This is a genomic window from Pseudomonas sp. PME37.24/025, assembly GCF_055556615.1.
The window spans coordinates 56,313-109,402 of sequence record NZ_JBVHNK010000018.1; the positions used below are offsets into that span (position 1 = coordinate 56,313).

At 60.1% G+C, this 53,090-nt stretch carries 48 protein-coding genes (1 of these 48 only partly in view); 21 read left to right on the forward strand and 27 right to left on the reverse strand.

The annotated features are described in order from the left end of the window. Positions 1 to 1,004, reverse strand: partial view of a multidrug efflux RND transporter permease subunit gene (locus ACZ3HH_RS26740; protein ID WP_465809184.1) — the 5' portion only. Its footprint begins 2,095 nt before the window's first position; only the first 1,004 of its 3,099 coding nucleotides appear in the window; the start codon lies at positions 1,002 to 1,004; its stop codon lies beyond the left edge, outside the window. Between the two features lie 15 nt (positions 1,005 to 1,019). Further along, the gene (locus ACZ3HH_RS26745) at positions 1,020 to 2,177 is read right to left on the reverse strand and encodes an efflux RND transporter periplasmic adaptor subunit (protein WP_465809186.1); all 1,158 of its coding nucleotides are present in this window, start codon (positions 2,175 to 2,177) and stop codon (positions 1,020 to 1,022) included. A gap of 293 nt (positions 2,178 to 2,470) precedes the next feature. On the opposite strand from ACZ3HH_RS26745, the gene ACZ3HH_RS26750 reads away from it, so the two are divergent. Together ACZ3HH_RS26750 and ACZ3HH_RS26755 are read left to right on the forward strand one after the other, a co-directional pair. Beyond that, positions 2,471 to 3,172 (forward strand): response regulator, encoded by a 702-nt coding sequence (locus ACZ3HH_RS26750; protein WP_465809188.1) that lies wholly within the window; start codon positions 2,471 to 2,473, stop codon positions 3,170 to 3,172. A gap of 4 nt (positions 3,173 to 3,176) precedes the next feature. Continuing rightward, complete coding sequence (locus ACZ3HH_RS26755; RefSeq protein WP_465809189.1) at positions 3,177 to 4,478, forward strand: ATP-binding protein; 1,302 nt, start codon at positions 3,177 to 3,179, stop codon at positions 4,476 to 4,478. A gap of 181 nt (positions 4,479 to 4,659) precedes the next feature. Here the strand turns inward: ACZ3HH_RS26755 and pncA are convergent, their stop codons facing one another. Continuing rightward, a complete protein-coding gene (pncA, locus tag ACZ3HH_RS26760) occupies positions 4,660 to 5,289 on the reverse strand; it encodes a bifunctional nicotinamidase/pyrazinamidase (RefSeq protein ID WP_465809190.1) in 630 nt (209 codons plus the stop codon). A 312-nt stretch (positions 5,290 to 5,601) separates the two neighbouring features. Here pncA and ACZ3HH_RS26765 point away from each other — a divergent pair, with 312 nt between their 5' ends. Beyond that, positions 5,602 to 6,414, forward strand: a complete 813-nt coding sequence (locus tag ACZ3HH_RS26765) for a crotonase/enoyl-CoA hydratase family protein (RefSeq protein ID WP_465809191.1) — start codon at positions 5,602 to 5,604, stop codon at positions 6,412 to 6,414. Between the two features lie 6 nt (positions 6,415 to 6,420). Further along, on the forward strand, positions 6,421 to 7,251 hold the full coding sequence (nudC, locus tag ACZ3HH_RS26770) for an NAD(+) diphosphatase (protein WP_460145897.1): 831 nt from the start codon (positions 6,421 to 6,423) through the stop codon (positions 7,249 to 7,251). Here nudC and ACZ3HH_RS26775 read toward each other — a convergent pair. Both ACZ3HH_RS26775 and ACZ3HH_RS26780 read right to left on the reverse strand, forming a co-directional pair. After that, positions 7,219 to 7,998 carry a TSUP family transporter gene (locus ACZ3HH_RS26775; RefSeq protein WP_007900140.1) on the reverse strand — a complete coding sequence of 260 codons (780 nt, stop codon included), beginning with the start codon at positions 7,996 to 7,998 and terminating at the stop codon, positions 7,219 to 7,221. The two genes, nudC and ACZ3HH_RS26775, sit on opposite strands and share 33 nt — an antisense overlap. Positions 7,999 to 8,196: 198 nt before the next feature. Further along, positions 8,197 to 9,435 (reverse strand): acyl-CoA dehydrogenase family protein, encoded by a 1,239-nt coding sequence (locus ACZ3HH_RS26780; RefSeq protein WP_465809193.1) that lies wholly within the window; start codon positions 9,433 to 9,435, stop codon positions 8,197 to 8,199. A gap of 327 nt (positions 9,436 to 9,762) precedes the next feature. Between ACZ3HH_RS26780 and sfnG the strand changes: the two genes are divergently transcribed. Beyond that, entirely contained in the window at positions 9,763 to 10,857 is a 1,095-nt protein-coding gene (gene sfnG, locus ACZ3HH_RS26785; protein ID WP_465809195.1) for a dimethylsulfone monooxygenase SfnG, read from the forward strand. A gap of 121 nt (positions 10,858 to 10,978) precedes the next feature. Here the strand turns inward: sfnG and ACZ3HH_RS26790 are convergent, their stop codons facing one another. After that, positions 10,979 to 11,455: a nuclear transport factor 2 family protein gene (locus tag ACZ3HH_RS26790; protein ID WP_465809197.1), complete on the reverse strand. Its 477-nt coding sequence runs from the start codon at positions 11,453 to 11,455 to the stop codon at positions 10,979 to 10,981. A 56-nt stretch (positions 11,456 to 11,511) separates the two neighbouring features. Next, positions 11,512 to 12,075 (reverse strand): TetR/AcrR family transcriptional regulator, encoded by a 564-nt coding sequence (locus ACZ3HH_RS26795; protein ID WP_465809199.1) that lies wholly within the window; start codon positions 12,073 to 12,075, stop codon positions 11,512 to 11,514. A 214-nt stretch (positions 12,076 to 12,289) separates the two neighbouring features. Between ACZ3HH_RS26795 and pssA the strand changes: the two genes are divergently transcribed. The 7 genes from pssA to ACZ3HH_RS26830 all read left to right on the forward strand — a co-directional run bounded on the left by pssA (position 12,290) and on the right by ACZ3HH_RS26830 (position 21,061). Then, positions 12,290 to 13,633: a CDP-diacylglycerol--serine O-phosphatidyltransferase gene (pssA, locus tag ACZ3HH_RS26800; protein ID WP_465809201.1), complete on the forward strand. Its 1,344-nt coding sequence runs from the start codon at positions 12,290 to 12,292 to the stop codon at positions 13,631 to 13,633. 169 nt (positions 13,634 to 13,802) lie between these two features. Further along, complete coding sequence (locus ACZ3HH_RS26805) at positions 13,803 to 14,819, forward strand: AraC family transcriptional regulator (protein WP_465809203.1); 1,017 nt, start codon at positions 13,803 to 13,805, stop codon at positions 14,817 to 14,819. A 363-nt stretch (positions 14,820 to 15,182) separates the two neighbouring features. Beyond that, positions 15,183 to 16,847, forward strand: a complete 1,665-nt coding sequence (locus ACZ3HH_RS26810) for an AMP-binding protein (RefSeq protein WP_465809205.1) — start codon at positions 15,183 to 15,185, stop codon at positions 16,845 to 16,847. A gap of 16 nt (positions 16,848 to 16,863) precedes the next feature. Then, positions 16,864 to 17,625, forward strand: coding sequence for an SDR family NAD(P)-dependent oxidoreductase (locus tag ACZ3HH_RS26815; RefSeq protein WP_465809263.1), 762 nt, complete (start codon positions 16,864 to 16,866; stop codon positions 17,623 to 17,625). Between the two features lie 12 nt (positions 17,626 to 17,637). After that, complete coding sequence (locus tag ACZ3HH_RS26820) at positions 17,638 to 18,831, forward strand: acetyl-CoA C-acyltransferase (protein ID WP_465809207.1); 1,194 nt, start codon at positions 17,638 to 17,640, stop codon at positions 18,829 to 18,831. A gap of 202 nt (positions 18,832 to 19,033) precedes the next feature. Beyond that, positions 19,034 to 20,161 carry an acyl-CoA dehydrogenase gene (locus ACZ3HH_RS26825; RefSeq protein WP_465809209.1) on the forward strand — a complete coding sequence of 376 codons (1,128 nt, stop codon included), beginning with the start codon at positions 19,034 to 19,036 and terminating at the stop codon, positions 20,159 to 20,161. Positions 20,162 to 20,287: 126 nt separating this feature from the next. Then, entirely contained in the window at positions 20,288 to 21,061 is a 774-nt protein-coding gene (locus ACZ3HH_RS26830) for an enoyl-CoA hydratase (protein WP_465809211.1), read from the forward strand. A 123-nt stretch (positions 21,062 to 21,184) separates the two neighbouring features. Here the strand turns inward: ACZ3HH_RS26830 and ACZ3HH_RS26835 are convergent, their stop codons facing one another. Together ACZ3HH_RS26835 and ACZ3HH_RS26840 are read right to left on the reverse strand one after the other, a co-directional pair. Further along, on the reverse strand, positions 21,185 to 22,336 hold the full coding sequence (locus tag ACZ3HH_RS26835) for an acyl-CoA dehydrogenase family protein (RefSeq protein ID WP_465809213.1): 1,152 nt from the start codon (positions 22,334 to 22,336) through the stop codon (positions 21,185 to 21,187). Positions 22,337 to 22,339: 3 nt separating this feature from the next. Continuing rightward, positions 22,340 to 23,446, reverse strand: coding sequence for an enoyl-CoA hydratase/isomerase family protein (locus ACZ3HH_RS26840; protein WP_465809215.1), 1,107 nt, complete (start codon positions 23,444 to 23,446; stop codon positions 22,340 to 22,342). A gap of 554 nt (positions 23,447 to 24,000) precedes the next feature. Between ACZ3HH_RS26840 and ACZ3HH_RS26845 the strand changes: the two genes are divergently transcribed. The 7 genes from ACZ3HH_RS26845 (at position 24,001) to astA (ending at position 29,769) form a co-directional block, all read left to right on the forward strand. Beyond that, positions 24,001 to 24,780, forward strand: a complete 780-nt coding sequence (locus ACZ3HH_RS26845) for a transporter substrate-binding domain-containing protein (protein WP_465809218.1) — start codon at positions 24,001 to 24,003, stop codon at positions 24,778 to 24,780. A gap of 76 nt (positions 24,781 to 24,856) precedes the next feature. Next, positions 24,857 to 25,582 (forward strand): ABC transporter permease, encoded by a 726-nt coding sequence (locus ACZ3HH_RS26850; protein WP_008008586.1) that lies wholly within the window; start codon positions 24,857 to 24,859, stop codon positions 25,580 to 25,582. Next, positions 25,579 to 26,289: an ABC transporter permease gene (locus ACZ3HH_RS26855; RefSeq protein ID WP_465809220.1), complete on the forward strand. Its 711-nt coding sequence runs from the start codon at positions 25,579 to 25,581 to the stop codon at positions 26,287 to 26,289. Before ACZ3HH_RS26850 ends, ACZ3HH_RS26855 begins: the two co-directional genes overlap by 4 nt. A 53-nt stretch (positions 26,290 to 26,342) precedes the next feature. Beyond that, a complete protein-coding gene (locus ACZ3HH_RS26860; protein WP_465809223.1) occupies positions 26,343 to 27,104 on the forward strand; it encodes an ABC transporter ATP-binding protein in 762 nt (253 codons plus the stop codon). A 12-nt stretch (positions 27,105 to 27,116) separates the two neighbouring features. Beyond that, positions 27,117 to 27,596 carry an Lrp/AsnC family transcriptional regulator gene (locus ACZ3HH_RS26865; RefSeq protein WP_007900194.1) on the forward strand — a complete coding sequence of 160 codons (480 nt, stop codon included), beginning with the start codon at positions 27,117 to 27,119 and terminating at the stop codon, positions 27,594 to 27,596. Positions 27,597 to 27,793: 197 nt separating this feature from the next. After that, positions 27,794 to 28,738, forward strand: a complete 945-nt coding sequence (gene ctlX, locus ACZ3HH_RS26870; protein WP_465809226.1) for a citrulline utilization hydrolase CtlX — start codon at positions 27,794 to 27,796, stop codon at positions 28,736 to 28,738. Next, positions 28,735 to 29,769 (forward strand): arginine N-succinyltransferase, encoded by a 1,035-nt coding sequence (gene astA, locus ACZ3HH_RS26875; RefSeq protein WP_465809228.1) that lies wholly within the window; start codon positions 28,735 to 28,737, stop codon positions 29,767 to 29,769. Before ctlX ends, astA begins: the two co-directional genes overlap by 4 nt. 149 nt (positions 29,770 to 29,918) lie before the next feature. Here the strand turns inward: astA and ACZ3HH_RS26880 are convergent, their stop codons facing one another. The 9 genes from ACZ3HH_RS26880 to argH all read right to left on the reverse strand — a co-directional run bounded on the left by ACZ3HH_RS26880 (position 29,919) and on the right by argH (position 39,801). Next, a complete protein-coding gene (locus ACZ3HH_RS26880; protein ID WP_465809230.1) occupies positions 29,919 to 30,614 on the reverse strand; it encodes an HPP family protein in 696 nt (231 codons plus the stop codon). A gap of 157 nt (positions 30,615 to 30,771) precedes the next feature. Continuing rightward, positions 30,772 to 31,950, reverse strand: coding sequence for an MFS transporter (locus ACZ3HH_RS26885; RefSeq protein ID WP_465809232.1), 1,179 nt, complete (start codon positions 31,948 to 31,950; stop codon positions 30,772 to 30,774). Between the two features lie 179 nt (positions 31,951 to 32,129). Beyond that, entirely contained in the window at positions 32,130 to 33,536 is a 1,407-nt protein-coding gene (locus tag ACZ3HH_RS26890; protein WP_465809234.1) for an MmgE/PrpD family protein, read from the reverse strand. Further along, positions 33,533 to 34,420: a polysaccharide deacetylase family protein gene (locus ACZ3HH_RS26895; RefSeq protein ID WP_465809236.1), complete on the reverse strand. Its 888-nt coding sequence runs from the start codon at positions 34,418 to 34,420 to the stop codon at positions 33,533 to 33,535. The genes ACZ3HH_RS26890 and ACZ3HH_RS26895 overlap by 4 nt, the downstream gene beginning before the upstream one ends. Continuing rightward, complete coding sequence (locus tag ACZ3HH_RS26900; protein ID WP_465809238.1) at positions 34,413 to 35,261, reverse strand: polysaccharide deacetylase family protein; 849 nt, start codon at positions 35,259 to 35,261, stop codon at positions 34,413 to 34,415. Before ACZ3HH_RS26900 ends, ACZ3HH_RS26895 begins: the two co-directional genes overlap by 8 nt. 415 nt (positions 35,262 to 35,676) lie before the next feature. Then, positions 35,677 to 36,501 (reverse strand): ABC transporter substrate-binding protein, encoded by an 825-nt coding sequence (locus ACZ3HH_RS26905; protein ID WP_465809240.1) that lies wholly within the window; start codon positions 36,499 to 36,501, stop codon positions 35,677 to 35,679. A gap of 53 nt (positions 36,502 to 36,554) precedes the next feature. Beyond that, positions 36,555 to 37,319, reverse strand: a complete 765-nt coding sequence (locus ACZ3HH_RS26910) for an amino acid ABC transporter ATP-binding protein (protein WP_007900205.1) — start codon at positions 37,317 to 37,319, stop codon at positions 36,555 to 36,557. 10 nt (positions 37,320 to 37,329) lie between these two features. Further along, positions 37,330 to 38,208 carry an amino acid ABC transporter permease gene (locus ACZ3HH_RS26915; RefSeq protein WP_253553874.1) on the reverse strand — a complete coding sequence of 293 codons (879 nt, stop codon included), beginning with the start codon at positions 38,206 to 38,208 and terminating at the stop codon, positions 37,330 to 37,332. Positions 38,209 to 38,373: 165 nt separating this feature from the next. After that, the gene (gene argH, locus ACZ3HH_RS26920; RefSeq protein ID WP_223484255.1) at positions 38,374 to 39,801 is read right to left on the reverse strand and encodes an argininosuccinate lyase; all 1,428 of its coding nucleotides are present in this window, start codon (positions 39,799 to 39,801) and stop codon (positions 38,374 to 38,376) included. Between the two features lie 305 nt (positions 39,802 to 40,106). Here argH and ACZ3HH_RS26925 point away from each other — a divergent pair, with 305 nt between their 5' ends. Continuing rightward, positions 40,107 to 41,072: a LysR family transcriptional regulator gene (locus ACZ3HH_RS26925; protein ID WP_465809243.1), complete on the forward strand. Its 966-nt coding sequence runs from the start codon at positions 40,107 to 40,109 to the stop codon at positions 41,070 to 41,072. Positions 41,073 to 41,215: 143 nt separating this feature from the next. Here the strand turns inward: ACZ3HH_RS26925 and ACZ3HH_RS26930 are convergent, their stop codons facing one another. Genes ACZ3HH_RS26930 through arnB form a run of 9 tightly spaced genes read right to left on the reverse strand, consistent with a single transcriptional unit; the run spans position 41,216 to position 51,635 of the window. Next, positions 41,216 to 42,838, reverse strand: a complete 1,623-nt coding sequence (locus ACZ3HH_RS26930) for an ArnT family glycosyltransferase (protein ID WP_465809245.1) — start codon at positions 42,836 to 42,838, stop codon at positions 41,216 to 41,218. Continuing rightward, complete coding sequence (locus ACZ3HH_RS26935; protein WP_465809247.1) at positions 42,811 to 44,190, reverse strand: UDP-glucose dehydrogenase family protein; 1,380 nt, start codon at positions 44,188 to 44,190, stop codon at positions 42,811 to 42,813. The genes ACZ3HH_RS26930 and ACZ3HH_RS26935 overlap by 28 nt, the downstream gene beginning before the upstream one ends. Beyond that, positions 44,187 to 44,600, reverse strand: coding sequence for a 4-amino-4-deoxy-L-arabinose-phosphoundecaprenol flippase subunit ArnF (gene arnF, locus ACZ3HH_RS26940; protein WP_465809249.1), 414 nt, complete (start codon positions 44,598 to 44,600; stop codon positions 44,187 to 44,189). The genes ACZ3HH_RS26935 and arnF overlap by 4 nt, the downstream gene beginning before the upstream one ends. After that, on the reverse strand, positions 44,597 to 44,941 hold the full coding sequence (gene arnE / locus ACZ3HH_RS26945; protein ID WP_465809251.1) for a 4-amino-4-deoxy-L-arabinose-phosphoundecaprenol flippase subunit ArnE: 345 nt from the start codon (positions 44,939 to 44,941) through the stop codon (positions 44,597 to 44,599). The genes arnF and arnE overlap by 4 nt, the downstream gene beginning before the upstream one ends. Then, a complete protein-coding gene (arnT, locus tag ACZ3HH_RS26950) occupies positions 44,938 to 46,587 on the reverse strand; it encodes a lipid IV(A) 4-amino-4-deoxy-L-arabinosyltransferase (protein ID WP_465809253.1) in 1,650 nt (549 codons plus the stop codon). The genes arnE and arnT overlap by 4 nt, the downstream gene beginning before the upstream one ends. Then, the gene (gene arnD / locus ACZ3HH_RS26955) at positions 46,584 to 47,468 is read right to left on the reverse strand and encodes a 4-deoxy-4-formamido-L-arabinose-phosphoundecaprenol deformylase (RefSeq protein WP_465809265.1); all 885 of its coding nucleotides are present in this window, start codon (positions 47,466 to 47,468) and stop codon (positions 46,584 to 46,586) included. The genes arnT and arnD overlap by 4 nt, the downstream gene beginning before the upstream one ends. Then, positions 47,468 to 49,474, reverse strand: coding sequence for a bifunctional UDP-4-amino-4-deoxy-L-arabinose formyltransferase/UDP-glucuronic acid oxidase ArnA (gene arnA / locus ACZ3HH_RS26960; protein WP_465809255.1), 2,007 nt, complete (start codon positions 49,472 to 49,474; stop codon positions 47,468 to 47,470). Before arnA ends, arnD begins: the two co-directional genes overlap by 1 nt. Further along, complete coding sequence (gene arnC, locus ACZ3HH_RS26965) at positions 49,471 to 50,490, reverse strand: undecaprenyl-phosphate 4-deoxy-4-formamido-L-arabinose transferase (RefSeq protein WP_465809257.1); 1,020 nt, start codon at positions 50,488 to 50,490, stop codon at positions 49,471 to 49,473. Before arnC ends, arnA begins: the two co-directional genes overlap by 4 nt. Beyond that, positions 50,487 to 51,635, reverse strand: coding sequence for a UDP-4-amino-4-deoxy-L-arabinose aminotransferase (arnB, locus tag ACZ3HH_RS26970; protein ID WP_465809259.1), 1,149 nt, complete (start codon positions 51,633 to 51,635; stop codon positions 50,487 to 50,489). Before arnB ends, arnC begins: the two co-directional genes overlap by 4 nt. Positions 51,636 to 52,023: 388 nt before the next feature. On the opposite strand from arnB, the gene ACZ3HH_RS26975 reads away from it, so the two are divergent. Continuing rightward, positions 52,024 to 52,962: a site-specific integrase gene (locus tag ACZ3HH_RS26975; protein ID WP_050683231.1), complete on the forward strand. Its 939-nt coding sequence runs from the start codon at positions 52,024 to 52,026 to the stop codon at positions 52,960 to 52,962. Positions 52,963 to 53,090 lie beyond the last annotated feature (128 nt).

Below are 53,090 nucleotides of genomic sequence, written 5' to 3' on the forward strand. Positions count from 1 at the left end.
GAGACTTTGACGAAGGGCGAGGTGTCGTACGGAATCTTGTATTCGACGCCGGCCGGGAAGTAGCGCGCCAGTTCATCCATTTTTGCCCGCACCAGGGTCGCGGTGCTCAGGGCATTGGCGCCCGGCGACAGTTGCACGCTGACGGCGGTCGACGGTTTGCCGTTCAACCGCGTGGAAAACTGATATTCCTGGCTGCCGATCTCGACCCGCGCGACATCACCGATGCGCACCGTGGAGCCGTCAGGGTTGGCCTTGAGCACGATGTCGGCGAATTCTTCAGGCGTCGACAACTGGCCTTTGACCAGAATGGTCGCGGTGATTTCCTGCGTGGTGCGGGTCGGCAAGTCGCCGATGCTGCCCGCGGAAACCTGAGCATTTTGCGCAACGATGGCGGCGTTGACATCGGCCGGGGTCAGGTTGAAGCCAATCAGTTTCTGCGGATCGATCCAGATCCGCATCGCCCGTTCGGCACCGTACAACTGGGCCTTGCCGACACCGTCCAGGCGCTTGATCTCGTTCATCACGTTGCGCGCCAGGTAATCGCTGAGCGCCACGTCGTCGAGCTTGCCATCGCTGGAGGTGAGGGTGATCAACAGCAGGAAACCGGCGGAGACTTTCTCCACCTGCAAGCCTTGCTGGGTGACGGCTTGCGGTAAACGTGACTCGACCACTTTGAGACGGTTTTGCACATCGACCTGCGCCATCTCCGGGTCAGTGCCCGGCTGGAACGTCGCGGTGATGGTGGCGCTGCCGAGGCTGCTCTGGGATTCGAAATACAGCAGATGATCGGCGCCGTTGAGTTCTTCCTCAATCAGGCTGACCACACTTTCATCCACGGTCTGCGCCGAAGCGCCCGGGTAGGTGGCATAGATTTCGACTTTCGGCGGCGCAACGTTCGGATACTGCGCCACCGGCAACTGCACAATGGCCAACGCACCGGCCAGCAGGATGAACAAGGCAATCACCCAGGCGAACACCGGGCGGTCGATAAAGAACTGCGGCATAAAAAAGCGTCCTGCTTACTGACCAGAAACCTGGGCAAGTGGAAGAGGGGTGTCATCTATCTGGACTTTTTCACCGGGGCGCGCATGTTGCAGGCCTTCGGTGACAATGCGGTCGCCGGACTTGAGGCCATGGGTGACGATCCAGCGATCGTTCTGCACCGCGCCCAGTTCGACCGGTTGCTGGCCGACCCGCTGCTCGGCGTCGAGCAGCAATACTTGGGCGATGCCGGCGCTGTCACGCTGGATGGCCCGTTGCGGCACGCTGATGCCTTGCTGATTGAACGCTTGCTCCAGACGCACGCGAACGAAGCTGCCCGGCAGCAAGTCGAGGTCCGGGTTGGGAAACTCGCTGCGCAGAATGATCTGACCGGTGCCCGGGTCGACGGTAATGTCGGTGAACAGCAATTTGCCCGGCAGCGGATAGAGGCTGCCGTCGTCCTGGATTAGGGTGGCTTTGGCCTGACCTTGGCCCACTTCCTTTAACTGGCCGGAACGGAAGGCCCGACGCAGGTCGTTGAGTTCACGGGTCGATTGCGTCAGGTCCGCGTGGATCGGGTTCAACTGCTGAATCAACGCCAGCGGCGTGGTTTCGTTCTGCCCAACCAGCGCGCCTTCAGTCACCAGAGCCCGGCCGATGCGCCCGGAAATCGGCGCCGTGACAGTGGCGTAACCCAGGTTCAGCTTCGCCCGGTCCACGGCGGCTTTGTTGGCGGCGACATCGGCGGCGGTCTGCCGGGCATTGGCTCGGGCGTTGTCGTAATCCTGGCCGCTGATGGCGTTGCCTTCGATCAACTGGGCGTAACGCTGCTCTTGCAGTCTGGCCTGGAACGCGTTTGCCTCGGCTTTGCGTAATGCGGCTTCGGCACTGTCCAGGTCGGCCTTGAACGGCGCCGGGTCGATACGGAATAGAACGTCGCCTTTTTTTACGTCGCTGCCTTCGCGAAAGGCGCGTTGCAACACCACGCCGGCAACACGGGCGCGCACTTCAGCAATCCGTGGCGCGGCAATCCGCCCGCTCAGTTCGCTGCTGATCGACAGCGGCCGCGCTTCGATGGTTTCGATCCGCACGGTGGCCAGCGGCGCCTGTTCTTCGGCGGTCGAGGACTGGTCACAAGCGCTCAGCGTCAACGCCAGTGCAATCAGGCTGAGCCGGGCAAGCAGATTCTTTGACATGTAAATACCCCAATAATGACCTCCCGTATCCTACGGGGGGGCGGCGAGGGTAGCGGTTAAGCTTTGTAGGGGGTGTGTGAAATTGTGTAAGGGTTTTGCTCGCGCGAGCGTGAGGGTGTATATCCTTGGCGCCTTGAAATTTATTGCGATAGATGTACCGCTATCGCAGGCAAGCCCGCTCCCACAGTGGTCGGTGATGTTCACAAAATCTGTGTCCACATCAAATCCCTGTGGGAGCGGGCTTGCCCGCGATGACGATCTATCCGGCGCCACTGCACTTTCTGGAAACACCCATGCCCAACATCCTCCTGGTCGAAGACGACACCGCGCTCTCCGAGCTGATTTCCAGCTACCTGGAACGCAACGGCTATTGCGTCAGCGTGATCAACCGTGGCGATCATGTGCGCGAACGAGCGCGGGTCAATCCTCCGGACCTGGTGATTCTCGATCTGATGCTGCCGGGGCTCGACGGTCTACAAGTCTGCCGCTTGCTGCGAGCCGATTCTGCGACCTTGCCGATCCTGATGCTCACCGCCCGCGACGACAGTCACGATCAAGTGCTGGGCCTGGAGATGGGGGCCGACGACTACGTCACCAAACCTTGCGAGCCTCGCGTCTTGTTGGCCCGGGTGCGGACCTTGCTGCGCCGTAGCAGCCTCAGCGAACCGCTGAACGCCAATGACCGCATTGTCATGGGCAATCTGTGCATCGACCTGTCCGAGCGCACCGTGACCTGGCGCGAGCAACTGGTCGAACTGTCCAGCGGTGAATACAACCTGCTGGTGGTGCTGGCCCGGCATGCCGGCGAAGTGCTGAGCCGCGACCAGATTCTGCAACGCTTGCGCGGAATTGAATTCAACGGCACCGACCGCTCGGTGGACGTGGCCATCTCCAAGCTGCGACGCAAGTTCGACGACCACGCCGGCGAGGCGCGCAAGATCAAAACCGTGTGGGGCAAGGGCTACCTGTTCAGCCGTTCCGAGTGGGAATGTTGAGTCGATGTTCAGAATCCTGTTTCGCCTCTATCTGGTGACCATCGTCTCGTTCAGCGCGGCGATCTACCTGGTGCCGGACCTGGTGATCCAGGTCTTCCATGAGCGCTTCATGACCTACAACCTCGATTACTCCCGAGGCTTGCAAACCCTGATCGTCAAGCAGTTTCGCGCGGTGCCGATTGAGCAGTGGCCGGCGCTGGCAGACGAAATGGACAAGGAATTTCAACCGCTGCACATTGTGCTGGCCCGCAACGACGACGCCGAGTTTACCCTGGATGAACGTGCTCGCTTGCAGCGCGGGGAGAACGTCGTGCGCATTGGCGATTGGGGCTGGCGCACCTTGGCCGTGACGCCGTTGAACGAGCAGTTGGTCGTGGAAATGGTTGTGCCACCGGACCCCACGGATGTCAGTTGGCTGTACTGGAGCATCAACGTGCTGATCGGCGCGACCATGCTCGCCTGTCTGTTGCTGTGGTTGCGCCCGCACTGGCGCGACCTGGAACGCCTCAAAGGCACCGCCGAACGCTTCGGCAAGGGGCACTTGAGCGAGCGCACGCAGATTTCCCCCAGTTCCAACATTGGCAGCCTGGCCAACGTGTTCGACACCATGGCCGGTGACATTGAAAATCTGCTCAACCAGCAGCGCGATCTGCTCAATGCGGTGTCCCACGAATTGCGCACGCCATTGACGCGCCTGGATTTTGGCCTGGCGCTGGCGTTGTCCGACGATTTGCCGGCCGCCAGTCGTGAACGTCTGCAAGGTCTAGTCGCGCACATTCGCGAACTGGATGAACTGGTGCTGGAGCTGCTGTCCTACAGTCGATTGCAAAACCCGGCGCAATTGCCGGAGCAGGTCGATGTATCGCTGGATGAGTTCATCGACAGCATCCTGGGCAGTGTCGACGAAGAACTGGAGTCCCCGGAAATCGTCATCGATGTGCTGCTTTACGGCCAGCTCGAACGCTTCTCGCTAGACCCGCGATTGACCGCCCGGGCGATCCAGAACCTGCTGCGCAACGCCATGCGCTATTGCGAAAAACGGATTCAAATCGGCGTGCAGGTGTGCGCCAAGGGCTGTGAGATCTGGGTGGATGACGATGGCATTGGCATTCCGGAGGAAGAGCGGGAGCGGATTTTCGAGCCGTTCTATCGGCTGGATCGTAGTAGGGATCGCGCAACGGGTGGGTTTGGGTTGGGCTTGGCGATCAGCCGCCGGGCGCTGGAAGCACAGGGTGGAACGCTCACTGCACAAGCATCGCCGCTGGGTGGTGCGCGGTTTCGACTTTGGCTGCCGACACCTGTCTGAATCTTGCGACATCCCTGTGGCGAGGGGGCTTGTCGGAACGCCGCACCGCCCCGTTCGGCTGCGCAGCAGTCGCCAATCCTGCCTCCGTGATGTGACTGAAGAAATGCAGGGGGCCGCTTCGCGACCCAACGGGGGCAAGCCCCCTCGCCACAGGAATCACCAGTCACAGATTATTGAGCGTTCATCCGAGTATTTCGGTTGATGGAATCAACCCGACCCCCGCCACCTGCATCCGGTCAATTGCTGCCGCCAGCGATCCATCCAGATCAATCGCCCGACATGCATCCAGCACCACAAACGCATTGAACCCCGCCGCCCGCGCGTCCAGCGCAGAAAACATCACGCAGAAATCCAGTGCCAGCCCGACCATGTAAACCGTGTCGATGCCGCGCTCTTTAAGGTATCCGGCCAAGCCTGTGGTCGTGGTTCGATCTGCTTCCAGAAACGCCGAATAACTGTCGATGTCTGGATTGCAGCCCTTGCGGATGATCAGTTGGGCGTGGGGCAGGTCCAGCTCTGAGTGGAACTCGGCGCCGGGTGTGGCCCGCACGCAATGCTCAGGCCAAAGTGTCTGCTCGCCGTAAGGCAACTGAATCACGTCGTAAGGTTTGCGTCCCGGGTGGCTGGAAGCGAATGAGGCGTGGCCGGGTGGGTGCCAGTCCTGGGCAATGATGACCTGTTTGAACTGGCGGCCGAGGCGGTTGATCAAGGGCACGATCAGGTCGCCCTCGGGCACCGGTAGTTGACCGCCGGGGATGAAGTCGTTCTGTACGTCGATAACCAGCAAGGCTGCACGTGAAGAAATTGGCATGGGTAGGGTTCCTCCTTGGAAAGTCAGGTGCAAGCATAGTGACAACTTTGCTCGTGCGCTAAGCCGGTTTCTCAATAATTTCAGTGGTGCGGCCAATCGCGGGCAAGCCCGCTCCCACAGTGGTCGGTGATGTTCACAAAATCTGTGTCCACATCAAATCCCTGTGGGAGCGGGCTTGCCCGCGATTGGCCGGCCCTGGCACTAAAGAACCCTGAGCCAGTCCCGCATTTGGCCGAACCGCTGCCTTACTGCCGACACGGATGCCTTGTTATAGTTCGGACCTCATATTCTGCCCGGTAAAGGATCACTGCCATGTCTCAATACACCGCCTTCAGCGTCGAACTGGCCGACAACATCGCCCATGTGCAGATCAACCGCCCGGAAAAGATCAATGCGATGAACGCCGCGTTCTGGAGCGAGATCATCGAGATTTTCCAGTGGATTGACGATACCGATGAAGTGCGGGTGGTGGTACTCAGTGGTGCCGGCAAGCATTTTTCTTCGGGCATTGACCTGATGATGCTGGCCGGTGTGGCCAACGAGCTGGGCAAGGATGTCGGCCGCAATGCGCGCCTGCTACGGCGCAAGATCCTCGCACTGCAAACCTCGTTCAACGCCGTCGACAACTGCCGCAAACCAGTGCTGGCGGCGATTCAGGGTTATTGCCTGGGTGGCGCCATCGACCTGATTTCGGCCTGCGACATGCGTTACGCGGCCGAGGGCGCGCAATTTTCCATCAAGGAAATCGACATCGGCATGGCGGCCGATGTGGGCACTTTGCAACGCTTGCCACGGATAATCGGTGACGGCATGCTGCGTGAACTGGCTTACACTGGTCGCACCTTTGGCGCCGATGAAGCGCGCAACATTGGCCTGGTCAATCGCGTCTATAGCGATGCCGCCAGCCTCCTTGAAGGCGTGATGGGCATTGCCCGTGAGATCGCCGGCAAGTCGCCGATTGCCGTCACCGGTACCAAAGAGATGATCAGCTACATGCGCGACCATCGCATCGACGACGGCCTCGAATACGTCGCCACCTGGAACGCCGCCATGCTGCAATCCACCGATCTGCGCGTGGCCATGGCCGCCCATATGAGCAAACAGAAACCCGAATTTCTGGACTGATTAACCATGATTTCACGCTGGACCACTGCAGTACTGGACACCGATCAACCCGGCGGTTGGGCCGTGGCGCGCAGCCCCGAAGGTTTTTTGTTCGATGACAATGGCGCGCTGTTTCCACGGGAATGGCTCAAGCGTCAGGACTTGTCGATTCTCGCCGAGCATGGCATCGGTCACCTGGATGGTGAACCGGTCTACCTGCTGGAGCTGCGCAGTCACAGCGAAGTGCCGGGCTGCAACTGGAAAGGCCTGCGGGCGTTCATGCTCGAGGGCGATCACACCGTCTACAAGGTGCTCGGCTATGCCGCGCAAATCGGTACATGGGCTCGTGAACATCGCTTCTGCGGCAATTGCGGGCAGGTGATGAGCCAGGTGCCGCGTGAGCGGGCGATGTACTGTGAGCCGTGTGACATACGCCACTATCCGCGCATTTCACCGAGCATGATCGTGCTGGTGACCCGTGGCGACGAAGTTCTGCTGGCCCGTTCGCCACGTTTTGTACCCGGGGTCTATAGCACCTTGGCGGGATTTGCCGAGCCGGGTGAGTCGGCCGAAGACTGCTTGATTCGCGAGGTCCGCGAAGAGGTGCAGATCGAGGTCAAGAACATCCAGTACATGGGCAGTCAATGCTGGCCGTTCCCGCATTCGATGATGCTCGGTTTTCACGCCGAGTACGCCGGGGGCGAGATTGTCTGTCAGGAAGACGAGATCGAAGACGCCCAGTGGTTCAACGTGCACGAGCTGCCGCCATTGCCGGCGTCACGCTCGATTGCCCGTTACCTGATCGACGTCTATGTGGCGCGGCGCTTAGGCCACGCTGAACCAGTGCTGCCAGGCTAACCGGACGGTCAAGCCGAGCACCACGGTGATGAACACCGGGCGAATGAATTTCGCACCGCCGCTGATGGCGGTGCGCGCGCCGAAGAAGGCGCCGACCATCACCGACAGGCCCATGCTCAGGCCGATGATCCAGTCCACCTGCCCGGAAAATATGAACACCGACAGCGCCGCGATGTTGCTGACGAAGTTCATGCTGCGCGCCACGCCGCTGGCCTTGACCAGGTCGATGGGGTAGAGCAGCAGGCTGCTGACGGTCCAGAACGCGCCCGTTCCCGGCCCGGCCACGCCGTCGTAGAAACCGAGGCTGAAGCCTTGGGTCGATTGCCACTTTTTCTTGATCGGCGCGTCGCTGTCCAGCGGCGCCTTCGGTGTGCCGCCGAACAACAGATAAAGACCGCAAGCGAAAACGATCACCGGCAACATCTTGTTCAGCCATTCCGCCGGCAAGTAATGAGCGACCACGGCGCCGGTGAGTGCGCCTACCAGTGTGCCGACGATGGCGTGCGTCCACTGCCGAGGATGGAACAGCTTGCGCCGGTAGAAGGTGAAACTGGCAGTGGCCGAGCCGAAGGTCGAACTGAGCTTGTTGGTGCCCAGCACCAGGTGCGGCGGCAGGCCGGCGGTCAGCAGCGCCGGAGTAGTCAACAGACCGCCTCCGCCGGCGATGGCGTCGATGAAACCGGCAATGAAAGCGACGAGGGCCAGAACGGCCAGGGTGGTGAGGTCAACGCTGAGTTCGAAAGGCATGGAATGGGCTTATTCGGCAGGGCGCAGAAGAGGGGCTGCGGGGGAAGGCCGGTATCTTACCCATATCCAAACTCTGCGGCGACCGGTCTGGCCCATTCGCGAGCAAGCCCGCTTCCACATTTAATCGCATTCCCCTGAAGGAGTTCGCTCGAATGTGGGGGCGGGCTTGCTCGCGAAGGCGTCAGCCCCGACGACACATCACGTGCGCTCAGGTCCATTACCGATCTGCCACACAAACGGCGGTTCGGTCCCGTTAATCGCCCAGTCCCCGACAATCCGTGCCTTGTAGATCACCGGATTGTGCGACGACACGGTCCGCGCATTGCGCCAATGCCGGTCCAGCGATTTACCTTCGCGAACATCCGAAGCGCCCAAGGCATTGAACAGCGTCGTGGTCGCCCGCTGGATCAACTCCGAGACCACCACCTGAGCCTTGGCCGACTCAATCTCCGCCGCCACATTCGCCGCGTGCTCCAGCGCTTCATCCCCGGAGAACCGCGCCAGATAAGCCCGTTGCGCCGGCAGCGCAGCCTTCAAGGCACTGGCTTCGGCGGCATACACCCACGCAGCCACTTCACCCACCACCTGCTGCACTTGCGAATCCTCGCTGACCCGCTGTGCATTGCCGTGGCTGTAGATGCGTTTGCGCTCGCGTACCTGATGCGCCACATCGCGCAATGCGGCGCGGCCAATCCCGGCGAGGGTCGCCAGCAGCACCAATTGATAAAACGCCGTCTGGTATTTGAAGCGGGTGGCGAAGTCGATGATGTTCTCGGCGTCCACTTGCGCCTCGATAAACCGCGACGTGCCGCTGCCCGTGGTGCGCTGGCCGAAACCGTCCCAGTCATCGCTCTGCACAATTCCCGGTTGGCGTGTGCGGACCGCAGCGATCACATCGCCACCGGTGTCGCTGCGTTGGGCATAGACATCGATCCAGTCAGAGAAAATGCTACCGGTGCTGTAGAACTTCTCACCGTTGAGCCGCCACTGATCGCCGTGGGGCGAGACCTTGGTAATCACATCTCCGATCGTCACGGCGCCGATCTCGGTCCAGGCATTGCCGGCGATGTCACCCTCGACAAAGCGTTTGAACCACAGATCCCGGCCCGGCCCCGGCGGTGAGTTCAAACGGTCCTCGGCAAAGGCAAAATGCCCGCGCAGGGCTTGGGGTACGTTGGAATCCGCTTCGGCCAGTTCGATCAGCAATTCGAACAGCTGCGGCAGGGACGCGCCGCCACCGCCGTATTCAACCGGCACCCGCACCGCGCCGAAGCCAGCCTCCTTGAGCCATTGAATCGGTTCGTAAGGCAGGCTGCGGCTTTGTTCGCGCTCAACGGCACCGGCGGCGATGCGCTGGAAGATCGGCCGAAAGCGTGAGGCCAGCACTTCATAGTCAGTGCCGATGGACAGCGGGTTGATTACTTGATGTTCGGTCATGGGACAGCTCCTGGGCAGTGAATGCCATAGGGGATTGCACGGTCCATGCCGAAGCTCGCAGACCATGGTTTATTGGATGTTGTGGATTTCGGCGTGGCCTGAACTGTTGCTGTGCCAACAATGCATCAGCAAATTGCTTCAGCACATCACATACCTGTGGCGAGGGAGCTTGCTCCCGCTGGGCTGCGCAGCGGCCCCAAAATATTTGTGAGCGCTGCGCACTCAAGCGGGAGCAAGCTCCCTCGCCACAGTGTCGCCTGAAGATTCAGCGCTGGCACGGTTGCTGCTCTGACCTCAGGACTTCCCTGAAAACCCGAGGACACGCCAATGAGTCAGCAAGCCGTCAAATTTGCCTACTGGGTGCCGAACGTCAGCGGTGGGCTGGTGGTCAGCAAGATCGAGCAGCGCACCCACTGGGGCATCGACTACAACCGCAAACTGGCGCAACTGGCCGAAGAGGCGGGGTTCGAGTATGCCCTTACGCAGATTCGTTTCACCGCCGGTTATGGCGCCGAGTTCCAGCATGAATCCGTTGCCTTCAGCCATGCACTGCTGGCCGCGACCAGCAAACTGAAAGTCATCGCGGCGATTTTGCCGGGGCCTTGGCAGCCGGCATTGGCGGCCAAGCAATTGGCGACCATCGATCAACTGACTAACGGCCGAGTGGCGGTGAACATTGTCAGCGGCTGGTTCAAGGGCGAGTTTCAGGCCATTGGTGAACATTGGCTGGAACACGACGAACGTTATCGCCGCTCCGAAGAATTTATTCGCGCATTGAAGGGCATCTGGACCCAGGACAATTTCACCTTTCGCGGCGACTTCTACCGCTTCGACAACTACAGCCTCAAACCCAAGCCACTGGGTCAGCCGGAAGTCTTCCAGGGTGGCAGTTCCCGTGCGGCCCGGGACATGGCGGCGCGGGTTTCGGACTGGTACTTCACCAACGGCAACACCCCCGAAGGCATCAAGGCTCAGGTCGATGACATTCGTACGAAAGCGGCGGCGAACAATCATTCGGTGAAGGTTGGGGTGAATGCTTTCGTCATCGCCCGCGACACCGAAGAAGAGGCGCGGGCGGTGCTGGCGCAGATCATCGATCAGGCCGACCCCGAAGCTGTGAACGCGTTTGGCGATGCAGCGAAACAGGCGGGCAGGGCGTCACCCGAGGGCGAGGGCAACTGGGCGAAATCGACGTTTGAAGATCTGGTGCAATACAACGATGGTTTCAAGACCAATTTGATCGGCACACCACAACAGATTGCCGAGCGGATCGTCGCGTTGAAAGCGGTGGGCGTGGATTTGGTGCTGGCGGGGTTTCTGCACTTTCAGGAGGAGGTGGAATACTTCGGGAAGCGGGTATTGCCGTTGGTGCGGGAGCTGGAGGCCAAAGCGGCTATCAGGCATCAGGCTGCGGTCGCCTGAACACCATAAAACCCTGTGGGAGCCGGGCTTGCCCGCGATGACGGTTTCACATTCAACAAATAAGTTGTCTGTAACTTCGCCATCGCGGGCAAGCCCGCTCCCACAGTAGATCTCGGTGAAGTTACAGACCGAGGTCGGAAAGACTCGGGTGATCATCCGGCCGGCGGCCCAGCGGCCAGTGGAACTTGCGGTCGCTTTCCTTGATCGGCATGTCGTTGATGCAGGCGTAACGGTTGAACATCAAGCCGTTCTCGTCGAACTCCCAATTCTCGTTGCCATAGGAACGGAACCAGTTACCCGAGTCGTCATGCCATTCGTAGGCGTAACGCACGGCGATGCGGTTGTCGCCATGGGCCCAAAGTTCCTTGATCAGGCGGTAGTCCAGTTCTTTGGCCCATTTGCGGGTCAGGAAAGCTTTGGCTTCTTCGCGGTTATGGGCGAACTCGGCGCGGTTACGCCATTGGGTGTTCAGGGTGTAGGCCAGGGACACCCGTTCCGGATCGCGGGAGTTCCAGCCGTCTTCGGCCAGGCGAACTTTTTCGATGGCTGATTCACGGGTAAACGGCGGCAATGGCGGACGAACTTCGGCAGTAGACATATAAATTCTCCCTATCAAGTTAACGTTCAAGCACGTTGTCGGGCTTATTAAAAGTGTTACAGGTCCAATAACTTTCGCGCCATGCATTGCGCATTATCGGCGGCACTGTGGTCACCCATCACAAGCGCTACGGTAATGGCACCGTCGATCAGGATCAGCAGCTGTTTGGCCAGCGTCTGCGGGTCTTGTGCGCCATGTTCGGTACAGAGCTCGCGCACGTAGTCGAGCAGCTTCTGTTTGTGGTCTTTGGCGACCAGGCGAACCGGGTCTTGCGCATCGCCGGTTTCGCCGCTGGTATTGATGAATGCGCAGCCGCGGAAGCCTTCGGAGGCGAACCAGGTCTTGAGCACGGTAAACAGGTTGAGCAGCCGGTCGGCCGGGGTTTGCGCCTTGCCGACTTCGCTTCGATACCAATTCATCCAGCGCACATCACGGCGTTGCAGGGCCGCAACGATGAGCTCCTCCTTGTTGGCAAAGTAGCGGTAAATACTTTTTCTGGAAACGCCGGCGGTTTTCACCAAAAGGTCCATGCCAGTGGCAGCGATGCCACTTTTGTAGATCAACTTTTCGGTGACATCCAGAATGATGTCGCGTGTGTCGTTGCTAGTGATTTCGTTCATGCGGCTAACAGTAGAATGATCGTTCTCCTTGGTCAAGAGGTTATTTTTGCGCCTGTGAAATTGCCATCGCGGGCAAGCCCGCTCCCACAGGTATAGCGCTGTTCTTGTGGGAGCGGGCTTGCCCGCGATGGGGTCAGAACGGACAGCCACAAGACCCAAACCCATCCATGGTGTAAGCTCTCGGGTTCTTCGGATTCGACCCTTTGCGAGCCCTATGCCGTCGCTTTTCAAACGCTCTCTGCTGCCTAAACTGCGCAGTTTTCCGCTGACCGCCGATGCCGTCACCATCCTCTCTGGCGCCGCCGAGTTCCGTCGTTGCCTGCTGGAACAAATCGCCCAGGCCACCCAGCGCATCTATATCGTCGCGCTGTACCTGCAACAGGACGAAGCCGGACAGGAAATCCTCGATGCCCTGCACGCAGCCAAACTGGCGCGTCCGGAACTGGACGTGGTGGTGGTCGTGGACTGGCTGCGCGCCCAGCGCGGTTTGATCGGTGCCGGCAAGCAGCCGGGCAACTCGGCCTGGTATCAGGAAACGACCCGCACCCACGAAAGCGTGGTGCCGGTGTACGGCGTGCCGGTGCAGACCCGCGAGTTGTTCGGCGTGCTGCATTTGAAAGGCTTTGTGATCGACGATTGCGTGCTCTACAGCGGTGCGAGCCTGAACAACGTTTACCTGCACAAATTCGACAAGTACCGCTTCGACCGTTATCACCTGCTGCAGAGCCACGCGCTGGCTGACTCGATGCAGCACTTGATTCAGCACGGTCTGATCGCCTCCAAGGCGGTGCATCGCCTCGATCTGCCAAATCTGCCGACCACCCGCAGCCTGCGCAACGACATCGGCGACCTGCGCAGCCGTCTCAAGCACGCGGCGTACGACACCACGACGGGCAGCACGGCGAAGGGCGGTTTATCCGTCAGTCCATTGCTCGGTGTGGGCAAGAACAACCCGCTGAGTCGGGTGATCTGCGAGCTGATCGCCAGCGCCCAACACCAGCTGACCATCTGCACGCCGTACTTCAACCTGCCGCTGGCGGTGACCCGGGAAATCAATCGGGCCTTGGCGCGGGGCGTGAAAATCGACATCATCGTCGGCGACAAAACCGCCAACGATTTCTACATTCCGCCGAGCGAACCGTTCAAGGTGATCGCGGCGCTGCCGTATCTATACGAGATCAGTTTGCGACGCTTCGCCAAGCGCCATCAGCGCAGCATCGACAGTGGCAAGCTGAACCTGCATTTGTGGAAGGATGGCGACAACACCTATCACCTGAAGGGCATGTGGATCGATCAGCGTTATACCTTGCTGACCGGCAACAACCTCAACCCGCGAGCGTTCCGTCTCGACCTGGAAAACGCGTTGCTGATCGATGATCCGAAAGGTGAATTGCTGGAGCCGCGCGGTAAAGAGCTGGCGGAGATTTTCCAGCACACCAGCCGTATTGAGCGGTATCAGGATCTGGAAACGCTGCCGGATTACCCGTCGGGAGTGGCCAAGTTTCTCAAGCGTGTGAGTCGGGTAAGGATCGAGCGGTTGTTGTATCGGATTTTGTGAGGGTTAACACGGCGGGGAAGGTGTGTCAGGCGACATCGATGTTGACTGTTATGGCCCCTTCGCGGGCAAGCCCGCTCCCACAGGATTCAGGCTGCCCACAGGGATCTGCACCGGGCTGGTGGCTGCGCTAATATGCCCACCACTCAAATAACAAGGCTCGCCACGGTCAATGTCGGAAAAAGACACCATCTCCATTCAACTGGTGCGTGAAGCGCTGTTGCAAAGTTGTGCCCCGGGCGCTGCCACCGAAGAGGTGTTGAACAAGGTCGGCATCGATCCGGCACTGCTGGAAACCACCGACGCCCGTGTTCCGGCCACTGCTTATGCAAGGTTGTGGCGCTTGCTGGCCCGGCGCGGGGACGATGAGTTTTTTGGCATGGACCCGCGCAAGCTCAAGTCCGGCAGCCTGGAGTTTCTGTGTCGTTGCTCCATGGTTCAGTCGAGCCTGGCCGCCGGGCTGACTTCAGGCCTGAGCTTTCTGTCGTTGATGCTGGAGCGCATGCCCGCGCAATTGGTTCGTCAGCAAAGCCTGGCGGAAATCGTTCTGCTGGAGGACGACGAAGACCCGCGCCGTGCCTTCACCTACTTCACTTACTGGATGATCGTGCACGGCGTGGCCTGTTGGTTGGCGGGGCGGCGGATACCGATCCTGGCCATTGAGTTGCGTTGCCCGGCGCCGGATTTTTGTGATGACTATCGGGTGATGTTCTCCGAGAACCTGCGGTTCGACCGGCCGCGCACGCGGATGATTTTCTCCGCTGACTGCCTGGATTTGCCGATCAAGCGCAGCCCTGAAGAACTGAAGCGATTCCTCGCCCATGCGCCGGCGAATATTCTGGTCAAGTATCGCGACCCCGAAAGCCTGGCCAGTCGGATCAAGCACGACTTACGGCAACTGCCCGCCGAACACTGGCCGGAAACCGAGGCGCTGGCGCAGCGACTGTGCATGTCGGCCTCGACCCTGCGCCGCCGACTGGCCGAAGAGGGCCAGACGTATCAGGGGCTCAAGGACAGCGTGCGCAAGGAATTGGCCATCGTCTGGCTGGCCGAACCGGCCATCAGCTTCGCCGAAATCGCCACCCGTTTGGGGTTTGCCGATGCGAGTTCGTTCTACAAGGCGTTTCGCAAGTGGTCGGGGTCTAATCCGGGGCATTATCGGAGTTTGATTCTTAACGAAGCCAGTTGATCCGGATGGTGTGTTGATTGGTCTGGCGTCTTCGCGGGCAGCCTCGCTCCTACAGGGGCGGTGGTGAACCCACTTAACGGAGCTGACTGATCCGGATTGTGTGGTGCCTGATCTGGCGCCATCGCGGGCAAGCCCGCTCCCACAGTGATACGCGGTGATCATAAATGTCGTACACGCCGCAAAACCTGTGGGAGCGGGCTTGCCCGCGAAGGCGTCCGCCCAGGCGACGCATCCCTTGAACCTTGGCCAAACCAGTCACACAACTTGATAGCTTTGACCATTGTCCCGCACCCCGCGCAGAGCGAGTATTTCCCTGTTATTTACGGTTCCCCAACCTAATAAAAATACACAGGGATTCTGGCAATGCGCGATTACTTGTCTGCCACGTCACAGTTCAATTATCAGCACACCGTCGATGCCGCACTCACAGGGTCGTTGAGCGCACTCAACGCCTGCGTCGAGTGTTGCGACAGGCATGCCTTGCCGGGGCGCATCGCGCTGTTCTGGGAAGGCCGCGACGGCGCCAGCGCGACCTACACCTTCAGCGACTTGCAGGACAAAGCTGCGCGATTTGCCAATTTCCTGCTGGCCCAGGGCGTGAAGAAGGGCGACAAAGTCGCCGGTCTCTTGCCACGCAACATCGAATTACTGATCACCGTGTTCGCCACCTGGCGCATCGGCGCGGTCTATCAGCCGCTGTTTACCGCCTTCGGTCCGAAAGCCATCGAACATCGCCTCAACAGCTCCGGCGCCGCCGTGGTGGTGACGGATGCCGTCAACCGCCCGAAACTCGCTGAAGTGGCTGACTGCCCGACCATCGTCACCGTGGGTGGCCCGAAAGGCCAAGGTATTGTTCGGGGTGATTTCAGTTTCTGGGCCGAACTGGCCAACTATTCCAACGTCTGCGAACCGGTATTGCTGACTGGCGAAGACCCGTTCCTGCTGATGTTCACCTCGGGCACCACCGGCCCGTCGAAAGCGCTGTCGGTGCCGCTCAAGGCGATCGTCGCGTTCCAGAATTACACCCGTGATGCCGTAGACCTGCGCCCCGAAGACGCATTCTGGAACGTCGCCGATCCGGGCTGGGCCTACGGAATCTATTTCGGCGTCACCGGGCCGATGGCGATGGGGCATCCGATCACCTTTTACGATGGCCCGTTCACCCTCGAAAGCACCTGCCGGGTGATCAACAAATACAGAATCACCAACCTCACCGGCTCACCCACAGCGTATCGCTTGCTGATTGCCGGTGGCGACGAGTTTGCCCGCTCGATCAAGGGCAAACTGCGCATCGTCAGCAGCGCCGGCGAGCCGCTGAACCCGGAAGTGATCCGTTGGTTTTCCGATAACCTCGACGTAGTGATCCACGACCATTACGGCCAGACCGAACTGGGCATGGTTTTGTGCAATCACCACGGCCTCGATCATCCGGTGCACGTCGGCGCTGCCGGTTTCGCCTCGCCGGGCCATCGCATCGTGGTGCTCGATGACGAATACAAAGAACTGGGCGTCGGCCAGCCAGGCATTCTGGCCATCGACCGTACCCAGTCGCCGATGTGCTGGTTCGGCGGTTACGAAGGCGCACCGACCAAGGCCTTCGTCGGCAACTATTACCTGAGCGGCGACACCGTCGAGTGGAACCCGGACGGCAGCATCAGCTTCGTCGGCCGCAGCGACGACGTGATCACCACGTCCGGCTACCGCGTTGGCCCGTTCGACGTGGAAAGTGCATTGATCGAACATCCGGCAGTGGTCGAAGCGGCGGTGATCGGCAAACCCGACCCGGAGCGCACCGAGCTGGTGAAAGCTTTCGTCGTGCTCAGCCCGCAATACCGTGCCGAACCAGCGCTCGCCGAAGAGCTGCGCCAACACGTGCGCAAGCGTCTGGCGGCGCACGCGTACCCCCGTGAAATTGAATTTGTCAGCGAGTTGCCGAAAACCCCAAGCGGCAAATTGCAGCGCTTTATCTTGCGCAACCAGGAAATCGCCAAGGCTCAAGAGGCCGCCGCGAAGAACGTTTCAGCTTGAATCCAAGGAAACAATGATGCAGATCGAAAACAAGGTTTTTCTCGTCACCGGCGGTGCGTCCGGCCTCGGTGCCGCCACTGCTGAAATGCTGGTGGCTGCTGGTGCCAAAGTGATGCTGGTGGACATGAACGCCGAAGCCGTCGCGGCCCAGGCTGCACGTCTCGGCGCGCAAAGCGTGGTAGCGGATATCAGCAATGAAGCAGCTGCGCAAGCGGCGGTGCAGGCGACGGTCAAAGCGTTTGGCGGCCTCAATGGCCTGGTCAATTGCGCCGGCATCGTCCGCGGCGAGAAGATCCTCGGCAAGAACGGCCCCCATGCGCTGGACAGTTTCAGCCAGGTGATCAACGTCAACCTGATTGGCAGTTTCAACATGTTGCGCCTGGCGGCGGCGGCGATTGCCGAAACCGAAGCCGATGAAGATGGCGAGCGTGGTGTGATCATCAACACCGCGTCGGTGGCTGCTTTCGACGGCCAGATCGGTCAGGCCGCGTATGCGGCTTCAAAAGGCGCGATTGCCAGCCTGACCTTGCCCGCCGCCCGTGAGCTGGCGCGCTTCGGCATCCGCGTGATGACCATCGCCCCGGGCATTTTCGAAACGCCGATGATGGCCGGCATGACTCCGGAAGTGCGCGAGTCTTTGGCCGCTGGCGTGCCGTTCCCGCCGCGCCTGGGCAAGCCGGGCGAGTACGCCGCGCTGGCTAGGCATATCATAGAAAACAGCATGCTCAACGGCGAGGTGATCCGTCTCGACGGTGCCTTGCGCATGGCCGCCAAATAAGGAGAATTTGTCATGACACAGTCCAACGATCCGATTGTTATTGTCAGCGCCGTCCGCACCCCGATGGGCGGTTTCCAGGGCGAACTGAAAAGCCTGACCGCACCGCAGCTGGGCGCCGCAGCGATTCGTGCTGCCGTTGAGCGCGCCGGTATCGCCCCTGAATCCGTAGAAGAAGTGCTGTTCGGCTGTGTGCTCTCCGCAGGTCTCGGCCAGGCCCCGGCGCGGCAAGCGGCACTGGGCGCTGGGCTGGATAAATCGACCCGTTGCACCACGCTGAACAAAATGTGCGGCTCGGGCATGGAAGCCACGATCCTGGCCCACGACATGCTGATCGCCGGCAGTGCCGATGTGGTCGTCGCTGGCGGCATGGAAAGCATGTCCAACGCGCCGTTCCTGCTTGACCGCGCCCGCAGCGGTTACCGCATGGGCCACGGCCGAGTGCTCGATCACATGTTCCTCGACGGCCTGGAAGATGCCTACGACAAGGGCCGCCTGATGGGCACCTTTGCCGAGGATTGCGCCGAAACCAACGGTTTTACCCGCGAATCTCAAGACGCCTTTGCCATCGCTTCGACCACCCGCGCGCAACAGGCGATCAAGGACGGCAGTTTCAACGCCGAGATCGTGCCGCTCACCGTGACCGTCGGCAAAGAGCAGGTGCTGATCAGCCACGACGAACAGCCGCCGAAAGCCAAACTGGACAAGATCGCCTCGCTCAAACCAGCGTTTCGCGACGGCGGCACCGTGACCGCGGCGAACTCCAGTTCGATCTCCGACGGCGCGGCGGCACTGGTGTTGATGCGCCGTTCCGAAGCAGAGAAACAAGGCTTGAAACCGCTGGCGGTGATTCATGGTCACGCTGCATTTGCCGACACGCCGGGGCTGTTCCCAGTGGCACCGGTGGGCGCGATCAAGAAGCTGATGAAAAAAACCGGCTGGTCCCTGGACGAAGTCGAGTTGTTCGAAGTCAACGAAGCCTTTGCGGTGGTCAGTCTGGTGACCATGACCAAACTGGAAATCCCTCACGAGAAGATCAACATCCACGGCGGTGCGTGCGCCTTGGGCCACCCGATCGGTGCGTCTGGTGCGCGGATCCTTGTGACCTTGCTCTCGGCCTTGCGCCAGAAAGGCCTGAAACGCGGTGTTGCAGCGATCTGCATCGGCGGCGGTGAAGCCACGGCCATGGCTGTGGAATGCCTGTACTGAGGCTAATGGGGCGCAATCTGTGTGTGGGGCTTTTGTGGCGAGGGAGCTTGCTCCCGCTGGGTCGCGAAGCGGCCCCAAAAGCTTTGCGACTGCTGCGCAGTCGAGCGGGAGCAAGCTCCCTCGCCACACAAGCCCGCTCCCACAGGTCCTGTGTTTCAACTGACAGGCATTTTGTACGAAGGCAAATTTTTAAGGACTTGGCATGATTCCCAATGACGAACAACTTCAGATCAGCGACGCGGCGCGGCAGTTTGCCCAGGAACGGCTGAAACCGTTCGCCGCCGAATGGGACCGCGAACATCGCTTCCCCAAGGAAGCCATCCGCGAGATGGCCGACCTGGGTTTCTTCGGCATGCTGGTGCCGGAGCAGTGGGGCGGATGCGACACCGGTTACCTGGCTTACGCCATGGCCCTGGAAGAAATCGCTGCCGGCGACGGCGCCTGCTCGACCATCATGAGCGTGCACAACTCGGTGGGTTGCGTACCGATCCTCAAGTTCGGCAACGATGATCAGAAAGAACGCTTCCTCAAGCCACTCGCCAGCGGTGCGATGCTCGGTGCGTTTGCGCTGACCGAACCGCAAGCCGGCTCCGATGCCAGCAGCCTGAAAACCCGTGCCCGGCTGGACGGCGATCACTACGTGCTCAACGGCTGCAAGCAGTTCATCACCTCTGGGCAAAACGCCGGGGTGGTGATTGTGTTTGCGGTGACCGATCCGAGTGCCGGCAAGCGTGGGATCACGGCGCTAATCGTGCCCACCGATTCGCCGGGCTATAAAGTCGCGCGGGTCGAAGACAAACTCGGTCAGCACGCCTCCGACACCTGCCAGATCCTCTTCGAGGACGTGAAAGTCCCGTTGGCCAATCGACTGGGCGAGGAGGGCGAAGGTTACAAGATCGCCCTGGCCAACCTCGAAGGCGGACGTGTCGGCATCGCCTCGCAATCGGTGGGCATGGCCCGCGCCGCGTTCGAGGCGGCCCGCGACTACGCTCGTGAGCGCGAGAGCTTCGGCAAGCCGATCATCGAACACCAGGCGGTGGCCTTCCGGCTAGCGGACATGGCAACCCAGATCGCCGTCGCCCGGCAAATGGTGCATTACGCGGCGGCGTTGCGCGACAGCGGTAAACCGGCGCTGGTGGAAGCGTCCATGGCCAAGCTGTTCGCTTCGGAAATGGCCGAGAAAGTCTGCTCCTCGGCGTTGCAAACCCTCGGCGGTTACGGTTACCTGAACGACTTCCCGCTGGAGCGGATCTACCGCGACGTGCGGGTTTGCCAGATCTACGAAGGCACCAGCGACATTCAGCGCATGGTCATTTCGCGCAATCTTTGAGAAGGAACCGCTGTAGAAACTGCCGAAGGCTGCGATCTTTTGAGCTTGCTCTATGAAAATAAAGATCAAAAGATCGCAGCCTGCGGCAGCTCCTACGGGGGATCGAGTGTTTATCAGGAGTCATCTATGAGCTACGAAACAATTTTGCTGGAAACCCACGGCCGCGTCGGCCTGATTACCCTCAACCGTCCGCAAGCCTTGAACGCGTTGAATGCGCAAATTGTCAGCGAATTGAACCACGCCCTCGATGGTCTGGAAGCCGATGCGAACATCGGTTGCATCGTGCTGACCGGCTCGAAAAAAGCCTTCGCTGCCGGTGCCGACATCAAGGAAATGGCCGAGCTGACGTATCCGCAGATCTACCTCGATGACCTGTTCAGCGACAGCGATCGCGTGGCCAACCGCCGCAAGCCGATCATTGCCGCGGTCAACGGTTTTGCCTTGGGCGGTGGTTGTGAACTGGCGTTGATGTGCGATTTCATTCTGGCCGGTGATAACGCAAAATTCGGTCAGCCGGAAATCAACCTCGGTGTGTTACCGGGCATGGGCGGCACCCAGCGTCTGACCCGCGCGGTGGGCAAGGCCAAGGCCATGGAAATGTGCCTGAGCGGGCGTTTGATCGATGCGGTGGAAGCGGAGCGTTGCGGCATTGTTGCGCGGATCGTGCCAGCGGATGAGCTATTGGAAGAAGCGCTGAAAGTCGCGGCGCTGATTGCCAAGAAGTCGCTGCCGATTGCGATGATGATCAAGGAAAGCGTCAACCGCGCGTTTGAAGTCAGCCTGTCGGAAGGCGTGCGATTTGAGCGTCGGGTGTTCCATGCGGCGTTTGCGACGCAGGATCAGAAGGAAGGGATGGCGGCGTTTATTGCCAAGCGTGAGGCGGCGTTCGTCGGCAAGTAATGCGGCGTCCTCGCGGGCGTCATCGCGGGCAAGCCCGCTCCCACAGGTTTCTTGAGCGTATACAAAATTTGTGAACGCCGGGAACCACTGTGGGAGCGGGCTTGCCCGCGATGCTTTTAAAGGTCACACCAGATAATTTTTCAACTCCCGGGCAATCACCATCCGCTGTATCTCGCTCGACCCTTCATAAATCTGCGTGATCCGCGCATCCCGGTAGTAGCGCTCCACCGGGTAATCTTCCAGATACCCATACCCGCCATGAATCTGTATCGCCGACGAGCAGACCTTCTCGGCCATTTCCGAGGCAAACAGCTTGGCCTGTGAGGCCTCCGACAGACACGGTTTGCCAGCACTGCGCAGCCGTGCGGCGTGCAGGATCAGCAAGCGCGCGGCGTTCAAGCGGGTGTGCATGTCGGCCAGCATGTTGGCGATGCTTTGGTGTTCGATGATTGGCTTGTCGAACTGCACCCGATCCCGCGCGTAGGCCAGCGCTGCTTCGAACGCCGCACGGGCGATGCCCAAGGCTTGCGCGGCGATGCCGATGCGGCCGCCTTCGAGGTTGGAGAGGGCGATGGCCAGGCCTTTGCCGCGTTCGCCCAGCAGATTGGCTTCGGGAACGGTGCAATTGTTCAGGGTGACGGCGCAGGTATCGGAAGCGCGGATACCCATCTTGTGTTCACTGCGGTCGACGATGAAACCCGCTGTTTCGGTCGGCACCAGGAACGCCGAGATGCCGCGTTTGCCCAGATCCGGATCGGTCACGGCAAACACAATCGCCAGTTTCGCCCGTTTGCCGTTGCTGACGAATTGCTTGGCGCCATTGATTATCCACTGGCCGTCGCGCAGCTCGGCTCGGGTGCGCAGGTTATGCGCTTCGGAACCGGCCTGGGGTTCGGTGAGGCAGAAGCAGCCGATGGCCTGGCCGCTGGCGAGGTCCGGCAACCATTGCTGTTTCTGTTCTTCGGTGCCGTAGTTGAGCACCGGCCCGCAACCCACGGAGTTATGGATGCTCATCAGCGCACCGGTGGCACCATCACCGGCAGAAATCTCTTCCACCGCCAAGGCGTAGGCGACGTAGTCGACATAAGTGCCGCCCCATTCCTCGGGCACCACCATGCCCAGCAGACCCAGTTCACCCATCTTCGCCACCAGACCGTCATCGATCCAGCCAGCCTTTTCCCAGGCTTGTGCATGGGGCGCGATTTCGCCGCGGGCAAAATCCCGGGCCATGTCGCGGATCATCACTTGTTCTTCGCTCAATTCGATATCGTGCATGACTCAGCTCCAGCTTGGGTCGAACCCGGTGAAAAAACTCGCCACGTGCTCGGCATCCAGCGCCTGCAAGGTCGGCGGGTTCCAGCGCGGGCTCTTGTCTTTGTCGATCAGCAAAGCGCGCACGCCTTCGATCAGGTCGCCGCGTTCGAACCACTGGCGATCCAGGTGCAGTTCGAGGGCGAAGCACTGTTCCAGGCTCAGGTGCCGACCGCGCCGCAGCATTTCCAGGGTCACGCCCATGGCCAGCGGTGAACGGCTTTCCAGCAGATCCGCTGTGGTTTTCGCCCATTCGTGACTATCGGCGACCGTCACTTCGCGCATTTGCTCCACGATACTCGGCACGTCGGACAGGGCGAAGAAGTGATCGATGGCCGGGCGCAACGCAATCAATGGCGCATCGGGCAGTTGTTGCACGGCGAGTTTCGCCAGCACACCTTGCAGGTCTTTGAGCGGCGTGTCGTGCCATTCGAGGTGATCAAGTCGTTCGTCCAGCGTGGCGAGGCTGGCGCTTTCCAGATACCAGTCGGCCAGGCCGCAATAGAGCGCATCGGCGGCGCGAATCTGCACGCCGCTGACACCGAGATAAATGCCTAACTCACCGGGAATGCGCGGCAGGAAATAGCTGCCGCCGACGTCCGGGAAATAACCGATGGCCACTTCCGGCATCGCCAGACGGCTGCGTTCGGTGACCACCCGCAAATCGGCGCCTTGCACCAGCCCCATGCCACCGCCCAGCACAAAGCCATCCATCAAGGCCAGGACCGGTTTGCGATAGTGATGGATAGCGAGGTCGAGTGCGTACTCTTCGACGAAGAAGTCTTCGTGCAGGGTGTCGCCGCTTTTGAAACTGTCGTACAGCGAGCGAATATCGCCGCCGGCACAGAACGCTTTCTCACCAGCGCCGTGCAACACCACCGCTTTCACGTGCGGATCTTCGGCCCAGGCATCGAGCTGCTGTTGCAGGCTGCGAACCATGTCCAGGGTAATGGCGTTGAGGCCGGCGGGGCGATTGAGGGTCAGGTGACCGATGTGATTGCGAACCTCGGCCAACACTTCGTTTTGCGTGGCATCCATGGGCTGTGTTGTCGGGGATGAAACCTGAGCAGTCATCACTAACTCCCTGCTTTTATTGTTCTTTATAGAGAAGCTCGCGCGCGAGCGATGCTGGATCGTATCAGTGCAAATTTGTGATGTACAACCGGGATACGTGCAGGTGCTGTTTGCATTTTTGCCTTAACGAAAAAACAAAAGATCGCAGCCTTCGACGGCTCCTGCGTTGACCGCGATCTTGCGTATGTACACCGATAGCGTAGGAGTTGCCGCGGGCTGCGATCCATTGATCTTTCCTTTGATCTTTACCCCCATCCGGCAATCAACGACAGAATCGGCTGTGAAAGGCCTTCGTTCAGCGCACTTGAGCTGTCTGAACAGGGACTTACGACACCCGTGCCGTCCGGGCAATTGGCATTCTGGCAATCCATTTCAAGCACTTGCGATCAAGCGTCTGGAACGGACTGCACCCCGACGACTGATTAGACCCAGTCGAAAACAACAACAAATACGGCTGCGGTGAATACCGCATCGACTCACTGCCCCTGTCAAAAAGTGTGGTGCGGCGCAGGCGCCAAGCCGCGATAAATCCAAATAATCCGGGACTCTAGAAGATGAACATCAAATGGCTGACCTTACCGGCATTGGCTTTGCTGTGCTGCTCCACCGGTGCCAGCGCCAAAGAGTGGAAAGAGCTGCGATTCGGCGTCAACCCCAGTTACCCGCCTTTTGAATCCACCACCGCCGATGGCGGCGTTCAGGGGTTTGGCGTGGACCTGGGCAATGCGATTTGTGCCGAGCTGAAGTTGAAGTGCGTGTGGGTCAGCAATGACTTCGACGGGCTGATCCCGGCCCTGAAGGCGGGCAAGTTCGACGCCATCGAATCGTCGATGACCGTCACCGACGCGCGCAAAAAACAGATCGACTTCACCGATCGCCTGTATGCCGGGCCGACCGCCATCGTCACCCGCAAGGATTCCGGCTTGTTGCCCACCGCCGAGTCGCTGCGGGGCAAGACCATCGGATACATGCAGGGCACGATTCAGGAAACCTATGCCAAGGCCAAACTGGGGCCGGGCGGGGTGAAACTGCGCGCTTACCAGAATCAGGATCAGGTCTACGCCGACCTGGTTTTCGGGCGTCTTGATGCGTCAATCCAGGACAAGCTGCAAGCGCAGATGAGCTTTCTGACGTCGCCGCAAGGGGGGGACTTCCAGAACAGCGAAGGCATCAGCGACCCATTGGTGCCGTCGGAAATCGCCATCGGCGTGCGCAAGGACAACGAAGAGCTCAAAGGCATGCTCAATGCCGCCATCAAGGCCCTGCATGAAAAGGGCATCTACGCACAGATCCAGCAGAAGCACTTCGGCGATCTGGACCTCTACAACAACTGATCCTCGCGCCCCGAGCGCTGCGTCCTGGTAACAGGCGCAGCGCTTGAACGCGGGCGCCTCAAGACAGGTGACTGGCGTGAATTCCTTCCTGAATCTGATCGGGGTCGATCTTTCGGCCCTGCAAGGCTATGGCCCTTTGTTGCTGCATGGCACCTGGGTCACCCTCAAATTGTCGGCGCTGTCACTGCTGGTAAGCATGGCGCTGGGGCTGCTTGGCGCGGCGGCCAAGCTGTCGCCGCTGAAACTGTTGAACCTGCCCGCGACGTTCTACACGACACTGATTCGCGGTGTGCCGGACCTGGTGTTGATGCTGCTGATTTTCTACAGCTTGCAAGGCTGGCTGAGCAGCCTGACCGAGGCCATGGGCTGGCCTTATATGGAGATCGATCCATTTGTGGCCGGCGTCGTCACCCTCGGTTTTATCTATGGCGCGTATTTCACCGAGACTTTTCGCGGGGCGATCTTGAGCGTGCCACGCGGCCAACAGGAAGCCGCCGCCAGCTTTGGCTTGAACCGCTGGCAGCGTTTTCGCTTCGTGGTCTTTCCGCAAATGATGCGCTTCGCCTTGCCAAGCCTGGGCAATAACTGGCTGGTGCTGCTCAAGGCCACGGCGCTAGTGTCGATCATCGGTTTGTCGGACCTGGTCAAGGTCGCGCAAGAGGCCGGCAAAAGCACCTTCAACATGCTCGATTTTCTGCTGCTGGCGGGGGCGCTGTACCTGCTGATCACCAGCGCGTCGAACTACGTATTGCGAGTGCTCGAGCGTCGTTATAACCAGGGCGTACGGGGGATGGCGCGATGATCGAGTTGATTGCCGAATACTGGAAACCCTTTCTGTTCAGCGACGGTTACAGCCTCACCGGATTGGCGATGACCTTGTGGCTGCTGGTGGCGAGTATTGTGATGGGCTTCTTCCTGTCGTTGCCATTGGCGGTCATGCGCACTTCGCGCTGGGGCCTGCTGCGCTGGCCGGTTCAGCTGTTTACTTATGTGTTTCGCGGTACGCCGCTGTATATCCAGTTGCTGATTTGCTACAGCGGGATTTACGGCATCGCCGTGGTCCGCTCGCAACCGCTGCTCGAAGCGTTCTTTCGCGATGCGATGAATTGCACCTTGCTGGCGTTCACGCTCAACACCTGCGCCTACACCGTGGAAATCTTCGCCGGGGCGATTCGCAGCATTCCTTATGGTGAGATCGAGGCGGCCCATGCCTATGGCTTGAGCGGCTGGCGCCTGTACCTGCGGCTGATCCTGCCTTCGGCGTTGCGCCGGGCGCTGCCGTATTACAGCAACGAAGTGATCCTGATGTTGCACGCCACGTCGGTGGCGTTCACCGCGACCATCCCCGACATTCTCAAAGTCGCCCGGGACGCCAATGCGGCGACTTTCATGACTTTTCAGGCCTTCGGCATTGCCGGCCTGCTGTACCTCGCGCTGTCGTTCGGCCTGGTCGGCGCGTTTCGTCTGGCGGAGAAGCGCTGGTTGAGCTTCCTCGGGCCTGCGCACTAATTCCTCTTTTCATCCAGAGCAGCGTCGTAGCAGGCGCTGCTGGAGACTTATGCATGTACAAACTCACGGTTGAAAATCTGTACAAACGTTTTGGTGATAATGAAGTGCTTAAAGGCGTTTCGTTGAACGCACGGGCCGGCGATGTGGTGAGTATGATCGGTGCCAGCGGTTCGGGTAAAAGCACCATGCTGCGCTGCATCAATTTTCTGGAGCGGGCGGACGAGGGCGCCATCGAACTGGACGGTGAGCGCGTCGTCACTCGTCCGGGCGCTGGCGGCATGCGAGTCGCCAACCCGGCGCAGTTGCAGCGTTTGCGCACACGCCTGGCGATGGTGTTCCAGCATTTCAATCTGTGGAGCCATCTGACCGTACTGGAAAACATCATACTGGCGCCGTGTCGGGTGCTGGGTATCAGTCGCAAGGCTGCCGAAGAGAGCGCGCGGGCGTATCTGGACAAGGTCGGTTTGCCGCAACGGGTGGCCGATCAATACCCGGCATTTCTGTCCGGCGGGCAACAACAGCGCGTGGCGATTGCCCGGGCGTTGGCCGTGGAGCCGGAGATTCTGTTGTTCGACGAGCCGACCTCGGCCCTCGATCCGGAGCTGGTGGGCGAGGTGTTGAAGGTGATTCAGGCGCTGGCCGAAGAAGGCCGGACGATGTTGATGGTGACCCACGAAATGGGCTTTGCCCGGCAAGTGTCCAGCCAGGTGTTGTTCTTGCATCAGGGGCGGGTCGAAGAGCAAGGTGATGCAACCATCCTCGACCAGCCAAAGAGTGAACGTTTACAGCAATTCCTATCGGGTCGTTTGAAGTGAGGCAAGACGTACATGGCGGATATCCGCGATCTGTCGATCGTGCTTGATCGTATCGATCAGGCAATTATCGAAGTGCTGCGCCACGAAGGGCGCATCACTTATCAAAAGCTTTCCGAGCGCGTACACCTGACGCCCAGGCCATGCCTGGAACGGGTGCGCAAACTTGAACAGCTCGGGGTTATCCGTGGCTACGGGGCCATTCTCGATGAAAAAAAACTGACACCGGGCTTGTCGCTGCTGGTGTTGGTTGCGCTGTCGAACCAAAGCGGGCGGGCGGCGCAAAAGGCCTTTGAGGCCAAGGTTCGCGGTTGTCCGCAGGTGCTGGAGTGCCGTTTGATCAGCGGCGCGTTCGACTACAGTTTGCGCATGCGTTGCCGGGACATGGAGCATTATCGGGTGCTGACCGAAGTCTGGTTCGACGACCCGGAGTTGCACATCGACAAATTGGTCAGCCATCCAGAGTTGGCGATGGTCAAGACCACGATGGAATAATGAACACCGCAATTCCCACAGGTTCTGCGTTTTACCTGATCAAACTGTGATTTTTTTGATTTTTAATCCTCGCCGAATCGGCTGAAAAAGACAAAATCTTCAGCCATTTCCATCATCCCCCAAGCCCTTAACAACCGGGTTTTTCCATCGACGAAACAGACAATGAGTACCTCTCAACCCTCATTGAATCTGTGCCCATGCAAACCACCAATACCGTTTTGATGATTCGCCCGACACGTTTCTCGTTCAATCAGGACACGGCGGCGAACAACCGTTTCCAGCGCCCGGCCGATGTGTCCGAGGACGTGCAGTTCAAGGCCTTGCAAGAGTTCGATGGCTACGTCGCTGCGCTGCGCAGCCACGGCGTCGAAGTGCTGGTGCATAACGATCTCGAAGCCCCGCATACCCCCGATTCAATCTTTCCCAACAACTGGTGGAGCAGCCATCCTGACGGCACGTTGGTGCTGTACCCGATGCAGGGCCATAACCGGCGCCTGGAACGCGATAAAGGTGTGCTCGACTGGCTGCGGGACGAATACCGCGTCGAGCAGTTGCTGGACCTTTCCAGCCTGGAACAGCAGGAAGTGTTCCTCGAAGGCACCGGCAGCATGGTGCTGGACCGACAGCAGCGGGTTTGTTACGCCGGCTATTCCACGCGCACCCACGCTCGGGCGCTGGATCAACTGGTCGACCATTTGGGTTACGAGTTGTGCGCCTTCAATGCGGTGGACCGCCAGGGCGTGGCGATTTATCACACCAACGTGATGATGAGTGTCGGCACGCAGCTGGCCATCGCGTGCCTGGCCTCCGTCACTCATCCGGGCGAACGCCTGGCTCTGCGTAAACGTCTGGAAGACAGCGGTAAAAAAGTGATCGCGCTGGACTGGGCGCAGCTGGAGTCGTTCGCCGGCAACATGCTGGAAGTCCACAACGCCGCAGGCGAACCCTTGCTGGTGATGTCGCGCACCGCCTGGCAATCGCTGGATGCGGATCAGCGCCGTTTGATCGAATCACAGACTACGCCGCTGCCGGTGAACATCGACACCATCGAGCGCATCGGTGGCGGTAGCGCTCGCTGCATGTTGGCCGAAGTCTATCTATCTAAACGTCAGTCCAAACCTGCCCAGGAGCAAGTGCGATGATCGTCCGTCCTGCAACACCGGCAGATTTGCCGGCACTGTTAGCCCTGGCCCATAGCGCCGGAACCGGTTTGACCACCTTGCCGGCCGATGCGGCGCGTTTGACCCAGCGTCTGGAATGGGCGGCGAAAACCTTTGCAGGCGAGGCCGAGCGCGGCGATGCCGATTACCTGTTTGTGCTGGAGAACGACCAGCAGCAAGCGATAGGTATCTGCGCGTTGGCAGGCGCCGTCGGTTTGCGCGAGCCTTGGTACAACTATCGACTGGGCCTGTTTGTCGCCGCGTCGAAAAACCTCGGGATCAATCAGCAACTGCCGACGTTGTTCCTCGGCAACGACATGACCGGCCACTCGGAACTGTGTTCGCTGTTTTTGCATGCCGATCACCGCAGCGGTCTGAATGGCCGCTTGTTGTCGAAGGCACGCTTCCTGTTTCTGGCAGAGTTTCGTCAGCACTTCGGTGACAAGGTGATCGCGGAGATGCGCGGTTATTCGGACGAAGAGGGCGTTTCACCGTTCTGGGAAGGCCTGGGCCGGCACTTCTTCAAGATCAATTTCGCCGACGCAGACTACCTCACAGGCCTTGGCAACAAAACCTTCATCGCCGAACTGATGCCCAAGTTTCCACTGCCGACCTGCCTGTTACCTGAGGCGGCGCGCGCGGTCATCGGTCGCGTGCATCCCAACACCGAACCGGCACTGGGCATGCTCAAGGCTGAAGGGTTCGAGCACCGGGACTACATCGACATCTTTGATGGCGGGCCGCTGATCGAATGCGCCACTGGCGATATCCGTGCGGTGCGCGACAGTCAGGTGCTGCAACTGAGCATCGGTACGCCAGGAGAGCAGGCGGTGACGTACCTGATTCACAACCGCCAGTTTGCCGAATGCCGGATTACGGCAGCACCGGCACGAGTCGCCGCCGGAACGTTGATCGTCGATGCGCAAACGGCGAAAACGTTGGGGTTGAGTGCAGGGGCGTCGGTGCGCGCAGTGAGCGTGGCGGTGCCAGCGCGGCAGCAGTCAGCGGCCTGACACGGTTTTTGAAGTGATCTTGAATTTGTGGCGAGGGAGCTTGCTCCCGTTCGACTGCGCAGCAGTCGCAGGCTCTGTGAAGGGGCTGCTTCGCAGCCCAGCGGGAGCAAGCTCCCTCGCCACAAAACCTGCTGCTGCCGTTGATAAACTCAGGCTCTGCTGCTCAGCACTTCACCGATGCTACGCCGCTTGGCATGTAGCTCACTGGCATGAATCAGTTGTTCGAGGTCTTCGGGAGTGACGTCGTAGAAGGCCTCCATGTCGGCGAGGGCCAGTTTCAGATCCGCGGCAGTGATTGCCTGGCTGTCGGGGAGGGGCATCATCGGCGCCGGTTCAGTGGGACGTTTGGGGTAACGAATGCGCGTCAGATTGTTGTACGCCAATGCGCTGAGCAGCATCGTCGAGCCACTGAGCATCACCGGGCCGAGGGCTTTCCAGTCCAGGGCAATGGTCGCCGGGTCTGCCAACACCAACAGCAACGCCAACGCCCCGGCCGGCGGGTGCAGGCAACGCAGCCAGCACATCAGAATCAGTGCCATGCCCGCCGCCAGGCAGGCGCTGCCGAGAGTACGTCCGAGGACGTGAGCGACCAGCAGCGAAACCACCCCGGCGCTCAAGTAGCCGCCAAGAATCGACCAAGGCTGGGCGAGGGCGCCTGAGGACACGGCAAACAGCAATACTGCGGATGCACCCAGCGGGCCGATCAGGTGCTGCGCCACTTGCATGCCGAATACCTGACTGCAGAGCCAGACGCTGAACATCGTGCCCAGCGACATGCCGATGGCGGCGCGGCTCCATTCTGAAGGACGGGTATTGATGGCGGCAGGTAACCAGCGAGCGAACATGAGGCAAACAATCCGTAAAAATCGAGGCAAAAAAAAAGGCTTGGCTGGGATACCCAGAAAGCCCTTGAAGTGGTTCCAACTATTGGGGGAGGAACGCCGCACAGTGTGCCGATCAATCCTTATGCTGACAAATTCATATTAATGCAGCTTCAATGCACTATTTTTGCAGTATTGCTACGCGCCGACCGCTCATGAAGCAGAGAAAACCGCCCATCGCCGTCAAGGCGCTCAGGGCATAGAACATGGTGGGCGCGGGCGTGTGCATCAGCAGATAGCCACAGATCACCGGGCTCAGCGCACCGCCGAGGGCCGCGAGGTTTTGCGCGCCGTAGTAGCTGCCGCGCAGTTCTTCCGGGGCCAGGGTATCGACGAAGAGGAATTCGGCCGGGTAAATGATCATTTCGCCGAGGGTGAAAATGAACATCGCCACGCACCAGCTCACCAGGCTGTCAGCCAGGCTGAAACCGATCAACCCGAGGATGAACAGGCTGGTGCCGCCAGCAATCCAGTAACGCAGTTGTTCACGTTTGAGGAACCGGCCGATCTGATATTGCAGCAAGATCACGCTGATGGCATTGCAGGCGAGCAGGGCAGCCATGGTTTCCAGGGCACGTTTGGTGTCTTGGGTGACCAGCAGGTATTGCGACAGGTACAGGGTGAAACGACCGTGCATCACGGTGCTGAGCAGGCAGCCGCAAGTGAACATGATCAGCGTGCGGTCGTTCTTCAGGGTGATCAGGGTTTTGAGGAAGCTCTGGGGCTGGCCGATGGCGGGTATCTGGGCCGGGTCTTTGGGAATTCCGCTCATCAGGAAAATACTGAAAAATGCGATGCCACCGGCAATCAGGAACGGCGCTGTTGGCTGCACCCCGGCGATTACCACGCCGAGCATGGGGCCGGTGGCGTAGCCGATGTTGGTCAGTGTGTAGCGCAGTGAAAAAGCCTTGGCGCGCTGGCCCATAGGCAGGTTTTCGCTGAGGATCGCCTTGGACCCGATCAGGAACAGCGCCGAGGCGGTTTCGGTGATCACCAGGGTGGCGGTGGTCAGGTAGAGGTTTTGGGCGAAGGTCAGCAGCACGAAACCGATGGCGCTGGAGAGCATGGCGAGGATCAGCAGTCGACGCTTTTCGAGGCGGTCGATGATGTAGCCGCCGTAAAGGGCGAGCAGGGTGGCGATGAACACCGCGATGCCCAGCAACAGGCCGACGTCCTGTTGGTTGAGGCCGAGTTTGTTGCTCAGAAACAGAGTGAGCACCGGGCTGGTAATGGCGCGGCTGACGACGATGGTCAGCGAAACGATCATCAAGCGGCGAATAACGAGGGAGTAAGTGGCCACGGTGGGGCAAATGTCCTTATTTATTTAGATTCTGTAGTGATCGACGCGATACCGAGTTGCTGCCAATCGCGGGCAAGCCCGCTCCCTCAGGTTTGGAGTCGATCATTGAATCGTGGCTCGACGCGAACCTTGTAGGAGCGGGCTTGCCCGCGATGAGGCCCGCACAGACAACGCCATACTCAAGCCAGCCACCGATCGAGTGTCCGAACCGATTCCAGCTCTTCAAGTCGCCACAGCTGCTCCAGCAATTGATTGGCCTGCTCCTGCGGCATAACCCGCCCCGCCAGACTGAAAAACTTCTCCTCCAGCGCCTCATCACTCAGCGGATTCCCCGGCGCCCCCAACGGCACCTCAACACACAGGCTCGCTTGCCGACCGTCCACGGTCTGCAGGCTGACCACAGGCTCGCCATCCTCCGACAGTAGCGGGTCGACTTCAAGGCGAATACGCGACATCCAGTGAGCAATCCGCGGGTGATGGCGCTGTTCATCGTCGTAGGCTTCCAACCGGCAATGCCCATGGACCAGCCGGGCGGCGAGGGCATAACGCAGGCTCATTTGCGCCGCCGCCAGGGTGTTGATGTCCTGACCACCACACATATCCTTGAGGAATCCGCACAGCGAAACCTGAACGCTCTCGACCTGATCCGCGCTGACCTGCAATTGATCCAGCAACAGGCCCAATGCATCGATCGCCGAATGCGTCCCCCGGCATGCCGCGTAGGGTTTGATCGAGCAGCGGGCGAGTTTCCATACCTGGCCCAGTTCGGCATCCAACGCCTCGGGCACGGCGGTATCCGCCGCGAGGGTCTTGAGAAAACCGCCCCAGACATCATCGAACAGCTTTGTCGGCCCGGTGATGCCTTGTTGAGCAAACCGCGCCGCCAGCAATCCACCTTCGGCGGCCCGACCACTGTGGAGTTTTTTGCTTTGCGAGCCGTCATGAATGAAGGCCCAAAGACCACCGCTGAAGCTGCCGGCGATGCCCAGTGCCGCCAGGGTTTGCTGTGCATCCAGCCCCAGAATCCGCGCACTGGCCGCCGCCGCACCAAACACCCCACACGTCGCCGTGGAGTGCCAACCGGCGCCGTTGTGGGCCGAGTAACTGCCGCAGGCTTCGAGTACTCGACGGCCGATTTCGTAGCCGATCACTACCGCAGTGATCAACTCGTGGCCACTTACCGGTGTTTCAGAAGCCGATAGCTCAGACATCGACACTGCGGCCATCACCGCCGGCAGCACCACCGCGCCGGAGTGGTCGCAGCCGCCGGTGTCGTCCAGCTCCAGGGCATGCGCGGCGATACCGTTGAGCATGGCGGCCTGCGCTGCGCCGACTCGCTGACCGGTACCCCAGACCAACGTGCTGCCAGCCTCATCCTCGAAAACCTGACGCGCCTGTCTGGCCACATCACTACCAGCCCCGGCCAGGGTTACGCCGAAGGTGTCGAGAATGTGCCGCTTGGCTTGCGCTACCAATGCGGGTGGTAAATCTTCGAAGCGAGTATCGACACAAAACTGCGCCAGCCGCTCCATCCGCATCACCCCATCGTAGGAGCTGCCGAAGGCTGCGATCTCTTGATCTTTCATACGCCGTAATCCCGATAATGACGGTCGTACACCGCCGCCGGGTGATCCTCGCCCACGTGCGCAGCCGACTCGGCCCACCACTGAGCAACCTCGGCACCGGTGGCGATCCACACGTCGTCATGCTGTTGGATGCTTTGCAGCAATTCGCGCAACACGCCGATCCGCCCGGGCGTTGCGATGATTTCCGGGTGCAACCGCAGCACGTAACACAGCCCAAACCGGTGGAATCCGGCGAAGTCCATTTGCAGGTTGCCCAGGGTATGGCTGTAAGAGGCGATGCGAGATTGCGCCGGCGGCACCGCCGGGCTGAGGTTGAAGGCGAAGTAGGGTTCGTCTTCCAGTTCGTAGTGCAACGGCAACTCGATCACGTCTGGCGCGGTCGGGTGCGCGAAGGGCAAATCATCGCCGCGCCATGACGAGTCCCAGCGGATGCCTTGATCCCTCAACGCCTCAATGAAACCTGGCGCACCGTTGCCGGCGGGGATACGAAAGCCTGTCGGACGCTGACCGGTCAGCGCGCTCAATGCCGCGCAACCCTTGGCGACTTCGGCGCTCTGCTCGGCCAGCGTCAGGTTGTCGTAGTTCTGATGGCGATACCCGGCGCAGGCAATCTCATGCCCACCGGCCAGGATCGCCTGGATGTGCTGCGGGTTTTCCTCGGCGACGATGCCGGGAATGCACCAACTGCTGGAAACGCTCAGCTCTTCGAACAATCCGAGCAGACGCTCGACTCCGCGCTGAGTGCCGTAGCGCCACACTGATAAAGTCTTGTCGCGCCCGGCGACTTCCGGGGCCTGGGTGAGGATGCCGTGGATGTCGTTGTAATCGACGGTCAGCACCACGGCGCAGCGGTAGCCGTTGGGCCAGACAGTTGAATCAGCCATGGTGATGCTCCTTCAGCCACCAGTGGGCGACGTCGCGGCAGGTGGCGAACCAGACGTCGTCGCGCTGGCGCATGTGTTCGAAGAGTTTTTCCAGGAGCAGGATGCGCCCCGGTTTGCCGGTGATCTTGGGGTGGAACAGGGTGGTCAGGCACAACCCTTCATCCATGGCACCGTCGAACTCGCGGCACCAGTTGTCGAGGGTCAGCGCGTAGCTGGCGGTGCGGTCGAGCCCCGAGGGAAAGTCCGGCGCGCGGGTGTAGGCGAGTGAGGCGTAGTCGTCCATTTCCCAGCGACCGGGGATCTCCACTAGCGGCGTATCGAAACCTGGCACGTTGACCAGATACGGCCGATCATCGCCGCGCATGCTGCTGGAATAGGTCACGCCGGCTTCCACCAGCATGGCCGGTGTCTCGGCTCGCCAATCGCCGGACGGCGTGCGGAAACCTTCGGCGCGGATGTTCAGGTGTTTCCAGAACACTTCGCGGGATTTGTGCATCACGTCCTTCTGCTGGTCCAGCGTCAGGGCGTAAAAGGATTCGTGTTTGTAGCCGTGGTAGGCCACTTCGTGCCCGCGTTCGACAATCGCCTGACATTGTTTCGGCCAGTTCTCTACGACCCAGGCCGGGACGAAAAACGTGGTCGGGATCCGGAACTCATCCAGCACGTCGAGAATCCGCGGCAGCGCTCGATAGGGGCCATAACCACCGAAACCGAAATACTCGGGCTTGCGCCAGATCGAGCCGTTGAGCATGGCATCGCCGGTCGGGCCATCGAGGTCGAAGGCCAGGGCGAGGCAGGCTGTGTGCTGGTCCGGCCAGGTCGGTTGTGGTGAGGAGGACATTAATGGTGCTCCAACTGTCTAAAAATAATCAAAAAACCCTGTGGGAGCGGGCTTGCCCGCGATGAGGCCGGCACATTCAACAACTATGTCGCCTGACCGATCGCTATCGCGGGCAAGCCCGCTCCCACAGGTTTTTTGGTGGGCCACAAAATTGTGATCGACCCAGATTTAGTGTGGGAGCGAGCCTGCTCGCGATGGGGCCGGCACATTCAACATCTATGTCAGCGGACAGACCGCCTTCGCGGGCAAGCCTCGCTCCTACAGGTATTCGAGGTTGCCCTCAGAGTCGGGATCAACATCGGACCCTGTGGGAGCGGGCTTGCCCGCGATGAGGCCGGTACATTCAACATCTATGTCGCCTGACAGACCGCTATCGCGAGCAGGCTCGCTCCCACAAAGGCATTACACCGATCCATTATTTCCCGGCGTTTATGGTCACGGTCTTGATCGCGCCCAGTTCCAGGTCCCATTTTTTCAGGATGGTCTGGTAGCTGCCGTCATCGACCATGCTCTGCAACGCCACCTTCACCGCTTCGCTCAGCTCAGGCTTCTTCTTGCTCACGCCCAGCCCGGTGAACTGCTTGGAAATCGGCAGGCCCACGGTTTTGTACATGTCCTTTTCCTGGGTCTTGAGGTACGGCAGGGTTTCGCTGCCCTGCATGGCCGCGTCGATACGGCTTTGACGCAGTTGCGCGCGGGCGTCGGCCGAGCCTTCGGTGCCGATCACGTTGATCGCAGGCTTGCCGGCGGCTTCACAGTTGGCCTTGCTCCACTCGGCGATTTCCGCCGGGAAGGTCGTACGTCGGCTGGTGCCGACTTTCTTGCCGCACAGGTCGATGATCTCGTTCGTGTCCTTGTTTTTCTGCAAGGTGTAGAACTGCGGACCGCTGGTGAAGTAGTCGACGAAGGTCACGCTGGCCTGACGCTCGGCGGTGTCGGTCATGCCCGACATCACCATGTCGACGCGGTCGGTGGTCAGCGCGTTGATCATTTGCTCGAAGCCGGTTTCCTGCCATTTGATCTTCACGCCCAGCCGCTCGGCCAAGGCGTTGCCCAGATCATAGTCGAGCCCTGTGAGGGTGTTGGTGGCCGGGTCCTTGAAGTCCATCGGCGGGTAGTTCGGCATGATCGCTACCACGACCTCGCCTTTTTCCTTGATGCTGGCCGGTAACTCGGCGGCCCAGGTGAAGCCGGAAGCCATAACACCTGCGATTACTGCGGGGATAACGAAGTTCTTCATGGTCGTTCTCTTATGAGTGTTGTTACGCAGCTCTTGGTTTCCGAGGCTGGCGCTTAGGTTCGAACGGCAGAAATGAAGCTTTGGGTGCGTGGGTTTTGTGGACTTATTAGTATTTCTTCGGGGCTTCCAGCCTCCACGATCTGTCCTTCGTCCATGAACACCATGCGGTTGGAGACTTCGCGAGCGAAGCCCAGTTCATGGGTGACGACGATCATGGTCATGCCGGTCTGCGCGAGGTCGCGCATCACCGACAGCACCTCACCGACCAGTTCCGGGTCGAGTGCCGAAGTGGGTTCATCGAACAGCATCAGCTTGGGTCGCATGGCCAGCGCGCGGGCAATCGCCACCCGTTGTTGCTGGCCGCCCGACAGCTCGATCGGGTAGCTGTTGCGCTTGTCGGCCAGGCCGACGCGAGCGAGCAATTCCAAGGCTTCTTCGTGCGCTTCTTTGGGCGAGCGCTTGAGCACCTGGCACGGCCCTTCGATGATGTTTTGCAGCACAGTCATGTGCGGGAACAGGTTGAAACGCTGGAACACCATGCCGGTGGCCAGGCGCTGGCGGGCGATCTGCGACTCGTTGAGTTCGTGCAGTTTGTTGCCGACGATGCGGTAACCCACCAGTTCGCCGTCGACCCACAGGCCGCCCTTGTCGATTTTTTCCAGCTGATTCACACAACGCAGCAAGGTGCTTTTACCGGAGCCGGACGGGCCGATGATGCACAGCACTTCGCCTTGCTCGACTTCGATGTTGATGTCCTTGAGCGCGTGAAAATGGTCGTAGTACTTGTTCAGGCTCACGGCCTTGACGATGCTTCTCATGTGGGGCTCCTCAAGAACGCTTGCCGGCGCCGCGAGCGAAACGACGCTCCAGACGGCTTTGACCAAAGGACAGAACAGTGACGGTGGCCAGGTACCAGATACCGGCGACGATCAACAGCTCCATCACGCGGGCGTTGGCGTAGTAGATGTTCTGGGCGTTGTAGAGCAGTTCCGAGTACTGGATGACACTCGCCAGGGAGGTCATTTTCACCATGCCGATGAACTCGTTACCCACCGGCGGAATGATGATCCGCATGGCCTGGGGCAGGATGATCCGGCGCAAGGCTTGCAGGCGCGGCATGCCGATCGACTTGGCGGCTTCGTACTGCCCGGTGTCCACCGAGAGCAGGCCGGCGCGCACCACTTCGGCGGTGTAGGCGCCCTGGTTGATGCTCAAGCCGAGGAGGGCGGCCACGAAGGGCGTCATCAGGCTCACGGTGTCCATTTCGAACAGGCCGGGGATGCCGATGGTGGGGAAAATCAGCGCCAGGTTGAACCACAGCAGCAGCTGCAGAATCAGCGGCGTACCGCGAAACAGCCAGGTGTAGATCAGCGCCACATAGCGCAGGATCGGGTTGGCCGACATGCGCATGATCGCCGTGATCACCCCGAAGACGATGCCCAGCGCCATCGCCAGCACCGCCATGACGATGGTGTTGAGCAGGCCCCACATAATTGCCTGAGAGGTGAGGAACTGGCCGATGTACGACCATTCGATCTTGCCTTCGGCGAAGGCCCGCACCAGGCCGACAATCGCAATCACGATCACCGTGGCGAAGAAAATCCGCCCGTAATAACGCCGTGGCACATGCTGGTACTGGGTGATGTCGAACTGGTTCTCCGCCAGTTTTCGCTCCGCCTGGAGTCGTTCTGCCTGAGTCTGGCTCATGTTGTTTCTCCGTACGCTTGTATTGCAGGTCAAACACAATCCCTGTGGGAGCGGCGGTGCGGCGATCCGACTTGCCCGCGATAGCGGACTGTCAGTCAACAAAGATGTTGAATGTGATGGCCTCATCGCGGACAAGCCCGCTCCCACAGATTTGGTGGCGTTGATTCAGAGCCGGAAACCCTGATAGTTCTCGGTCCACTGCTGCTGCGCGGCAAGAGCAGTTTTCAGTCGGCCGATCTGCTCACGCACCTGTTGCGGCGCGGTACCGCCCCAGCCACTGCGGGCGGCGATGGCGGCTTCGAGGGTCAGGCTGTCGCGCACTTCAGGCTTGAGCCGTGGATCAATCTCGGCCAATAGCGCCGGGGATGCTTCCCACAATTCGATGTCGTGCTTCTCGCAGGCCTGGACCAGCGCGCCGGTGATCTCGTGAGCTTCCTTGAACGGCACACCGCGCACCGCCAGCCAGTCGGCCACTTCGGTAGCCAGGGTGAAACCCAGCGGTGCCTGACGACGCAGCTCTTCGACGTTGACCTTCATGGTCGCGACCATTCCGGCCATGGCCGGCAGCACCAGCAGCAGGGTGTCGACGCTGTCGAGCACGCCGTTCTTGTCTTCACTGAGGTCGCGGTTGTAGGAAAGCGGCAGGGATTTGAGGGTCGACAGCAAACCAGTCAGGTTACCGATCAGGCGACCAGCCTTGCCCCGGGCCAGTTCAGCGATGTCCGGGTTTTTCTTCTGCGGCATGATCGAGCTGCCGGTGGCGTAGGCATCGTCCAGTGCGACCCAGCGAAATTGCCGCGATGACCACAGGCAGAATTCTTCGGCGAGGCGGGAAATGTTGATCCCCAGCATGCTGGCGATAAACAGGAACTCGGCAACGTGATCGCGGCTGGCCACGGCGTCGATGGAGTTTTCGCAAACACCGCTATAGCCCATTTCCTTGGCCGACTGCTGCGGCAGGCGAGCAATGGCGGAACCGGCCATGGCCGCCGCGCCGAGTGGCGACAGCGAGGTGCGCACGTCCCAATCGACCAGACGCTGCACGTCGCGCAGCATCGATTGGGCGTGGGCCAGCAAGTGGTGAGCGAAGACGATCGGCTGCGCCTGTTGCAAGTGAGTGAACCCAGGGCAGATGCTCTCGATGTGTTGCTCGGCCTGATCCACCAGCGCTTGTTGCAACGCCAGCACTTCGACGGCCAGGGTGCGCACGTGATCACGCAGAAACAGCCGCAGGTCGTTGGCGGTCTGGTCGTTGCGCGAGCGGCCGGCGCGCAGCTTGCCGCCCAGTGCGCCGAGGCGTTCGGTCAGCAGGCGCTCGATGAAGGTATGGACGTCTTCGTCGTCCAGCGTCGGCGCGATGCTGCCGGCACGGAAGTCATCACCGATACGCTCCAGGGCGTCGAGCATGGTCTGGGTTTCCTGCTCGCTCAACAGCCCTGCGCGCTGCAATTCCCGGGCATGCGCCTTGGAACCGGCGAGGTCGTACGGGGTGAGGCGAAAGTAGCGCTCGGGGCAACGGGACAGGGCCGCCAGGGCTTCGGACGGGCCGCTCTTGAAGCGGGCCCCCCAGAGACGGTCGGTGGTTTGAGACATTGTTGTTTTCCTCGTCGTAAAGCGAATTGAAATCGGTATGCCGAGCCCGAAACACCTGCCGAAAATCATTCGGGCGTGGTTCGGCTCAATCAAATTCAAGGGCAGGGGAAAAGCGCAGTTGCTAAATGGCGAGAGCTGATCGAAGTGCCAGCTTTTAATAGTTCGAAATCAGTGAGTTGGCACTGATCTGCGGGATTTATTAACGGTTGCCAAGCCTTGTTTTCTGTGTTCATTATTATTGGTCGGCTATGTTTTTGTTGTTGGACACAGATTGTTGAATAGGGCGCCAGAGGTAAATAAGCATTATGGAAACCCCACTTTCCAATTCCGGAAACCCGCCGCCAAAAACGGTACATCGGGCACCGCTGGCCCTCAGTGGCCTGGACTTCAAACTGCTCAAAGTGTTCAAGGCCGTGGTCGAGGCCGGCGGCTTCAGCGCGGCGCAAAATGAGCTGAATGTGGGCTTGGCGGCCATCAGCAAACAGATTTCCGACCTTGAAATCCGCATCGGCATGCGCCTGTGTACACGAGGCCGAGAGGGTTTTCACCTGACCGAAGAAGGGCGTCTGGTGTATCAGGCCTCGATCGATTTATTTGCCTCGGTCGACAACTTTCGTGATCGGCTTAGTTCTGCGCAGAATGAACTTATTGGCGATCTTGGGGTGGGTGTTATTGATAATACGATTACCGACGATAGTTCGCCGTTAGTTGCTGCTATTCGAAAGATAAATGAAGAGTCGCCGAAAGTAAGGTTTCAACTTCAGGCGTCTCAGTTAGATGAGGTGGAAAGAGGCGTAGTCGAGGGGCGTTTAGTGGCCGGAATCGTGCCGGTTTATCAGAAAAGAGAGGAGTTTGATTACTTCCCGCTTTATGACGAGCGCTCGTACGTGTATTGCGCTGTCGGTCATCCCCTGTTCTCTATGTCGGAGGCAGACATGGGCAGCAACGTGCTGCTGGATTACGAGTGCATCAACCACCGCTACGCGATCCATCGAGACAAACTGAATTTTGCCCGCTACGACAGCTTTTCCGCCTCGGCGACTCAGGTCGAAGCCGTGGCGCTGCTGGTCAAGACCGGCCGTTTCGTCGGCTTTCTGCCCGAGCATTACGCAGCAACCCTGGTGGCTCAAGGGCAGTTTCGGGCAGTGCGTTCAGACCTGATCAACATCGTCACGCCGTTCAATCTGATCCTGCGCCACAACACCGTGCGCAGTCCGTTGGTGAAGGCGTTTGCCCAGGCGCTGGGGGTGGATTTGAAGACGCCGGTTTGACGTCAAGCCTATGTGTTCCAGCGTGCCTGATAATAACTAACGGACAATACGTCCCTATGTAGGAGTTGCCGAAGGGTGCGATCTTTTGATCTTGATCTTCAACAACATCGACACCGTCAAAAGATCTCAGCCTTCGGCAACTCCTACAAGGGAGGCGTGTGCAGGAGGACGTAATCGTTTTTATCGAAACGCCCACTCAATATCGGCGCCTGGGCTCCCAGCGGGGTGCCTTGCAGGGCGTTGTAGTCGCTCCGATCCATGATCAACCAAACCGGCCCTGGCAGCGCTTCGAGTTCTTGAATCGATTCGGTGAACACTGGTTGCAAGTCCTGCTCGATATTGACCATGAACTTGATCGCCTTGGCGTCCTTGCCCATGCCGTGCAGCACCAGCGGTGCCGGGTCTTTCTGAACCTGTGTGAATGCCGCTCGGCTGAAGGTTTGCGTGTCGTAAAGCTGACGCTCGACCGGTTCGAACACCAGGATATAAACCGACCACAGCGCCAGGACTGCGCAACCGGCCAATACTTCGGCCCGCCAGCGAGACCGGAACCACGCCGCTAGCGAGATGATTTGCAACGCGGCAAGCCCGACCAGTATCGGCACAAAGGCAGTCGGTTGCGTGGGCAGACGCCGTTGCGCGACCAGCAATACGACGATCAACAGCCCCGGAATCAGCAACCACAGCCCTTGCATCAAGGTCCGCAACCAACCGAACACCCGACCCTGCGCCACCTGAAACGGGTACGCCGCAATGATCGCCGCCATGGGCAGCATTGGCAGCAGGTAGCGGGCCTTTTTCGCTTGGGGAATCGACAAGCCAATCATCACGACCAACCCGGCCGCCGTGCAGTACTGCAACAGACGCAATGCCGGACCGGTCTGCCGTGGATTCGTCAGCCAGACCGCGGCCAACACCAGCAACGCCAGCGGATAAGCGAGCGCGTAGTTACCCAGCGAACGGGTGAAGTAATACAGCGAACCGCTGACGCCTTCACTGCCGTCCATGCGCCCCATGAACTGCATGCGCACCACGTTTTGCATGAAGGCCGGTCCGCCGCTGGTTTCGGCCAGCCACAGCAGCACGCCGATACACACCGCCAGCAACACGGCCGCCAGCAAACCGAAACCGAACAACCGCGACCATTGGCGATTGAGCACGTAATAACTGCACAGCATGCCGGTGGGGATCATCAGCCCAATCGGCCCACGAATGCCGAAGCCCAGCAGCAACAAGGCAAGAATCAGCGGCAACCGACGAGGCATCGCGAAATGATCGGTGGCGTACCCCAGGTAGAACACCGAGAACGCGACGGCCGCCAGCATCAGGTCCTGGGACACGGCACGGGTTTCAGTGACAAACGTACTGGTCAACAGCATCAGGGCGATGCTCAGCAGCGCCCAGCGTTTGGAATAGGGCGCGAGCAACCGGTACATCAACGTAACAATCACCGCGCCGGCCAGCGCGCTCGGCAACCAGGCGCTGAGGCTGTTGACCTGCCCGAACGGCAGGGACAACAACCAGATGAACAGCGTCGAAACTGCTGAATAATCGGCATAGGGCTGGCCGTAAGTGGTCGGAAAAACCGACGGCCCATGGCGCAGCATCTCCTGGGCGAACAGCATGAACCGCGAGTCGAAACCGATTGCCGCTTGCTGATAAACCCCGGCGATGAACAGCATCAGCGCCAGCAGTCCAATCCCCAGGGACTGCCGACGAATGCCGGGCGAAACTGTGTTCACGCCACGACCGAGGCCGCTGGCCATTGCTGATGGGGAATCGGCAGGCTGCGCGATTCACCACGGCCCATCGGGAAGTACTTGAAGCCGCTGCGCTCAAGGCGTTCGGCGTCGTACAGGTTGCGCCCGTCGAAGATCACTGGAGCATTCAGGCGCTGCTCGATCAAGTCGAAATCCGGGGCTTTGAACTGCTGCCACTCGGTGCAGACGATCAAGGCATCGGCGCCCGACAGCACGGATTCCGGGGTGCCCATGAGCATCAGTTTCGACTCGTCAGGGTACAGACGCTGGGTTTCCTGCATGGCTTCCGGGTCGAACGCCCGCACATGGGCCCCGGCAGCCCACAGCGATTCCAGCAGCACCCGGCTTGGCGCATCGCGCATGTCGTCGGTGTTGGGCTTGAAGGCCAGGCCCCATACGGCGAAGGTCCTGCCGCGCAAATCGCCCTTGTAGAAGGCGTTGATGCGTTCAAACAGTTTGTGTTTCTGCCGCTCGTTGATCGCTTCCACTGCTTGCAACAGGTCGCTGGAGCAGTGGGCCTCTTCGGCACTGTGAATCAGCGCGCGCATGTCCTTGGGGAAACACGAGCCACCATAACCGCAGCCGGGATAGATGAAGTGGTAACCGATGCGCGAATCGGCACCGATGCCCAGGCGCACCGATTCGATGTCGGCGCCCAGGTGTTCGGCCAGCTCGGCGATCTGGTTGATGAAACTGATCTTGGTCGCCAGCATGCAGTTGGCGGCGTATTTGGTCAGCTCGGCGCTGCGCAGGTCCATGAACATGATGCGGTCATGGTTGCGGTTGAATGGGGCGTAGAGGTCGCGCATCACGTCGCGCACTTCATCGCGCTCACAGCCGATGATGATGCGGTCCGGGCGCCGGCAATCAGCCACGGCCGAACCTTCTTTGAGAAACTCGGGGTTGGAGACGATATCGAACTGCAACAGCCGACCGACCTCGAGCAGGTACTTGTCGATATGGGCGCGCAGCGTATCGCCCGTGCCCACCGGCACCGTGGATTTCTCCACCAGGATCACCGGCTGCTCACGATGACGCGCCACCGCTTCACCCACTGACAGTACGTATTGCAGATCCGCCGAACCATCCTCCCGGGACGGCGTGCCGACGGCGATGAACAGCACCTGGCCATGCTGCACCGCGAATTTTTCGTCCGTGGTGAACTGCAGACGTTTGGCTTCCAGGCTTTCGCGCACCAGGCTGGCCAGCCCCGGTTCGAAGATGCTGACGTGGCCTTGTTGCAGCAGCGCGACCTTCTTCTCGTCAATGTCCATGCACACCACGTCGTGGCCGACTTCAGCCAGGACAGCAGCTTGCACCAGGCCAACATAACCGCTACCAAATACACTGATTTTCATGAAGCACTCCTAAGTTCGGGCGCGCGAGCAGGTCGAGAGTTGATAGTGATAACGCCGAGGATGACCAGCGCCACCCCCAGTGTTTTCGAAAGGCTGAAGGTTTCGTTGAATAACGGCAGGCTGGCGGCCAGCACATACACCAGCGCGTAGCTGATGCTCAGCAGCGAATAGGCCCGACCCAGGGGCAAATCCCGCAGGGCGGCGAGCCAGGTGAGCATCGACACGGCATAGGCGAGAATGGCGGCCAGCACGACGGCCACGGCAGATACATCGACGCTGCCGCTACTCAAGGCCGACATCAATTGTTCGGGATGGGGCAAGCGGGTCATGCTCCAGCGCATGCCCAACTGCGCGGCGCTGCCCAGCAATACGCTGATCAGGGCGAAGGCGAGTCCGCGACGCCGGTTCACGCGTGTTGCCCCAGCAGTGCCACGCCAACGATCACCAGCGCCACGCCCAGCCAGTGGCGGCGATCGATGGTTTCGTGAAAGACGAAACGGGCGACCAATGTGATCAACACGAAATTCAGGCTGAGCATCGGATAGGCGACGCCGACTTCAAGGCGCTGCAACACCAGCAGCCAGACCAGCAAGCCCAATCCCAGAGAGGCGAGCGCCAGCCACAGCCACGGCGAACGCAGTTTCTCGCCCCAACCCGACCTCTTGCCACGCCAACTTTCCACGGCGTACTTCTGGGCGATCTGGCCCAGGCAGGTCAGCAGGCAGGCAACCAATACGAGCAGCAGGCTCATGACGCCTCCTGAGGGAAAATCAGAATCACCAGGTTGCCTTGTTCATAACGTTTGCCATCCTTGGGCAGTCGTTCGATTTCTTGCAGTTCGTCATCGCCCTTGACCCGTATCACCACGCCAACCGAGCCACTCTGGCGGGCTTCGCGCATCCACTGTTGCACTTGATCGAGGTCGACCCGCTGCTGTATGCCGTCAGCATAGGCGAGGCCATATTTCAGCTCGCCTATCGTGTTGTACAACGCCACGTCAGAGCGTTTCACGCGCCAGGCCAGGGCCGAAGCGGCGCCCAGGTCGTTGCTCAATAGCTTGCCGGTCTGTGCCAGTTCCTCGACGTGCTCGAGGATGAACTGATCGGGCATCTTGTTCGCCACCACAGAGTCGGGCAACCCGGCCGGCAGCACGCCGATCAGCAGCAAACTGCCGAAGGCCGGGGCAGCCCAGCATTGCAATGGGCGGAAGGCTTGCAGCAGGTTGGCCATGATCCAGCCGATCAGCCCGATGAACACCAATATCAGGTTGTGCAGCTCATGGTCGTACAGCGGCTTTTTCAGTTGCAGATAGACCAGCGTAATCAGGGTGACCACGCCCAACGTCAGGTTCAGCAGGCCATTGATCCCCAGTACCCGGCCCTGTTCCAGCTTCAGACTGTCCGCCAGGGCATGGCCCAGCAACAACGCCAGGGGCAGCAGGCAGGGCAAGATGTAGGTCGGCAGTTTGCCGTTGCTCAGGCTGAAAAAAACCAACGGCATCAACAGCCACAGCAACAGGAAAGCGATATTGGCTTGATGCCGGGTTTGCCAGGCTTGTTTCAGCGCCGATGGCAGCAACGCCACCCACGGCAGACTGAACCCCACCAGCAGTGGCAAATAGAACCACCACGGCGCCTCATGTTGAGCGTCATCCCCGGCGAAGCGACGAATGTGTTCGTGCCAGAAGAAGAACCGCCAGTAATCGGGTTCCTGCGCATGCACTGCCAAGGCCCACGGCAGACTCACCGCGATGGCCACGACAATCGCCACCGGGCCGTAAGTCAGCAGCTCCCGCCAGCGTTTTTGCCAGAGCATCCAGGGCAGGGCGATCAGCACTGGTAGCAGCCAGGCGAGGAACCCCTTGGTCATGAAGCCCATGCCGCAGGCCAGCCCCAGCAGCGCCCACCCGAGCAGGCGCGGGCCACGGTTGACGCTGTCCAGCGCAAACCACAAAGCCACCAGGCTCAGGTTGACCCAGAAAGTAAATTGCGGATCGAGGTTGGCGTAGCCGGCTTGCCCGGCGACGATGGTAAAACTCATGTACAGCAGCGCGCAGGCGAAGCTCTTGCGTGGTTCGTTCCACAGCCGCCGGGCGATCAGGTAACACAGCAACACGCTCAGCCCGGTGCTCAGCGCCGAGGCGATGCGCACGCCAAACAAGTTGTCGCCAAACAGCGCCTGGCCAATGGCGATCATCCAATAACCGGCCACTGGCTTTTCGAAGTAACGCAGGCTCATGAAGTGCGGCGACACCCAGTTACCGCTCAGGAGCATGTCCTGGCTGATCTGGGCATAGCGGGTTTCGTCGGGAATCCATAAACCGTGAGTACCCAGCGGTAGCAAGTACGCCAGCGCCAAAACGACCAGCAAAAACGGCAGTGCCCAGCGCTTGCTCATGCGCCTTGTACCCCCAGCCAGCCCTCTCGGCCCTCAAGGGTGCCGCGAGCGACATGACCCATGGGCAAAGTGGCGGGTGCCTCGGGCAACAGATCACCCAGGGGTTGGAAATGAATGTCCTGCCGGCGCGCATCGGCCAGCAGTTGACGGAAATCGTTGGCCATCAGAATCCCTTCTACTTCGGCATGGATCGTATAGACGTTGAGTGCTTGCGGGGTGAACCGCTCAAGAATGAACGCGTTGAAGTCCTTGGCCGCGACAGTCGGGCCGACCACCTCATCGAAGGTCGGCAGGTCCACCGGAATCTGCGGTGTCCCCGGACTGCCATCGGCTAATGTCGGCCGGAACAGGCGCTGCCCCCGACAATCGCTGTTGTAGCGAAAGCCGAAACCCTGCTTGGCCTCGATCACGCGCTCGTCCGCCCGCCAACCGGCAGACGCCGAGCACTCGACCTTTTGCCCGAGGATGTCGCTGAGGCTGTCGACGCCACGGCGAATCTGCTCGATCAACTGCGCCTCGCTCCAGCGCCCGGCATTGGCCTGCCAGCCGTGGTGATCCCAGGCGTGCAGGCCGACTTCATGCCCAGCCGCCAGGGTCTGACGCATCAGGTGCCCGAGATCGCGGCCGATCGGCTTGCCCGGCCACGCAGTGCCGGCCAGCAAAATGTCCCAGCCATACAGGCCGGCGGCGTTGGAACGGAGCATTTTCCAGAGGAACTGCGGGCGGATCAGGCGCCACAAGTGGCGGCCCATGTTGTCCGGCCCGACACTGAAGAAAAACGTCGCCTTGACCTGAGCCTCATCGAGCATGTCCAGCAGCCGCGGCACCCCCTCACGGGTGCCTCGGTAAGTGTCGACATCGATTCGTAGGCCTGCCTGCATCAGCATGATTCTTCTGTAGATTGCTCCGCCCGCTCGAGCATGGCTTCACGCAGGAAGAAGTCCAGCGTGTTGCCAATGGTCTCGCTCATCTGCACCGTTGGTGTCCAGTCAAGCAGACGTTTGGCATTGGCGATGCTCGGTTTGCGATGCGACACGTCCTGATAGCCAGTGCCATAGAAGGCTTTGCTTTCGATATCGCGGAAACCGGCGAACGGCGGGAAGTTGTTGCGCAGCGGGTGAGCCTCGAACTGACGCAACAGTTCTTCGCCCAACTGACGAATGCTGGCCTCGTTGTCCGGGTTGCCGATGTTGATGATCTGGCCGTTGCAGGCGTCGTTCTCGTTGTCGATGATCCGCGCCAGGGCTTCGACGCCATCGGCGATGTCGGTGAAGCAGCGTTTTTGCTCGCCGCCGTCGAACAGACGAATCGGCGTGCCTTCCACCAGGTTCAGGATCAACTGGGTGATGGCCCGGGAACTGCCGATGCGTGCAGAGTCCAGACGGTCCAGACGCGGGCCCATCCAGTTGAAAGGGCGGAACAGGGTGAAATTCAGGCCTTTCTGGCCATAAGCCCAGATCACCCGGTCGAGCAATTGCTTGGAGATCGAGTAGATCCAGCGTTGCTTGTTGATCGGCCCGACCACCAGGTTGGAGCTGTCTTCATCGAAGTTACCGTCCTGGCACATGCCATAAACTTCGGAGGTTGACGGGAAAATCACGCGCTTGTTGTACTTGACGCAGTAGCGAACCAGTTTCAGGTTCTCTTCGAAGTCCAGTTCGAACACCCGCAGCGGATTACGGGTGTATTCAATCGGCGTGGCAATCGCCACCAGCGGCAGGATCACGTCGCACTTCTTGATGTGGTACTCGATCCACTCGGAGTGGATGCTGATGTCACCTTCGACGAAGTGGAAGTTCGGATGGCTGCGCAACCGCTCGATGGCGTCCGAGCCGATGTCCAGGCCGTACACTTCATAGCGGTCGTCCCGCAGCAGGCGTTCGGACAGGTGATTGCCGATGAAGCCATTGACGCCAAGAATCAGCACCCGGGTGCGACGCGGTCCACGGCCCGATTCGGCGCCGCGCAATACCGAGCCATCGACCAGCCCCAGCTCGTTGGCCAGTTGCGGGCCGCTCAAGTACAGGCCGTTGTCATTGCGCTGGCCGGCGTTGATCACCAGCGAGTCTTCGCCGCAGGCGATACGCAACGGATCGACGCTGATGACACGCCCCGGAGTCAGGCCTTCATTGCCCTTGACGACGTCGGCGCTCCAGACAATCAGCTTGTGCTCGCCCACCGCGCAGAACGCGCCCGGGTAAGGTTGGGTCACGGCGCGGACCAGATTGAACAGCTCTTCAGCCGGTTTGCTCCAGAGCAGCTTGCCGTCCGCCGGGGTGCGACGGCCAAACACCGTGGCTTGGGATTCGTCCTGTGGGGTTTCGTTGAATTTGCCCTGAAGCAGTGCAGGCAAGGTATCTCGCAGCAGATCGGTGGCTGCCAGGCGCAATTTGCCGTGCAAGGTCAGCGCGGTATCGGTGCGCTCGATCGCCACCCGCTGCTGGGCGATGATCGCGCCGGCGTCGGCACGCTTGACCATGCGGTGCAACGTCACGCCGGTTTCCGTTTCACCGTTGACCAGCACCCAGTTGGCCGGTGCCCGGCCACGGTAGCGAGGCAGCAACGAGCCATGCAGGTTGAACGCACCTTTGCTGGCCGTGGCCAACAGCGGTTCGCTCAACAGGTTGCGGTAGTAGAACGAGAACAGGTAATCGGGGTTGAGCTTGCTGATGCGCTCGATCCACAGCGGGTGGTTGGCGTCTTCCGGGGCGTGCACCGGGATGCCTTTGCGCGCGCACAGTTGCGCAACCGAGCCGTAGAACGCGTTTTCCTTCGGGTCATCGGGATGGGTGAACACGGCGGCAATCTCGTAACCCGAATTGAGCAGGGTTTCGATGCCGGCACAGCCAATATCGTGATAGGCGAAGACAACAGCTTTTGCGCTCATGAGAGAACCTGATCTGAAGAAGTGGAAGTGAGGCCGTCAACGGTGACAACGGGAGCAGGAGCAGAGGGGGTGCTACGCAAAACCTTTTCGATGAAAAACCGTGGACGCGCCCGGACATCGCTGTACATGCGCCCCAGGTACTCACCCAACAGGCCCATGCCGATGAATTGCCCGCCGGTGAAAACGAACAGCACGGCGAACAGGACGAACGTGCCGCCGCCGGCCCAACCGGCGCCGAAAACCAGGCGCAGCACAACCAGCGCGATGGCAAATAGCACACCGAGCGCCGCCATGCCGAAGCCGACGATGCTCAGCAGGCGCAGGGGCGTGGTCGTCATGCAAGTGATCAGGTCGAACATCAGGTTGATCAGGCGCATCGGGCTGTATTTGGATTCGCCGTGTTCGCGCTCGGCGTGGGTCACCAGAATTTCCGTGGTGTGGCGGGCGAAGCTGTTGGCCAGGATCGGGATGAAGGTGCTGCGTTCGCGGCAGGCGAGCATGGCGTCAACGATGGTCCGGCGATAGGCGCGCAGCATGCAGCCGTAGTCGGTCATGGCAACGCCGGTGGAACGCTGCACGGCGAGGTTGATCAACTTCGACGGCCAGCGGCGCAGGGCCGAGTCCTGACGATTGTTACGCACCGTGGCGACCACGTCGTAGCCCAGTTCGGCCTGAGCCACCAGCCGCGGGATTTCTTCAGGCGGGTTCTGCAGGTCGGCGTCGAGGGTGATCACTACATCACCCTTGCACTGTTCGAAACCGGCCATGATCGCTGCGTGCTGGCCGTAGTTACGATTAAGAATGACCGCCACCACCGGGCTGCACTCGAGACTGGCTGCGTCCTCGAGGATTTGCGCCGAGTTGTCGCGACTGCCGTCATCGACCAACACAATTTCATAATCCTGGTGCAATTGCTGGCACGCCGCTTCGGTGCGCCTGAGCAACTCGGGCAGGCTGTCTTGCTCGTTGTAGACCGGGATGACGATTGATACGCAACGGATCGGATAAGGTTTCACAGGCGTCTGTCCAATGTGTTTTCAATGGCACCGACGACACGATCGACGTCATCGCGGGTCATGTCGGGGAACAAGGGGATTGAACACAGCCGCGCCGAATTCCATTCGGTGTTGGGCAGGTAGATGTTGGGGAAGCGCTGGCGGTAGTACGTGTGCAGGTGAGTGGCGATGAAGTGAATGCCGGTACCGATGTTCTGTTCCTGCAACGCCTTCATGAACGCCTCGCGGTCCAGCCCGCAGCGTTCGGTGTCGATGCGCAGGATGAACAGGTGCCAGGCGTGTTGCTGCGCATAGGCCGGAATGGCCAGCGGTTGCACCGGCAAGCCTTCCAGGCGTTGCAAATAGGTTTGGGCCAGCTCCGTGCGCTTGGCGTTGATCGCGTCCAGACGCTCCAGCTGCACCAGGGCAATGGCCGCGTTGATGTCGGCCAGGTTGTACTTGAAGCCAGGCTCCATCACCTGGGCCTGGGGTTTGCGGCCGTGGGTGAGGCGGTCGTAGGCATCCACGCCCAAGCCATGAAACTTGAGCATGCGCACACGAGTGGCCAGCGCTTCATCGTCACTGACGAACATCGCGCCCTCGGCGCAGGTCATGTTCTTGATCGCGTGGAACGAGAAAATCGCCGTGCCTTGGGCGCCGACGTGCCGACCTTTGTAGAAAGTGCCGGCCGCGTGAGCCGCGTCTTCGATGACAGCGATGCCATGTTTGTCGGCCAGCGCATAGAGCGGATCGAGGTCGAACGCCGCGCCGGCGTAATGCACCGGAATGATTGCCTTGGTGCGCGGTGTGATTGCTGCTTCGATGCTCGCCAGATCGCTCATCAAGGTGTTGCGGTCAACGTCGACGAAAACTGGCGTCGCGCCGAGCAGGCAGATCATGTTGGCGGTCGATACCCAGGTCTGGGACGGTGTGATGACTTCGTCGCCGGGACCAATACCCAATGCCAGCAATGTGATGTGCATCCCGCCGGTGGCTGAGGACAATGCGACGGCATGGCGACAGCCGACATAGTTGGCGAAATGCTCTTCCAGTTGCTGGTTTTTCGGCCCGGTAGTAATCCAGCCGGAGCGCAGTACTTGTTCTACCGCGGCTATTTCTTCATCGCCGATACTGGGGCGGGAGAAGGGGAGAAACGCCTGAGTCATGGGCACCTCGGGGTAGAAAAATAGACAGCCTTGCAGGCCGAAAACAATGGATCCAATTTCAGCGTAGACGTTAAAACAGAAGGCGCATCAAGCAGTTGCAAAAAAGTTGCGACAAATCACATTGGTTGACTTTTCGTGTCATGGTCGGCAGGTTGGACGCTCACAAGGAATCGTTTCGGATCCATGGAGGTTAAGCGCGATTTTGTGAAAGGAACATGAAAAACCGGTTGGCGAATCGTTTATCTGAAGCTCATACAGCCACTGTTCAGACTTCTGCCGTTTATCGCGATTTTTATAAGAAAAGACTTACAGAAGTGTCCGCGTTACAGGACTTATGTTGCAGTCCTTAGTTATTTTGTTGAACTTTATTCATTTCAAGGCCGTTTCATTGATTGACTTACCTGCTACTGAATCCATCGTTTCAAAAGCCAACCCGTTGACCCTGTATCTGGCGCGTCTGGCGCCGTCCAGCCAGTTGACCATGCGTTATGTGTTGCAGGACGCCGCTGACCGTCTGGACTTCGAAGACATGAACATCGAAGAGATTCCCTGGCATCAACTGCAGCCCGAGGATGTCGTTGCACTGGTGGCGACCTTGCGCGAAGACGGCTACGCGCCAAATACCTCGTCGCTCTACGTTAACGCGGTGCGCGGGGTGATGAACGAAGCGTGGCGCATGAGCCTGATCAGTCAGGAACATCTGCTGAAAATGCGCTCGGTCAAAGGCATTGCCGGCACGCGACTGTCCCAGGGGCGCAACCTCAAGCGCACCTTGATTCGCGACTTGATGGAGGTCTGCGCCGCCGATCCACGGCCACAAGGGCTACGGGATGCGGCCATCATCGGGATTCTGTACGGGTCGGGGATGCGCAAATCGGAATCGGTGAATCTGGACCTGGCCCAGGTGGATTTCACCGAGCGCAGCCTGTGCGTCACCGCCAAGGGCAACAAACAGCTGATCAAGTACGCGCCAGCCTGGGCCTTCGCCAAACTGGATGCGTGGCTGGAATTGCGACGTTCGCAGTTAAAGGAGGGCGAGACGGATGATCCGTTCCTGTTCAACCGCATCCGTCGTGGCAGCCACATTACCCGCGAGCGCATCACCAAACATGCGATCTACTACATCGCCCGGCAACGCGGCGCACAGGTCGGGGTGAAAATCATGCCGCACGATTTCCGACGGTCGTTCATTACCCGAGTGATTGAAGAGCACGATCTGTCGATCGCGCAGAAACTGGCTCACCACAGCAACATCCAGACCACAGCCAATTACGATGTGCGCGACGACAACGAACGCCGTCGGGCGGTTGACCGCTTCGATTTGTGACCGCCATCAGGACGCCGAAGGGCTAATGCCGGTAAGTCAAGACGCAGAACCTGTGGGAGCGTGGCTTGCCCGCGAAGAACGATGACGCGTAGTACCTGAAAAACCGCGGTGCATTCTTCGCGGGCAAG

Excerpts from the sequence above, each read along its gene's own strand:
- ACZ3HH_RS26745 (WP_465809186.1), bottom strand. The coding sequence starts at position 2,177 with ATGTCAAAGAATCTGCTTGCCCGGCTCAGCCTGATTGCACTGGCGTTG.
- ACZ3HH_RS26750 (WP_465809188.1), top strand. The coding sequence starts at position 2,471 with ATGCCCAACATCCTCCTGGTCGAAGACGACACCGCGCTCTCCGAGCTG.
- ACZ3HH_RS26755 (WP_465809189.1), top strand. The coding sequence starts at position 3,177 with ATGTTCAGAATCCTGTTTCGCCTCTATCTGGTGACCATCGTCTCGTTC.
- pncA (WP_465809190.1), bottom strand. The coding sequence starts at position 5,289 with ATGCCAATTTCTTCACGTGCAGCCTTGCTGGTTATCGACGTACAGAAC.
- ACZ3HH_RS26765 (WP_465809191.1), top strand. The coding sequence starts at position 5,602 with ATGTCTCAATACACCGCCTTCAGCGTCGAACTGGCCGACAACATCGCC.
- nudC (WP_460145897.1), top strand. The coding sequence starts at position 6,421 with ATGATTTCACGCTGGACCACTGCAGTACTGGACACCGATCAACCCGGC.
- ACZ3HH_RS26775 (WP_007900140.1), bottom strand. The coding sequence starts at position 7,998 with ATGCCTTTCGAACTCAGCGTTGACCTCACCACCCTGGCCGTTCTGGCC.
- ACZ3HH_RS26780 (WP_465809193.1), bottom strand. The coding sequence starts at position 9,435 with ATGACCGAACATCAAGTAATCAACCCGCTGTCCATCGGCACTGACTAT.
- sfnG (WP_465809195.1), top strand. The coding sequence starts at position 9,763 with ATGAGTCAGCAAGCCGTCAAATTTGCCTACTGGGTGCCGAACGTCAGC.
- ACZ3HH_RS26790 (WP_465809197.1), bottom strand. The coding sequence starts at position 11,455 with ATGTCTACTGCCGAAGTTCGTCCGCCATTGCCGCCGTTTACCCGTGAA.
- ACZ3HH_RS26795 (WP_465809199.1), bottom strand. The coding sequence starts at position 12,075 with ATGAACGAAATCACTAGCAACGACACACGCGACATCATTCTGGATGTC.
- pssA (WP_465809201.1), top strand. The coding sequence starts at position 12,290 with ATGCCGTCGCTTTTCAAACGCTCTCTGCTGCCTAAACTGCGCAGTTTT.
- ACZ3HH_RS26805 (WP_465809203.1), top strand. The coding sequence starts at position 13,803 with ATGTCGGAAAAAGACACCATCTCCATTCAACTGGTGCGTGAAGCGCTG.
- ACZ3HH_RS26810 (WP_465809205.1), top strand. The coding sequence starts at position 15,183 with ATGCGCGATTACTTGTCTGCCACGTCACAGTTCAATTATCAGCACACC.
- ACZ3HH_RS26815 (WP_465809263.1), top strand. The coding sequence starts at position 16,864 with ATGCAGATCGAAAACAAGGTTTTTCTCGTCACCGGCGGTGCGTCCGGC.
- ACZ3HH_RS26820 (WP_465809207.1), top strand. The coding sequence starts at position 17,638 with ATGACACAGTCCAACGATCCGATTGTTATTGTCAGCGCCGTCCGCACC.
- ACZ3HH_RS26825 (WP_465809209.1), top strand. The coding sequence starts at position 19,034 with ATGATTCCCAATGACGAACAACTTCAGATCAGCGACGCGGCGCGGCAG.
- ACZ3HH_RS26830 (WP_465809211.1), top strand. The coding sequence starts at position 20,288 with ATGAGCTACGAAACAATTTTGCTGGAAACCCACGGCCGCGTCGGCCTG.
- ACZ3HH_RS26835 (WP_465809213.1), bottom strand. The coding sequence starts at position 22,336 with ATGCACGATATCGAATTGAGCGAAGAACAAGTGATGATCCGCGACATG.
- ACZ3HH_RS26840 (WP_465809215.1), bottom strand. The coding sequence starts at position 23,446 with ATGACTGCTCAGGTTTCATCCCCGACAACACAGCCCATGGATGCCACG.
- ACZ3HH_RS26845 (WP_465809218.1), top strand. The coding sequence starts at position 24,001 with ATGAACATCAAATGGCTGACCTTACCGGCATTGGCTTTGCTGTGCTGC.
- ACZ3HH_RS26855 (WP_465809220.1), top strand. The coding sequence starts at position 25,579 with ATGATCGAGTTGATTGCCGAATACTGGAAACCCTTTCTGTTCAGCGAC.
- ACZ3HH_RS26860 (WP_465809223.1), top strand. The coding sequence starts at position 26,343 with ATGTACAAACTCACGGTTGAAAATCTGTACAAACGTTTTGGTGATAAT.
- ACZ3HH_RS26865 (WP_007900194.1), top strand. The coding sequence starts at position 27,117 with ATGGCGGATATCCGCGATCTGTCGATCGTGCTTGATCGTATCGATCAG.
- ctlX (WP_465809226.1), top strand. The coding sequence starts at position 27,794 with ATGCAAACCACCAATACCGTTTTGATGATTCGCCCGACACGTTTCTCG.
- astA (WP_465809228.1), top strand. The coding sequence starts at position 28,735 with ATGATCGTCCGTCCTGCAACACCGGCAGATTTGCCGGCACTGTTAGCC.
- ACZ3HH_RS26880 (WP_465809230.1), bottom strand. The coding sequence starts at position 30,614 with ATGTTCGCTCGCTGGTTACCTGCCGCCATCAATACCCGTCCTTCAGAA.
- ACZ3HH_RS26890 (WP_465809234.1), bottom strand. The coding sequence starts at position 33,536 with ATGAAAGATCAAGAGATCGCAGCCTTCGGCAGCTCCTACGATGGGGTG.
- ACZ3HH_RS26895 (WP_465809236.1), bottom strand. The coding sequence starts at position 34,420 with ATGGCTGATTCAACTGTCTGGCCCAACGGCTACCGCTGCGCCGTGGTG.
- ACZ3HH_RS26900 (WP_465809238.1), bottom strand. The coding sequence starts at position 35,261 with ATGTCCTCCTCACCACAACCGACCTGGCCGGACCAGCACACAGCCTGC.
- ACZ3HH_RS26905 (WP_465809240.1), bottom strand. The coding sequence starts at position 36,501 with ATGAAGAACTTCGTTATCCCCGCAGTAATCGCAGGTGTTATGGCTTCC.
- ACZ3HH_RS26910 (WP_007900205.1), bottom strand. The coding sequence starts at position 37,319 with ATGAGAAGCATCGTCAAGGCCGTGAGCCTGAACAAGTACTACGACCAT.
- ACZ3HH_RS26915 (WP_253553874.1), bottom strand. The coding sequence starts at position 38,208 with ATGAGCCAGACTCAGGCAGAACGACTCCAGGCGGAGCGAAAACTGGCG.
- argH (WP_223484255.1), bottom strand. The coding sequence starts at position 39,801 with ATGTCTCAAACCACCGACCGTCTCTGGGGGGCCCGCTTCAAGAGCGGC.
- ACZ3HH_RS26925 (WP_465809243.1), top strand. The coding sequence starts at position 40,107 with ATGGAAACCCCACTTTCCAATTCCGGAAACCCGCCGCCAAAAACGGTA.
- ACZ3HH_RS26930 (WP_465809245.1), bottom strand. The coding sequence starts at position 42,838 with ATGGCCAGCGGCCTCGGTCGTGGCGTGAACACAGTTTCGCCCGGCATT.
- ACZ3HH_RS26935 (WP_465809247.1), bottom strand. The coding sequence starts at position 44,190 with ATGAAAATCAGTGTATTTGGTAGCGGTTATGTTGGCCTGGTGCAAGCT.
- arnE (WP_465809251.1), bottom strand. The coding sequence starts at position 44,941 with ATGAGCCTGCTGCTCGTATTGGTTGCCTGCCTGCTGACCTGCCTGGGC.
- arnT (WP_465809253.1), bottom strand. The coding sequence starts at position 46,587 with ATGAGCAAGCGCTGGGCACTGCCGTTTTTGCTGGTCGTTTTGGCGCTG.
- arnD (WP_465809265.1), bottom strand. The coding sequence starts at position 47,468 with ATGCAGGCAGGCCTACGAATCGATGTCGACACTTACCGAGGCACCCGT.
- arnA (WP_465809255.1), bottom strand. The coding sequence starts at position 49,474 with ATGAGCGCAAAAGCTGTTGTCTTCGCCTATCACGATATTGGCTGTGCC.
- arnB (WP_465809259.1), bottom strand. The coding sequence starts at position 51,635 with ATGACTCAGGCGTTTCTCCCCTTCTCCCGCCCCAGTATCGGCGATGAA.